Annotated in this window: 58 protein-coding genes, 2 tRNA genes and 1 pseudogene (1 of these 61 only partly in view); 22 read left to right on the top strand and 39 right to left on the bottom strand. The window is 32.3% G+C overall.

The genetic code is table 11. From position 1 onward, the window contains the following. Window positions 1-2,137, bottom strand: the 5' portion of a protein-coding gene (locus Q0663_RS03625; protein WP_299006517.1) for a TonB-dependent receptor. It extends 320 nt beyond the left edge of the window; only the first 2,137 of its 2,457 coding nucleotides appear in the window; the start codon lies at window positions 2,135-2,137; its stop codon lies off the left edge, out of view. Between the two features lie 245 nt (window positions 2,138-2,382). Between Q0663_RS03625 and Q0663_RS03630 the strand changes: the two genes are divergently transcribed. Next, window positions 2,383-3,213, top strand: coding sequence for an AraC family transcriptional regulator (locus tag Q0663_RS03630; protein ID WP_299006519.1), 831 nt, complete (start codon window positions 2,383-2,385; stop codon window positions 3,211-3,213). Between the two features lie 36 nt (window positions 3,214-3,249). On the opposite strand, the gene Q0663_RS03635 is transcribed toward Q0663_RS03630, so the two are convergent. Both Q0663_RS03635 and Q0663_RS03640 read right to left on the bottom strand, forming a co-directional pair. Next, a tRNA-Pro gene (locus Q0663_RS03635) sits at window positions 3,250-3,324 on the bottom strand. Between the two features lie 144 nt (window positions 3,325-3,468). Next, complete coding sequence (locus tag Q0663_RS03640) at window positions 3,469-3,699, bottom strand: hypothetical protein (protein ID WP_299006522.1); 231 nt, start codon at window positions 3,697-3,699, stop codon at window positions 3,469-3,471. 358 nt (window positions 3,700-4,057) lie between these two features. On the opposite strand from Q0663_RS03640, the gene Q0663_RS03645 reads away from it, so the two are divergent. Then, window positions 4,058-4,666 (top strand): DUF1684 domain-containing protein, encoded by a 609-nt coding sequence (locus Q0663_RS03645; protein WP_299006525.1) that lies wholly within the window; start codon window positions 4,058-4,060, stop codon window positions 4,664-4,666. Between the two features lie 29 nt (window positions 4,667-4,695). On the opposite strand, the gene Q0663_RS03650 is transcribed toward Q0663_RS03645, so the two are convergent. From Q0663_RS03650 to Q0663_RS03665, 4 genes are all read right to left on the bottom strand, one after another. Next, window positions 4,696-5,400 carry a crotonase/enoyl-CoA hydratase family protein gene (locus Q0663_RS03650; RefSeq protein ID WP_299006527.1) on the bottom strand — a complete coding sequence of 235 codons (705 nt, stop codon included), beginning with the start codon at window positions 5,398-5,400 and terminating at the stop codon, window positions 4,696-4,698. A gap of 58 nt (window positions 5,401-5,458) precedes the next feature. Then, on the bottom strand, window positions 5,459-5,851 hold the full coding sequence (gene crcB, locus Q0663_RS03655) for a fluoride efflux transporter CrcB (protein WP_299006529.1): 393 nt from the start codon (window positions 5,849-5,851) through the stop codon (window positions 5,459-5,461). A gap of 142 nt (window positions 5,852-5,993) precedes the next feature. Beyond that, window positions 5,994-6,965 (bottom strand): DoxX family protein, encoded by a 972-nt coding sequence (locus Q0663_RS03660; protein ID WP_299006531.1) that lies wholly within the window; start codon window positions 6,963-6,965, stop codon window positions 5,994-5,996. Between the two features lie 18 nt (window positions 6,966-6,983). Further along, window positions 6,984-7,529 (bottom strand): DUF1599 domain-containing protein, encoded by a 546-nt coding sequence (locus tag Q0663_RS03665; protein ID WP_299006534.1) that lies wholly within the window; start codon window positions 7,527-7,529, stop codon window positions 6,984-6,986. A gap of 80 nt (window positions 7,530-7,609) precedes the next feature. On the opposite strand from Q0663_RS03665, the gene folP reads away from it, so the two are divergent. Continuing rightward, window positions 7,610-8,428: a dihydropteroate synthase gene (gene folP / locus Q0663_RS03670; RefSeq protein ID WP_299006537.1), complete on the top strand. Its 819-nt coding sequence runs from the start codon at window positions 7,610-7,612 to the stop codon at window positions 8,426-8,428. Between the two features lie 60 nt (window positions 8,429-8,488). Then, the gene (gene cdaA, locus Q0663_RS03675; protein ID WP_299006539.1) at window positions 8,489-9,271 is read left to right on the top strand and encodes a diadenylate cyclase CdaA; all 783 of its coding nucleotides are present in this window, start codon (window positions 8,489-8,491) and stop codon (window positions 9,269-9,271) included. A gap of 55 nt (window positions 9,272-9,326) precedes the next feature. Here cdaA and Q0663_RS03680 read toward each other — a convergent pair whose 3' ends face one another. The 3 genes from Q0663_RS03680 to truA form a co-directional block, all read right to left on the bottom strand. Beyond that, window positions 9,327-9,773, bottom strand: a complete 447-nt coding sequence (locus Q0663_RS03680) for a hypothetical protein (protein WP_299006541.1) — start codon at window positions 9,771-9,773, stop codon at window positions 9,327-9,329. A gap of 70 nt (window positions 9,774-9,843) precedes the next feature. Then, window positions 9,844-11,610 carry an ABC transporter ATP-binding protein gene (locus Q0663_RS03685; RefSeq protein ID WP_299006543.1) on the bottom strand — a complete coding sequence of 589 codons (1,767 nt, stop codon included), beginning with the start codon at window positions 11,608-11,610 and terminating at the stop codon, window positions 9,844-9,846. Next, on the bottom strand, window positions 11,610-12,344 hold the full coding sequence (gene truA, locus Q0663_RS03690) for a tRNA pseudouridine(38-40) synthase TruA (protein WP_299006546.1): 735 nt from the start codon (window positions 12,342-12,344) through the stop codon (window positions 11,610-11,612). The genes Q0663_RS03685 and truA overlap by 1 nt, the downstream gene beginning before the upstream one ends. 285 nt (window positions 12,345-12,629) lie before the next feature. Here truA and Q0663_RS03695 point away from each other — a divergent pair, with 285 nt between their 5' ends. Continuing rightward, on the top strand, window positions 12,630-13,127 hold the full coding sequence (locus Q0663_RS03695; RefSeq protein WP_299006549.1) for a metallophosphoesterase family protein: 498 nt from the start codon (window positions 12,630-12,632) through the stop codon (window positions 13,125-13,127). Here Q0663_RS03695 and Q0663_RS03700 read toward each other — a convergent pair. From Q0663_RS03700 to Q0663_RS03715, 4 genes are all read right to left on the bottom strand, one after another. After that, entirely contained in the window at window positions 13,110-14,810 is a 1,701-nt protein-coding gene (locus Q0663_RS03700) for a tetratricopeptide repeat-containing sensor histidine kinase (protein WP_299006552.1), read from the bottom strand. The two genes, Q0663_RS03695 and Q0663_RS03700, sit on opposite strands and share 18 nt — an antisense overlap. Window positions 14,811-14,906: 96 nt before the next feature. Beyond that, a complete protein-coding gene (locus Q0663_RS03705) occupies window positions 14,907-15,584 on the bottom strand; it encodes a hypothetical protein (RefSeq protein ID WP_299006555.1) in 678 nt (225 codons plus the stop codon). A 264-nt stretch (window positions 15,585-15,848) separates the two neighbouring features. Continuing rightward, a complete protein-coding gene (locus tag Q0663_RS03710; protein WP_299000160.1) occupies window positions 15,849-16,502 on the bottom strand; it encodes a response regulator transcription factor in 654 nt (217 codons plus the stop codon). Between the two features lie 217 nt (window positions 16,503-16,719). Further along, a complete protein-coding gene (locus Q0663_RS03715) occupies window positions 16,720-17,157 on the bottom strand; it encodes a DUF4293 domain-containing protein (protein ID WP_299006558.1) in 438 nt (145 codons plus the stop codon). A gap of 201 nt (window positions 17,158-17,358) precedes the next feature. On the opposite strand from Q0663_RS03715, the gene rho reads away from it, so the two are divergent. Continuing rightward, window positions 17,359-18,972, top strand: a complete 1,614-nt coding sequence (gene rho, locus Q0663_RS03720) for a transcription termination factor Rho (protein ID WP_299006561.1) — start codon at window positions 17,359-17,361, stop codon at window positions 18,970-18,972. A gap of 47 nt (window positions 18,973-19,019) precedes the next feature. Here the strand turns inward: rho and Q0663_RS03725 are convergent, their stop codons facing one another. The 3 genes from Q0663_RS03725 to Q0663_RS03735 all read right to left on the bottom strand — a co-directional run bounded on the left by Q0663_RS03725 (window position 19,020) and on the right by Q0663_RS03735 (window position 20,798). Further along, window positions 19,020-19,568, bottom strand: a complete 549-nt coding sequence (locus Q0663_RS03725) for a 5-formyltetrahydrofolate cyclo-ligase (protein WP_299006564.1) — start codon at window positions 19,566-19,568, stop codon at window positions 19,020-19,022. A gap of 5 nt (window positions 19,569-19,573) precedes the next feature. Next, window positions 19,574-19,939 (bottom strand): MmcQ/YjbR family DNA-binding protein, encoded by a 366-nt coding sequence (locus Q0663_RS03730; RefSeq protein WP_299006566.1) that lies wholly within the window; start codon window positions 19,937-19,939, stop codon window positions 19,574-19,576. 247 nt (window positions 19,940-20,186) lie between these two features. Next, window positions 20,187-20,798 (bottom strand): DUF4230 domain-containing protein, encoded by a 612-nt coding sequence (locus tag Q0663_RS03735; RefSeq protein ID WP_299006569.1) that lies wholly within the window; start codon window positions 20,796-20,798, stop codon window positions 20,187-20,189. 152 nt (window positions 20,799-20,950) lie between these two features. On the opposite strand from Q0663_RS03735, the gene Q0663_RS03740 reads away from it, so the two are divergent. From Q0663_RS03740 to Q0663_RS03765, 6 genes are all read left to right on the top strand, one after another. Then, complete coding sequence (locus Q0663_RS03740) at window positions 20,951-22,048, top strand: HAMP domain-containing sensor histidine kinase (RefSeq protein ID WP_299006572.1); 1,098 nt, start codon at window positions 20,951-20,953, stop codon at window positions 22,046-22,048. A 5-nt stretch (window positions 22,049-22,053) separates the two neighbouring features. After that, on the top strand, window positions 22,054-23,379 hold the full coding sequence (locus tag Q0663_RS03745) for a sigma-54 dependent transcriptional regulator (RefSeq protein ID WP_299006574.1): 1,326 nt from the start codon (window positions 22,054-22,056) through the stop codon (window positions 23,377-23,379). Window positions 23,380-23,497: 118 nt separating this feature from the next. After that, entirely contained in the window at window positions 23,498-23,737 is a 240-nt protein-coding gene (locus tag Q0663_RS03750; RefSeq protein ID WP_299006576.1) for a hypothetical protein, read from the top strand. A 140-nt stretch (window positions 23,738-23,877) separates the two neighbouring features. Next, window positions 23,878-25,179: a Glu/Leu/Phe/Val dehydrogenase gene (locus Q0663_RS03755; protein WP_299008056.1), complete on the top strand. Its 1,302-nt coding sequence runs from the start codon at window positions 23,878-23,880 to the stop codon at window positions 25,177-25,179. Between the two features lie 12 nt (window positions 25,180-25,191). Next, the gene (locus Q0663_RS03760; protein ID WP_299006578.1) at window positions 25,192-25,611 is read left to right on the top strand and encodes a GreA/GreB family elongation factor; all 420 of its coding nucleotides are present in this window, start codon (window positions 25,192-25,194) and stop codon (window positions 25,609-25,611) included. Window positions 25,612-25,626: 15 nt separating this feature from the next. After that, a complete protein-coding gene (locus Q0663_RS03765) occupies window positions 25,627-26,007 on the top strand; it encodes a hypothetical protein (protein ID WP_299006580.1) in 381 nt (126 codons plus the stop codon). 319 nt (window positions 26,008-26,326) lie between these two features. On the opposite strand, the gene Q0663_RS03770 is transcribed toward Q0663_RS03765, so the two are convergent. Next, window positions 26,327-26,401: transfer RNA gene (locus Q0663_RS03770), tRNA-Pro, on the bottom strand. 164 nt (window positions 26,402-26,565) lie between these two features. Between Q0663_RS03770 and trxB the strand changes: the two genes are divergently transcribed. Beyond that, window positions 26,566-27,504, top strand: coding sequence for a thioredoxin-disulfide reductase (gene trxB / locus Q0663_RS03775; RefSeq protein ID WP_299006583.1), 939 nt, complete (start codon window positions 26,566-26,568; stop codon window positions 27,502-27,504). 177 nt (window positions 27,505-27,681) lie between these two features. Here trxB and Q0663_RS03780 read toward each other — a convergent pair whose 3' ends face one another. From Q0663_RS03780 to Q0663_RS03835, 12 genes are all read right to left on the bottom strand, one after another. Continuing rightward, entirely contained in the window at window positions 27,682-27,903 is a 222-nt protein-coding gene (locus tag Q0663_RS03780; protein WP_299006588.1) for a heavy-metal-associated domain-containing protein, read from the bottom strand. A gap of 119 nt (window positions 27,904-28,022) precedes the next feature. Beyond that, window positions 28,023-30,440 carry a heavy metal translocating P-type ATPase gene (locus tag Q0663_RS03785; RefSeq protein ID WP_299006592.1) on the bottom strand — a complete coding sequence of 806 codons (2,418 nt, stop codon included), beginning with the start codon at window positions 30,438-30,440 and terminating at the stop codon, window positions 28,023-28,025. Window positions 30,441-30,525: 85 nt separating this feature from the next. Then, window positions 30,526-31,086 carry an AraC family transcriptional regulator gene (locus Q0663_RS03790; protein WP_299006595.1) on the bottom strand — a complete coding sequence of 187 codons (561 nt, stop codon included), beginning with the start codon at window positions 31,084-31,086 and terminating at the stop codon, window positions 30,526-30,528. A gap of 895 nt (window positions 31,087-31,981) precedes the next feature. Next, on the bottom strand, window positions 31,982-33,631 hold the full coding sequence (locus tag Q0663_RS03795) for a serine hydrolase (protein ID WP_299006597.1): 1,650 nt from the start codon (window positions 33,629-33,631) through the stop codon (window positions 31,982-31,984). A 489-nt stretch (window positions 33,632-34,120) separates the two neighbouring features. After that, window positions 34,121-34,549 (bottom strand): META domain-containing protein, encoded by a 429-nt coding sequence (locus Q0663_RS03800; RefSeq protein WP_299006600.1) that lies wholly within the window; start codon window positions 34,547-34,549, stop codon window positions 34,121-34,123. 11 nt (window positions 34,550-34,560) lie between these two features. Continuing rightward, window positions 34,561-35,562 (bottom strand): PliI family lysozyme inhibitor of I-type lysozyme, encoded by a 1,002-nt coding sequence (locus Q0663_RS03805; protein ID WP_299006603.1) that lies wholly within the window; start codon window positions 35,560-35,562, stop codon window positions 34,561-34,563. Window positions 35,563-35,799: 237 nt separating this feature from the next. Then, window positions 35,800-37,608, bottom strand: a complete 1,809-nt coding sequence (locus tag Q0663_RS03810) for an acyl-CoA dehydrogenase family protein (RefSeq protein WP_299006606.1) — start codon at window positions 37,606-37,608, stop codon at window positions 35,800-35,802. 34 nt (window positions 37,609-37,642) lie between these two features. After that, window positions 37,643-38,002, bottom strand: coding sequence for a four helix bundle protein (locus Q0663_RS03815; RefSeq protein WP_299006609.1), 360 nt, complete (start codon window positions 38,000-38,002; stop codon window positions 37,643-37,645). 30 nt (window positions 38,003-38,032) lie between these two features. Next, complete coding sequence (locus Q0663_RS03820; protein WP_299006612.1) at window positions 38,033-39,223, bottom strand: acetyl-CoA C-acyltransferase; 1,191 nt, start codon at window positions 39,221-39,223, stop codon at window positions 38,033-38,035. Between the two features lie 46 nt (window positions 39,224-39,269). Next, complete coding sequence (locus tag Q0663_RS03825; RefSeq protein WP_299006615.1) at window positions 39,270-39,623, bottom strand: four helix bundle protein; 354 nt, start codon at window positions 39,621-39,623, stop codon at window positions 39,270-39,272. 40 nt (window positions 39,624-39,663) lie between these two features. Then, window positions 39,664-42,069 carry a 3-hydroxyacyl-CoA dehydrogenase/enoyl-CoA hydratase family protein gene (locus Q0663_RS03830; RefSeq protein ID WP_125066917.1) on the bottom strand — a complete coding sequence of 802 codons (2,406 nt, stop codon included), beginning with the start codon at window positions 42,067-42,069 and terminating at the stop codon, window positions 39,664-39,666. A gap of 13 nt (window positions 42,070-42,082) precedes the next feature. Then, the gene (locus Q0663_RS03835) at window positions 42,083-42,547 is read right to left on the bottom strand and encodes a MarR family transcriptional regulator (RefSeq protein WP_299006625.1); all 465 of its coding nucleotides are present in this window, start codon (window positions 42,545-42,547) and stop codon (window positions 42,083-42,085) included. Between the two features lie 190 nt (window positions 42,548-42,737). Here Q0663_RS03835 and Q0663_RS03840 point away from each other — a divergent pair, with 190 nt between their 5' ends. From Q0663_RS03840 to Q0663_RS03860, 5 genes are all read left to right on the top strand, one after another. Then, window positions 42,738-43,667, top strand: a complete 930-nt coding sequence (locus Q0663_RS03840) for an ABC transporter ATP-binding protein (protein ID WP_073184572.1) — start codon at window positions 42,738-42,740, stop codon at window positions 43,665-43,667. 3 nt (window positions 43,668-43,670) lie between these two features. Continuing rightward, window positions 43,671-44,990 carry an ABC transporter permease gene (locus Q0663_RS03845; protein WP_299006631.1) on the top strand — a complete coding sequence of 440 codons (1,320 nt, stop codon included), beginning with the start codon at window positions 43,671-43,673 and terminating at the stop codon, window positions 44,988-44,990. Between the two features lie 100 nt (window positions 44,991-45,090). Next, the gene (locus tag Q0663_RS03850; protein ID WP_299006634.1) at window positions 45,091-46,032 is read left to right on the top strand and encodes a mechanosensitive ion channel domain-containing protein; all 942 of its coding nucleotides are present in this window, start codon (window positions 45,091-45,093) and stop codon (window positions 46,030-46,032) included. Between the two features lie 185 nt (window positions 46,033-46,217). Further along, the gene (locus tag Q0663_RS03855; protein WP_299006637.1) at window positions 46,218-47,381 is read left to right on the top strand and encodes a sigma-54 dependent transcriptional regulator; all 1,164 of its coding nucleotides are present in this window, start codon (window positions 46,218-46,220) and stop codon (window positions 47,379-47,381) included. Between the two features lie 95 nt (window positions 47,382-47,476). Next, window positions 47,477-47,878 (top strand): VOC family protein, encoded by a 402-nt coding sequence (locus Q0663_RS03860; RefSeq protein WP_299006639.1) that lies wholly within the window; start codon window positions 47,477-47,479, stop codon window positions 47,876-47,878. A gap of 307 nt (window positions 47,879-48,185) precedes the next feature. Here the strand turns inward: Q0663_RS03860 and Q0663_RS03865 are convergent, their stop codons facing one another. The 4 genes from Q0663_RS03865 to katG all read right to left on the bottom strand — a co-directional run bounded on the left by Q0663_RS03865 (window position 48,186) and on the right by katG (window position 51,506). Continuing rightward, window positions 48,186-48,389, bottom strand: a complete 204-nt coding sequence (locus Q0663_RS03865) for a hypothetical protein (protein WP_299006641.1) — start codon at window positions 48,387-48,389, stop codon at window positions 48,186-48,188. After that, entirely contained in the window at window positions 48,373-48,735 is a 363-nt protein-coding gene (locus Q0663_RS03870) for a phage holin family protein (RefSeq protein ID WP_159493717.1), read from the bottom strand. Before Q0663_RS03870 ends, Q0663_RS03865 begins: the two co-directional genes overlap by 17 nt. Continuing rightward, window positions 48,735-49,094 (bottom strand): YtxH domain-containing protein, encoded by a 360-nt coding sequence (locus Q0663_RS03875; protein ID WP_047790071.1) that lies wholly within the window; start codon window positions 49,092-49,094, stop codon window positions 48,735-48,737. The genes Q0663_RS03870 and Q0663_RS03875 overlap by 1 nt, the downstream gene beginning before the upstream one ends. A 213-nt stretch (window positions 49,095-49,307) precedes the next feature. Next, window positions 49,308-51,506: a catalase/peroxidase HPI gene (gene katG / locus Q0663_RS03880; protein WP_299006661.1), complete on the bottom strand. Its 2,199-nt coding sequence runs from the start codon at window positions 51,504-51,506 to the stop codon at window positions 49,308-49,310. Window positions 51,507-51,806: 300 nt separating this feature from the next. On the opposite strand from katG, the gene Q0663_RS03885 reads away from it, so the two are divergent. From Q0663_RS03885 to Q0663_RS03895, 3 genes are all read left to right on the top strand, one after another. After that, window positions 51,807-52,448, top strand: a complete 642-nt coding sequence (locus Q0663_RS03885; RefSeq protein ID WP_047790073.1) for a peroxiredoxin — start codon at window positions 51,807-51,809, stop codon at window positions 52,446-52,448. 93 nt (window positions 52,449-52,541) lie between these two features. Next, the gene (locus Q0663_RS03890; protein ID WP_047790074.1) at window positions 52,542-52,850 is read left to right on the top strand and encodes a co-chaperone YbbN; all 309 of its coding nucleotides are present in this window, start codon (window positions 52,542-52,544) and stop codon (window positions 52,848-52,850) included. 2 nt (window positions 52,851-52,852) lie between these two features. Then, window positions 52,853-53,110, top strand: coding sequence for a hypothetical protein (locus Q0663_RS03895; protein WP_028892839.1), 258 nt, complete (start codon window positions 52,853-52,855; stop codon window positions 53,108-53,110). 56 nt (window positions 53,111-53,166) lie between these two features. On the opposite strand, the gene Q0663_RS03900 is transcribed toward Q0663_RS03895, so the two are convergent. Beyond that, window positions 53,167-54,060 carry a LysR family transcriptional regulator gene (locus tag Q0663_RS03900; protein ID WP_299006668.1) on the bottom strand — a complete coding sequence of 298 codons (894 nt, stop codon included), beginning with the start codon at window positions 54,058-54,060 and terminating at the stop codon, window positions 53,167-53,169. Between the two features lie 108 nt (window positions 54,061-54,168). On the opposite strand from Q0663_RS03900, the gene Q0663_RS03905 reads away from it, so the two are divergent. Then, window positions 54,169-54,792, top strand: coding sequence for a LysE family translocator (locus Q0663_RS03905; protein ID WP_299006671.1), 624 nt, complete (start codon window positions 54,169-54,171; stop codon window positions 54,790-54,792). A 95-nt stretch (window positions 54,793-54,887) separates the two neighbouring features. Here Q0663_RS03905 and Q0663_RS03910 read toward each other — a convergent pair. From Q0663_RS03910 to Q0663_RS03925, 4 genes and pseudogenes are all read right to left on the bottom strand, one after another. After that, window positions 54,888-55,388 (bottom strand): annotated as a pseudogene (locus Q0663_RS03910) (cupin domain-containing protein). Beyond that, window positions 55,366-55,539, bottom strand: a complete 174-nt coding sequence (locus tag Q0663_RS03915; protein WP_299006674.1) for a hypothetical protein — start codon at window positions 55,537-55,539, stop codon at window positions 55,366-55,368. The pseudogene Q0663_RS03910 and the gene Q0663_RS03915 overlap by 23 nt, the downstream one beginning before the upstream one ends. Continuing rightward, entirely contained in the window at window positions 55,532-56,974 is a 1,443-nt protein-coding gene (locus tag Q0663_RS03920; RefSeq protein WP_299006677.1) for a sodium:solute symporter, read from the bottom strand. The genes Q0663_RS03915 and Q0663_RS03920 overlap by 8 nt, the downstream gene beginning before the upstream one ends. A 63-nt stretch (window positions 56,975-57,037) precedes the next feature. After that, window positions 57,038-57,670 carry an NAD(P)H-dependent oxidoreductase gene (locus tag Q0663_RS03925; protein ID WP_299006679.1) on the bottom strand — a complete coding sequence of 211 codons (633 nt, stop codon included), beginning with the start codon at window positions 57,668-57,670 and terminating at the stop codon, window positions 57,038-57,040. Window position 57,671: the final 1 nt, after the last annotated feature.

Raw genomic sequence — 57,671 nt, forward strand, 5'->3', positions numbered from 1 at the left:
TGGTAAATAACGGAGTGTTAGGTACATCTACCGTCATGCCTTCTCTGTTTTTTGTTTTTAGCCTTAAACGTGAAACGTTAAAATTAAATCCGAAGTTTTCATTGTAGCTATAATTTACTTGAGCTTCTATTCCTCTAGATGTTGTTCGTTCGTTAAAGTTTGCATATTGCACAACTTCATCACTTTCTCTAAGACCGTCTGAGTTTGGTGGAAGTCCAATCAAGTTTTTAATGTTTCGTGTGAATAAATTGGTAGAAACGGTTAATCCGTGCTTTTTTATATTGAACTTTCCTAGTCGAAAACCAAGATTATAATTGTTGCTGATTTCAGGTTGAACTTTAAGGTTTGGAATTATATTGTCTCCAGCATCTCCAAAAACTTCAGATTCATTTGGTAATCGAATAGCTTTTTCAGCAGAGGTTAATAAGGTAATATTAGGAAGAAGTGCGTAAGAGAAAGCAAATCCGTATCCGTTATAATTCTTTTTACTATTGTAAATTTCATCCACTACGCTTTTAGTACCGTCATTATTGTCTTGAAAAACAGGTTTTGTGTTTGCTACTTTTTGTTGGTAATGTTTTCCGAAAGTGTTTATTTTTAATTTGTTGTTAAAAGCGTTAATCTCGTAGCTTAATGAATAGATGTTTTTATATAAATCACTTGTTTGTTTAAAGGTGTTTTCTAAAAGTGATTTTAATTCATCACTGTCTTCTCTGTCAAGTCCGCTGTAAAAATGATTTAACTGTACTTTGTGGTTTTTATTGATCTTATAAGACACACCAGTTCTTATAGAGGCAACATTTCTTTTGATGTTAAGAAGTGTTGGGCCTCCTTCTTGTTGAGATTTCCAAGGATATTTATGGTCAACAATACTTACTGTTCCATCTGGATTAAATTGTTCTCTCTGTAGTTTTACGCCTTTCCAGGTATAGGCTTGACTTACCGTGTCGTTTACAACTCTATTTCTTGTGCCGTAAAGTCCGGTTATGTTAACATCTAATCCTTTAAAAAGTAAATCTTTTTTTTGGTAAGTAAGATTGGCTAGTTGAGCGTCAGATTTCATAAACCTACCGTTGTAAGGCAATATGGTCATGAAGGCACCATGTTGTATTTCTTTGTAATCATCTGAACCTGTAAACCCTACTAAAAATTGATCGGCCCATTTTACGTTCGTGAAACCAGCTTGCACCGTTCCTCCGGTAGATCTATAAGCGTCGTTAAACCTTTTTGCTGTAATTGGGGTTTGGCTTCCGTTTACTTCGATGTGTTTTACTTGCCCTCCCCAAACTTTATAGTCATTATCAGAATAATTAAGAAAGCTAGAAGCTTTTATGGTGAAACCCGATTCTTTAATACGATACAAACCATTAAAATTCATTTGAAAAGTGTTGAAAGAACCGTATGAAACCGAAGCGTTAAAGTTGTTTTTGTTTCCTTTGTGAAGGGTTATGTTGATAACGCCTCCCAGAGCATCATCGGCTAAATGTCCAGGTACAACACCTTTATAAACTTCGATATCTTTAATCATAGAGGGTGGGATGCTGTTTAGATTAAATGAAGATCCATACATTGAAATAGGAATGCCGTCGATAAAAATACGAACAGCATTGCCAGATAGCCCGTTTAAACTATATTGAGCTCGAGAGCCCAAACCTCCACTTTGACGAATTTTTACTCCTACAGTAGTGTTTAAAAGCTCGTTGGTTTGTATGTTTCTAAGACTAGCTTCTTTAGTTTCAATAATGTTAACAGCAAAACCTTTGGTCTCTTTTTTTGTTTTTTTAGACTTACCTTTTACACTAACCTGATCTAACAACTCAATATCTTCATTTAAAGAAAAGTTTATAATTAGTTTAGAGTTGGTTGTTTTGGTGTTAAATCTTATTTCTTTTGATTCTGGTTTAAACCCCATGTACGAAGCGGTAATGGTGCTTTTTTTATGGAGGGAGCTTCTTAAGCTGAATGTTCCGTCCTCGTTTGTTATAGTTGCTTCAGAATTATTGTTAATTGTAACAGTAGCTCCATATAAAGGGGTGCCAAAGCTGTCTACTACCTTTCCTTGAATAACTTTTTTATTGTTTTGGGCAAAAGAAGAAAACGTCAGTAAGAAAGATAATAGAAGTAGTTTAATTTTCACTTATTTAGATTTAATTAAAATAATAATTTACCTTTGCAAAAGTATTTTGTTTAAAACGGTTCTTAATAACGTAAAAAGGAATTATTATAACGTAAAAAGAATAAATGGAAATTCGGCTTAAAAGTTCAGGTATTGGTAGTAAAGAAATAGTGAAAATATTTAAAAAAAAATTGAAGACTATTTCTTTAAAAGAAGAGGTTTACTCGGGTTCTAAAATAACTTTTAAAAGTATTGATTTAGGTAGTGTGTTTGTTTTAGCTCAAGATTTTGTGACTAGTGATCAAGAAGATTTTGTTTTGGAAGCGACTCAAGATCAACCTGTTTTTTTACTTCAATTTGTTTTTAATGGTGATGCGCTTTTCTCTTTAGAGGATTGTCAGAATTCAGAATTTAAGATACAAAGTAATATGCATAGTTTGTTGTATTTACCTAACTTAAAGTATTCAATTACATATTTAAAAGGTAAAAGCAATGTTTTAGCTGTTTATTTTACAGAATCTTTTTTGAAAGATAAAATGGGAACTGCTTATCTTGAAAGTTTAAAAAACTATGAAGAAGCAAAAGAGAAAAATCTTTTTTGTGCTGTTTTAGGTCAAAACATGATTTTAAATAACAAGTTAAGAGATGTTGTTAATGAGCTCATTAATTGTTCCTTCAAAGGTGTGGCGCGCAAATCGTACTTGGAAGTTAAGTTGACTGAAATAGTATTGCTAGCACTTCAGTCATCAAATTTAAAAAGTGCAATTAATAAGCTTAGAGAAGAGGATAAAGAAGTGCTAGTTAAAATAGAAAACTATATTCAAAACAATCTACATAAAGATTTAACAATTGAAAAACTCTCTGTTTTGGCTGGTTTTAACACTTCTAAATTCAAAAGCGCTTTTAAGCAATTTTATGGGGTAACTGTTTTTAAATATATAACCTCCTTAAGGTTAGAAAAAGCTAAAGAGTTAATTGTAAATAACAATTATACGGTTGCGCAAGCTTCCTACGAAGTTGGTTATAAAAATCCACAGCATTTTACCGTAGCATTTAAAAAGAAGTTAGGCTATTTGCCAAGTCAATTACTTGATTAGTTTTTTTTAGTCTGAAAAATATATAAATGATAGAAGTCGGGATGAGTGGATTCGAACCACCGATCTCTGGTCCCCCAGACCAGCACTTTAACCGGACTAAGCTACATCCCGATGTTACAAATATATTTAAAAATGAAAAGTTCTAAGTAAATTTACTTAGAACTTTATCAAGAATAAATATTATAATGAGAGTAGTAGTTAACATAACTACGATTCTTATGTATATTGCTAACGTGTTAAAACGCTGTTTATTGTTTAGGCAGTTAAAGGTTTACCTTTTAAACGTTTTTCAATTCGTTGTTTCACAGCTGTTAAACGTTTCATGATATCCATTAACGTAGCGTCTTTTGTTTTTTTGTATACCTCGTTAATCTCTAAAATTAGAGCTTTTGCTTCTCTAGCAGCTAGTATTCTATCGCTAGTAGTAACAAATTTGAATTTTCTGTTTTCAAACTCTTCTGCCTTATTGATTAATTCTGAATTCATAAAATCTACCAATTTTAATTTAAAATTTTCTTTTAGGTTTTGTCTGGTAATTGATTTGGTTAAAAAAAATAACCCCTAAAATAACTGGGGCGACAAATTTAAAGGAAACTTTATGTTTACTATAGGTAAAACCATCAATTTACCTTATGTGCTAATAAGTTTTTTTTATTGTCGTTGAAAAATTCCCTAGATCAACTATAGACATATATCTATAAAAATAGTGATTTTATATTGTTATGTCAAGTTATTAGCAGAAAATTAACAGTTTTTGATATGTCAATTAATGATTCTTTAAGGAATCGCCTTGTTTTACTAAGAATATAGTATTTTTGTTGAATACCGAAGAATAAAGGGAAATATGAAAAAAATAGTGATATTGTTACTTGTCGTTGGGTTTTTGTCTTGTAAAACCGAAAGGAAAAGAACGGTTTTAGGAGAATCTGATTTTCAGACAGAAATGAATACCAAATTTAAAGATGCGTCAAAATCACCTTTAACAAAAAAGGGATTGAAGGAGTTTAAAGGTCTTGATTTCTTTCCTATTGATGAAAAATACGCTGTAAATGCCAAAATAGCATTATTGCCAGATGCCCCTGTTTTTAATTTTCCAACAACAACAGATAGGGTAGTGTTGTATAGAAAATATGGAATTTTGTCTTTTTCTATTGAAGGAAAAGATTTTGAGTTAGCTATTTATCAAGATGTCAATCCTGATCCTGAATATATTAATCATTTGTTTTTACCATTTTTAGATAACACGAATGGTAAAACGTCTTATGAAGGTGGGCGTTATGTAGACGTGTACACTTCAGATATACAACCAAACGGAACAGTTACAATTGATTTTAACAAAGCATACAATCCGTATTGTGCGTATAGTGATCGTTATTCGTGTCCTATTCCTCCCCAAGAAAATTCTTTAGATACAGAAATAAAAGCTGGAGTAATGGCTTATAAAAAACCTTAAGAAAAAAATCCTGCAAGAGCAGGATTTTTTTATTTTGAAGGAGGAGTTAATCCTTCTTTACTGTCTTGTTCAATAGCTTTGGCTAATGAATCTAAATAAGGTTTTCTAACCTTTAATTTTGTTTCGGTGTGTGCTTTCTTGTTTAGTTTGGTAAACATTTCAGCTATTTTAAAAGCTGTAGGTAATAGGTGTTCTTGCGGAACAACTTTATCTAAAAAGCCAGCAGTAATAGCTTCTTTCGGATTGTATATTTCTGAACAACTTACGCTTCTCTCAAAATAAATAGGAGCAAGACGTGCTTTTGCAATCTCAATACCTGCATTATGCATGGTCATACCAATCATAACTTCGTTTAGTCCAATTTTAAAATCTCCTTCAATACCTAATCTGTAATCTGCAGACAGCAATAAAAATGCGCCTTTAGCAACAGCATGCCCTGAACAAGCAGCAATTATAGGATAAGGAAATGATAACATTCTGTGTGATAATTGCGACCCTTTGGTAACTAAACCTAAAGCAGATTTGGCAGATTGAGTCATGCTTTTTAAATCATAACCCGCAGAAAAAATTCCTGGTTGCCCAGTTAAGATTACTGGTTTTTCTTCTTTTTCAGCGTTATCAAAAGCGGTATTTAAGGCGTCAATTACTTCGTGAGAAATTGCGTTGGCTTTTCCGTTGATAATTGTAATTAGTACATGATTGTCTGCTGAGGTATATTGTATAAGTTCGTTCATTTGTTATATGAATTTTATTTTATTATTGAGAGGGTCTCTTTAGATTGTCCTTTACAGTTTAAATGTTTTGCGGATTATTCCAAAGGTAGTCTACTAAGAAAATTCCTGCAAAAACCGCTAAAAAACCAATAATAAAACTAGCGATAGTGTATAGGGCAAAACTGCTAAAATCACCTGATTTTAAAAAGATATGGTTTTCGTAAGCAAAGGTTGAAAAAGTGGTGAAACCACCACAAAAACCAGTAGCTAATAACAACGTGTGGTTTTGAGTTAATGCTTGGTTCTTGGCGGCTAAACCTAAAATAATTCCGATAAGCAAGCTACCTAAAATATTAGCAGTAAATGTTCCGTATGGAATTCCTGTTTGTGAGCTGTTTAACGCTTTTCCGATAATGTATCGCAATACACTACCTATTCCGCCGCCGATAAAGACTAATAAAAGTTGTTTCACAAAGAATAGTTCTAGATTAAAGCTTGATTTTAACTTGTTAGAGAAACTTTTAAAGTATCTCTAATCAGCTTTCTGTATGTGCTAAAATAAGAAAACCTCACAAATTTGTGAGGTTTTACTTATATATAAATTGTATAATTGTTTATAGTTCTACGTCGTCAGCATCTGTCCAGTTCCACTTTCCAGCAATTATTCCATTTTTAACGGTAACAATACCTGGGTTGGCTCTGATAACAGTTTTTAAAGCGGTTTCATCACAGAATCCGAAAGTGTAAGGTAGTTTATATTTTTGTTGGGTAGCTGCTAAGTCTTCAATGTAAGAAGCAGTTAGTACATAAATTTCATAACCTTGTTCGCTAGCTTGTTTTGCAACTTCTGAAACTTTTGAAATTCCTTCTTCTTCAGTTTTATCAAAATTATACATAACAACCAACATGGCTTTTTCTTTAGCTAACATTTCTTCTAATTTATCACCTTCGTCAGTTTCAATCATAAAATCGTGAATAGGAGGAATGTCGTCACTTCCTTCTTGGTATTTCATACCTTCAGCAATATCAGTTCCTACTGAGTAGGCTCTAAAGTCGATGATTGGTAAGTGTTGTAATACGTAATAGGTTACCAAAAGTGATACAAAAATTGAAGCAAAAGTTGTTACAGAAGCAATTTTGCTAGAAATGAAAGGTTTAATGTGTTTAACGCCTAAAATTAGGATTACAATAAATACCATAAACACCACATTTTTATAAAATGTTTCTTTTGGTGTAAGTTTTAAAGCGTCTCCAAAACAACCGCAATCGGTAACTTTGTTGTAAGTGTACGAGTACCAAGTTAAAAATAAGAAGATAAGGTTAATACCAAATAAACTCCAAACAGTAAATTTTGCTTTGTATCCTACTAAAAGCATAATACCTAAAACCAATTCAGTAACAATTAAAAGAATAGAAAAAGGTAACGCAAAAGGTATTAAGAACTCTAAGTTTAGTACACCAGCACTAAAATATTCTTCAAACTTGTATTGAGAACCGATAGGGTCTACCAATTTTACAAATCCAGAGTAAATAAAAAGAAGTCCTACAAGTACTCTTGAAATATGAGTTAACAATTTTAAAATCATATTAGGGGTTGTTTTAGGTTAATTTTCTAATTCAGAAAGGTGAATCATGGCAAAAATAGCATAATTAATCATATCTTGATAATTAGCATCAATTCCTTCAGAAACTAAAGTTTTACCTTGATTGTTTTCAATTTGTTTTACGCGAAGTAGTTTTTGTAGAATTAAATCGGTTAACGATGATACTCTCATATCTCTCCACGCTTCACCGTAGTCATGGTTTTTATTTTCCATTAACTCTTTGGTGATTTTTATGTGTTTGTTGTATAATTCAGTGGCTTGTTCAGTAGTTAAATCAGGTTGTTCAACAACTCCTAATTCTATTTGAATTAATGCCATTACTGAATAGTTGATAATACCAATAAACTCTGATTTTTCTCCTTCATCAACTTTTCGTTCAGTATTTTCTTGTAATTGACGAATGCGTTGTGCTTTGATAAATATTTGATCGGTTAGTGATGGGAGTCTTAAAATTCTCCAAGCACTACCATAATCGCTCATTTTCTTGGTAAATAAATTTTTACATTCTTCAACTACAGCATCATACTGTTTTGAGGTGTCTTGCATCTTTCTTATTTAAAAGTATTCGACCAAAAATAGTAAATATTACAAGCTTTTCATTTATTTTTACTTGGAAATTTAGTGTAATGACGATTAATTGTAAAGGAACCTTACTAGATCTTACCACGCCTAAGGTTATGGGGATTTTAAATGTAACCCCTGATTCTTTTTTTGATGGAGGAAAATATAAAAACGAACATGATTTTTTAGCTCAAACAGAAAAGATGTTGAATGAAGGAGCGACTTTTATTGATGTTGGGGCATATTCTTCAAGACCAGGAGCGAAGCATATTTCTGAAGAAGAAGAATTGCAAAGAATGCTTCCTGTGGTTGAGTTGTTGGCAAAAAATTTTCCTGAAATTCTTATTTCAATTGATTCTTTTAGGAGTAGAGTGGTAGAGGAGTCTATCAACGCTGGCGCAGCCATCATCAATGATATTTCTGGTGGAAAGATGGATACTAATATGTTTGAAACGGTAGCAAAATTGCAAGTGCCATATATTATGATGCACATGCAAGGAACTCCGCAGAACATGCAAAAAAATCCGCAGTATGAAAATGTGGTTACTGAAGTACTATCTTTTTTTGCAGAGCAGCTTTTTAAACTTCGTCAACTAAAAGTTAATGACGTGATTATCGATGTTGGTTTTGGTTTTGGAAAAACAGTTGACCAAAATTACGAGTTACTTAAAAACTTATCATTGTTTAAAAGCTTAGATGCTCCTGTTTTAACAGGGGTTTCAAGAAAATCAATGTTGTATAAAATATTAGGAACTTCAGCTCAAAAAGCCTTAAATGCAACTACGGTAGCCAACACTATTGCTTTGTTAAACGGAACGCATATTTTACGAGTACATGACGTAAAAGAAGCAGTTGAAGCGGTAACGATTGTAAATCAGTTGTAATAAAATGCTTACATTTACTTGTTTAGATCATTTTAAATAGTAAAAACTTCAAGAAAATTAATGAACCTAGATTTTATCGATTTTTCGTTTTTGGATGTACTGGATATCTTTTTAGTAGCAGTTTTATTATTTTACATCTATAAACTGTTAAAAGGAACGGTAGCAATAAATATTGTAATAGGTATTGCTTTTATCTTTTTAATATGGAAAGTTACACAAGCGCTTAATATGGAAATGCTAAGCGGTATTTTGGGGTATTTGCTTTCAGGAGGGGTTATCGCGTTAATTATTGTATTTCAACAAGAAATCAGGAAGTTTTTATTAATGATAGGAACTACCAATTTCTCTACTAAAAGAGGATTTTTAAATCAGCTCAAATTTTTGAAGTCTGAAATTCATTCAGAAATAGATATAGATACGATTTTAAAGGCTTGTGCCAATTTGTCTAAAACCCAAACAGGAGCATTATTAGTAATAGAAAAAACAAATAATCTTGATTTTTTAGTGAATACTGGAGATAAAATGAATGCTTTGGTAAATGAAGCTATTATTGAAAGTATTTTTTATAAAAACAGTCCGTTACATGACGGAGCAACAATTATAAGAGATAATTATATTGTAGCTACTCGTGTGATTTTACCAGTTTCTGACAGTACAAAGATTCCTGCACGTTTTGGTTTACGACACCGTGCTGCTATTGGTGTTACCGAAAAAACAGATGCGATTTGTTTATTGGTTTCTGAAGAAACGGGAGAGATTTCATATATAAAAGACGGAGAGTTTGTTTTGTATAAATCGCTCGAAGAACTTCATAAAAAATTAGAAAAAGATGTAATGGCATAAATAAAAAGACTCGCAATTTGCGAGCCTTTTTTTATTGTATTCCGTGTCAAAAAAATTATTGAGCAGGAGCCATTTTAGATTGAATAGCAGCCATTACGCTGTTAAACTTCTTAGTAGCTTCTTCGTCTAAATTAGCAGCTATTTCTTTAGCTTTAGCAGCTAATTCAACACCTTTTTTAGCTAATTCAGTATTCTTAACAACATCTCCTTTAGCTTCGATATAATCTTTAGCGTATTGAGAGTAAGTTTGTAAATACTCACCTACTTTAGGGTCTTCAAACTGAGGAATTTCGATTCCTTCAATTGCAGATTTTACTGATTCAACAGCTTCTTCTGTAGCTTCTTTAGTTTCTTCTACTGCTTTTGTTGCAGCATCTTCAGTCGCTTTTGTAGCGTTTTCTACAGCTTCTACAGTTGCATCTTTAGCGTCTTTAGCTTCTTTTTTACAAGATGTTGCTAATAATGCACCAACAACAAATACAGATAAGATTACTTTTTTCATCGTTTATTGATTTTTTAGTTTTTAGATTGAATAACAAATGTACTATTTTGATTGGTGTAAACAAATTTATTTACACTATCGTTTCACTATTAAACTGTTTTTCGTACAAATTCTTATAATAGCCCTCATGTTTTTTTAACAATTCTGTATGATTACCTTTTTCAACAATACGACCTTTGTCCATAACTATAATAATATCAGCCTTTTTAATTGTTGCTAAGCGATGTGCAATTACTATTGAAGTTCTGTTTTTTGTGATCTCATCTGTGGCGTATTGAATCATTTGTTCTGAATGAGCATCTACAGAAGAGGTAGCTTCGTCTAAAATTAAGATACTTGGATTGCTAACATAAGCACGTAAAAAAGCAATTAATTGACGTTGACCAGATGAAAGCATACCTCCGCGTTCTTTTACGTTGTAATGATAGTTGTTAGGAAGGCTCATAATAAAGTCATGAATTCCTATTTGTTTGGCAGCTTTTTGTACTTGGTCTAGCGAAATATTTTCGTTTCGTAGCGTAATGTTATTTAAAATAGTATCTGAAAACAAAAATACATCTTGTAATACTACCGCTACTTTTTGTCGTAAAGAAGAAATCTCATAATCTTGAACAGGAATGTTATCAATAGCAATAAGTCCACTATCAATTTCATAAAATCGACTAATAAGGTTTATGATGGTTGATTTTCCTGCACCTGTAGCCCCAACAATAGCTACGGTTTGTCCTTTTTCTACATTAAAACTAATCCCTTTTAATATTTCTTCTCCTTTTATATAACTAAAATGAACATTTTTAAAACTAATGTTTCCTTCAACGTTTTCTGCTATGATAGTTCCGTTTTTGTCTATTGAACTGTCAGTGTCAATTACGTTGAAAACACGCTCACCAGCAACAATTCCCATTTGTAATTGATTGAACTTGTCTGCTATTTGTCGTAACGGTCTAAAAAGCATTTGAGCCATTTTTATAAAACCGATAATAGCACCTAAACTAACAGCACTATCTTCAATCACTTGTAATCCTCCATACCAAACAATTAATCCGATAGCTATTGAAGAAAGTATTTCTGCAATAGGGAAGAAGATTGAGTAGTACCAAACAGTTTTTATATGTGCTTTTTTATGCTCCTTGTTAATCTTTATAAAGTTTTTGTACTCAATTCGTTCTCTGTTGAAAAGTTGAACAATTTTCATTCCTGTAACTCTTTCTTGCACAAAACTATTAAGGTTTGCTACTTGGTTACGTACATCTTGGAAAGTAGATTTTATTGCTATTTGAAATAATTTTGTAGCATAAATTAGTACAGGTAAGGTAGCAAGCGCAATTAAAGCAAGTTGCCAGTTTTTATAAAACATTACAGCTATAACAATAAGCATTAATAAAATATCACTTACTATCATAAAAACTCCTTGAGTAAAAAAGTTTGAAATGGTTTCTATATCTGAAACTACACGAGTTACCAGTTTTCCTACAGAAGAGTTATCAAAATAACTCATTTTAAACTCTATAATTTTCCTAAAAATTTTGGTTCTTATATCTCTAATAATATGTTGACCTACCCAATTTGCATTATAAATAAAACTAAATTGAAATAAAACTTGAGCTAATAAAGCAACCACCATAGCTATTGTGAAGTATACTAGTCTAGTAATGTCTTTAGTGGAAGTAAAGTCATCGATTGCAGTCATTAAAATTACAGGGGTAAGAACTGCAAATCCTGCTAATAAAATTGTAGAAGCCGCAGCAACGATAAAACGTAGGCGGTACTTTTTTGCAAAACTCATTAGTCGTGCAAAAATTTTAATGTCGAATGCTTTTCCTGTTATTTTGCTCACTATATATAGTCGTATGTTACTGCTGTTAAAAATAAACCTTTTGCCGGAACTGAAACTCCAGCGTTACTTCTGTTTTTACTTTCAATAATTTTTTTAAAATCATCAATAGTAATTTTTTCAAGGCCAACATCAATTAGCGTACCTACTATGGCGCGAACCATATTTCTTAAAAAACGATTAGCACTAATATGAAAAGTAAGCTCATTACCTTTCATAATCCATTCGGCATTGGTTATGGTACAGTTAAATGTGTTAACGTCTGTTTTTACTTTTGAGAAACACTCAAAATCTTCATATTTATATAAAATAGTAGCTGCTTCATTCATCAACTCAATATTTAATTGTTGATGATGCAATTGCCAGCTAGTTTCTAACAAAAACGGATTTCTACCTAACCATATTTTATATTCATAACTTCTACTATTAGCATCAAAGCGAGCATGTGCATCGTCGTGTACTAATGTCGTGTTAAATATTACCACATCATCGGGTAAAATAGCATTAAGTTTGTAGGTGAAATTATCACTTAAAGGAGTTTCAATATCAAAATGAGCAAACATTTGTGAAGCATGTACACCTGCATCTGTTCTGCCAGCACCAACAATATTAATTTCTTGTCGTAAAATTGTACTGATAGCTTTGTTTATTACTTCTTGAACCGAAATTGCGTGTGGTTGTACTTGCCAACCATGATAATTTTTCCCGTTGTATGCTAGTTCGATAAAATACCTCAAAAATGTAAAAATTTTAAACAGCTAAATTATGAAATTCTAAAATGAAATGTTGTAAAGAGTAACTTAAATAATACGTTTTGAGTTTTATTAACATATGTAAAGAGTTTGTTAAGGGGTATATGTTATTTTTGCTGCCTTTGAAAAAGTATAAAACAAAGAATTCCCCTTCAGTTTCATATTGAAATAATAGTGAATTCCCCTTTCATTAATTACCCCTTATTTTAAAAAATCCATAATGTTTAATTATGGATTTTTTTTAGTTTATAAATCATTAGTTTTGTCTTGATGAAGAAAATTTTGCTCCTTTCAGATACGCATAGTTTTATTGATGATCAAATTTTAAAATTTGTAAAGCAAGCGGATGAAGTTTGGCATGCAGGTGATATTGGCGATTTGCACGTTACTGATATGATAAAAGATGTTAAACCACTAAGGGCAGTTTATGGAAATATTGATGATAATAAAGCCAGGGCTGAGTTTCCGCTAGATAATAGGTTTTTAGTAGAAGGAGTATCAGTTTGGATTACTCATATTGGAGGTTATCCGAATAAATACAATCAACGAGTTAGGGAAGAGTTAAATAGAAATCCTCCTAAATTATTTATTTGTGGACATTCACATATTTTAAAAGTTCAGTATGATAAGAAATTGAACTTGCTTCATTTGAATCCTGGAGCAGCAGGGAAACATGGTTTTCATAAGGTTAGAACTATGCTACGTTTTCAAATAGACAAAGGAGAAATAAAAAATATGGAAATAATTGAACTAGCTAACAGAAGTTAATTTAAAGTTTTTCTGTTGTTTTAAAATAGGGACAGAAATATAAATAGAAGTACCAATATTTTCTTTTGAATTAATAGTTAATTTCCCATTCATCATTTGAATTCTAGCTTCAATTTGATTTAAGCCAATGCCGTCTGAAAAAGAAGAAGATGAGGTAGAGAAACCTACCCCATCATCTTTAACGAGAACAGTTAGTTGATCCTCTTCCTCTTTTAATATTATTTCGGCATGTTGAGCTTTACTATGCTTTAAAATGTTATTAATAAGTTCTTGAATAACGTTAAAAACTTTTATTTCAAATTCTTGATTGTATCTATTAATGTTTTGAGCAGAAACATCAAATTTAAGTTCGCTGTTGGAGTATTTTTTAGTTACATCTTTAATCGCATATTCTAATCCGAACTTTAATAAAATTGAAGAAACCAAGTTGTGAGATAAGTCTCTTACTTTTTGTGAAGCCTCAGAAATAATTGCTTGAGTTTTATCAATTTCTTGAGGAGTGTCTCCGTTAAATTGTTTTTTCGTTGCTGTTAAATGCATGTTGGCAGAAGAGAGCAAAGCACTAACATTATCATGCAATATTTCGGCTATGAGTTTACGTTCGGTTTCTTTTCCGTCAATAGTAGCGTTCAATATTTTTATTTGCGCTTCAGATTTTAATTTTTCAATACTTTGTTGCTGAATCAGTTTGCTTTCAGATAGTTTAAGATGAAGGTTTTTTTGACGTAACTTATAGTTGTAGATAATTACTCCAGAAATAATTAAAACTAAGAAACTCAGAGCTCCAAAAAGTAATGAGGTTTTAGCTTCTTGGGCTTCTTCTAACTTACGTTGTTCTTCCACTAATGCAGTTTTTTCTTTTTCTAAATTTAGTTCATGTCTAGTGTAAATTTCATCTACAATTCTCCTTATTTCAACATCTTTTAAGTCATCTTTAATGTTATAAGATTTTTCTTGATAATCATAGGCTCTATAGTCTTTTTGTAGATATAATGTATAAGCTAAATTGAAGTAAAGAAATTCTTTATATCTCGTAGCTCTACTACTAGAGTCCATTTTTATTAAATCTAGACTTTCTAAATAAATTTTTTTTGCTTTTTCATAATCCTTTTGTTCTAAGTGAATACTAGCCAAGTTACCAAGGGCAGCAGATTCTAAGACTTTTTTATTTGCTTTTCTGTATATTTTTACTGCCTCGTAAGAGTATTTTTTAGCTAAGTCATAAATAGAATCTTCTCTGTAAATGTTAGATAAATTACTAAAAGCACTAGCTTTAGTTGTTAAGTCAAGTTGATTGAGAGTGTTACTATTAAGTATTTTTTTGTAGTAATTAATAGCGCTATCTTTTTCTTTAATGATATGAAATTCACTTCCAACTCGTAATAAAAGTTTATTTAAATTAATGTTATTGATAGAAGGAGATAAGCTTGTTTTTTCTTTTTCTGTTAAATTGTTTTGAGTATTAAAGCTTTCTAAGGCTTTTTTGTAGTACAGTATTGCTTTTCTATGGTCATTAGTCTCTCTGAATATATCACCGATTAAAAAAGATGTTCTGAAATATAATTCTGAATGGTTTGTAGCATCCAATTTCGAAAGCAAATTTAAACTATTTTCAAGTGAAATACTGTATTTTTTTTGGGTAAAAAACTCTTCTGTTTTTTTAAAATCATTAAAAAGTTCCATTTCATCCTTTTTTTGGCTAAAGGATAAAATGGAATAAAAAAGTATTATAGCGACTAATTTTTCTTTTATCATGAGTTAGTCAAAGTTAATTTATTTTTAAATCACAGCATCACCAATGATTATAGATTTCGGTTTTCTCTCTGTATCTATTGCTTCTTCAGTTCTACTTGAGTACTTATGGTTTACAAAATCTAATTTTAATACATTTGAATCAGGTTGCATTTTTAGTTCTCTTGAAAATGTTTTCTGAGTTGAGGTACCGTTTGACAAATGTACTTCATAAGTTTCAAGTTCTTCATTATAATTGAAATCTGTAGCTACATTATCGTTTACAGTAAAGTTTACTGTATATGTTCCATCCACATTTGCCGTAATACTATAAGAGTTTAAAAATTCAGTGACTCCTTTTGCTAAGGTGATATTATCATCTTCAACATAGATTTTTGTTGTTGTACCTCTATTAGTCTCAAGGAAGCCGATTTTCAGTTGATCGTTTTCAATAGAGAAATCATTACTATGTTTAGTAGCTGTTTTTTGAGGAGTTTCAGCTAAAATTATTTCTTTATAATTGTCTACATTAGTAACTGTAGTTACATCTGTATTGTTGGTTGTGTTAAAATCAATAGAGTAAGCACCAGTAGCATCTCTTTTAAGAGTATACGATTGTAATAAGTTTTCTGGATTGCTTTCAATAGCTTCTGTTTCGTTAGAAGAACAAGAAGCAAATAAGATACTTAAACTTAAAGCTAGGAAATAAGGAGTGATTTTTTTCATGACTAAATTTATAAATTACACTATTTTATATTAATATTTTATAAAATAGCGATGTACTTAGGATAGATATTAAGAGACGGGGGACTAATACCTCTTAGGGGGATAAAGAAAACAAAATGAAGGGGTTTTCTATACTATGTTTAATAACGCGTACATCGCTACTTTTTTTTGTGTAGTTGTTAAACGATGTATGATAATGTATAGACTCGGGGGGCTTCTTCTTAATCTGGGGGACTAAAGAAAATTGAAGGGTTGATAATATCTTTACACTATTTTGTTTCTCACAGCATACATCGCTAAACCTACTACGTTTTTTACTTTTAATTTTTTATATAAATTACTTCTATATGTTTCTACTGTTTTTAAGCTAACATTTAATTTATCGGCAATCTCATAAGAACTTTTTTCTTCCGCAATTAATTTTAATACAGCAATTTCCCGCTCGGTTAAATCTCCATGTAAAAATTGAGGTTCACTAGTTTCTTTGAGGTCAGATGTATAAAGGTCTAATAGTTTTTCTTTAATGTCTTCGCTAATGTACTGTATGCCGTTGTGTACAACTTTAATGGCATCAATAATTTGTTCATTAGCGCTACTTTTATCTACAAAACCGTTAGCTCCTAATGCAATCATTTCTTGCACAAGTTTAGGGTCACTTAAACTAGAAAGTATAATAGTTTTAATTTGTGTATTACGTTTTCTAAACGTTTTTAAAACTTCTATACCATCCATTTCAGGCATGTTAATGTCTAAAACTAATACATCGGCTGTATTGTTTGAGGACCAATTAATAACTTGCCTTCCTGTTAAAGAGTATCCTTCAACTTCAATGTCATCTTCAGTATTTAATAAAGCAATGACTCCGTCTATTAATATCTTGTGGTCATCTGCTATGTGAACTTTAATCTTGTAATTCATGGTTGTTTACAGTTACAAATCTATAGTATAAAACAAATGTGTGCAATACACAGTATCCCTATTTGTTTCATTTAGTGTATAGGGATAACCCTGAGTTTTCTTTAACATTTCTTTAACATTTCAATTTAAGTGTCAAGTAAATACAGGGTTCTCCAAAAATAAAAAACCGAGATTTAAATCTCGGTTTTTTCGCACTAAATATACTAAGATGTTAGGCTTATCGTAATCTATCAACAGATTTTACAAGATCTTCATCCTTCTTAATGGCTTTATTTGCTAAAAATAAAAGCAAAATAACAATGACAGGAAAGAACATCCCAATACCTTTCTCAGAAACTGAAGCTTCTCCAGATAATGTTTGTGATAAATATATCAATAGTCCTAATAAAAAAAGGTTTATCAATATGTTTAAGCGATTTATTACAAATTGAAGTTTACGATTTTTAAACAAAAAGATACTTACAATTGAAATAAGCGCTGAGAAAAAGAAAGATACAGGAACTAACTTTTCAAATAAAGAGTTACTTGCAAATAAATCTATAATATAAATAGTTGGGTTTGCTTGAGAAGTATTCCAAAGACTAAATAAAAAAGTCAGCCCTCCTGAAATAATTCCAGCAACTAAAAGATATATAGATTGTATTCTCTGTATCATAATTTTTTATCGGGAAGCAAATGTAATACTTCTTTTTTTAAAAAGAAATATTAGAAGTTAAAATATTTGTATATATTTGCCTTGTATGTAACCGCACGAAATTATTATATAGCCCCTATATAATTAGCACTCAAAACAAAACTTAATACAAAACCAATTCTTTACACACAGAGAATTTTAAGTAACTTAACTATTTAACGAATGTTCGAAATTTCGGAATTAAAAACTAAAAAATTAGCTGATTTACAGGTAATAGCCAAAACAATCGGGTTAACCAAGATAAGTCAACTAAAGAAATTAGATTTAGTATACAAAATTTTAGATGCGCAAGCAGAAGCAAGTGCTAATGAAGCTAAACCAAAGGCTGAGAAGCCAAAAAGGAAAAGAATAGCTAAATCTGAAAACCCTCCTAATCCCTCACCACAAAAACAAGATAATAAGCCTATAAAAAAAGTAGAAGCTAAAGAAGGGGTAGAGAAGACTGAGGTTGTAGCAAGTAAGCCTGTAAAAAAGGTTGAAGACAAAAAGCAGCATTCTAAAAATCAGTCAAATGAGGACAAAAAGCAGCAGCAACCTCAAAAACAACATGCTAAAAACCAGAATAGAGGGAACAAGGGTAATAAGAACCAACACCAAAATCAAAATACATCTAAACAACACCATAAAAGTGGTAATAAATACCGTGATCCTGATTTTGAGTTTGATGGGATTATTGAAAGTGAAGGTGTTTTAGAAATGATGCCTGATGGATATGGTTTTTTACGTTCTTCTGATTATAACTACTTATCATCACCTGATGATATTTATGTATCACAATCTCAAATAAAACTATTTGGATTAAAAACAGGTGATACAGTTAGAGGTAATGTACGTCCTCCTAAAGAAGGAGAGAAGTACTTCCCATTAATTAGAGTTTCAAAAATTAATGGATTAAACCCAAATATTGTACGTGATCGTGTTTCTTTTGAGCACTTAACTCCATTATTTGCTGATGAAAAGTTCAATTTAGCAGAAAAAGGAAGTTCATTATCTACTAGGATTATCGATTTGTTTTCTCCGATAGGAAAAGGGCAACGTGGTATGATTGTAGCGCAACCTAAAACTGGTAAAACAGTATTATTAAAAGATGTTGCAAAAGCAATTGCAGCTAATCATCCAGAAGTATATCAAATTGTTTTATTAATTGATGAACGTCCTGAAGAGGTTACCGATATGCAACGTAGTGTACGTGGAGAGGTAGTTGCTTCTACTTTTGATGAACCAGCTGATAAACATGTACGTGTTGCTAATATTGTGTTAGAAAAAGCAAAACGTTTAGTAGAGTGTGGTCATGATGTTGTGATTTTATTAGATTCTATTACGCGTTTAGCAAGAGCATATAATACGGTAGCGCCAGCGTCTGGTAAGATTTTATCAGGGGGTATTGATGCCAATGCATTACATAAACCAAAACGTTTCTTTGGAGCAGCTCGTAACATTGAAAATGGTGGTTCGTTAACTATTATCGCTACTGCACTTACTGAAACAGGTTCAAAAATGGATGAGGTAATCTTTGAAGAATTTAAAGGAACAGGTAACATGGAGTTGCAATTAGAGCGTAATATTGCCAACCGTAGAATTTATCCTGCAATTGACTTAATTAAGTCGAGTACACGTCGAGATGATTTATTATTAGATGAAAAGACTGTACAACGTATGTGGGTATTACGTAAGTATTTAGCTGATATGAACCCTATAGAAGCAATGGAGTTTATTCAAGACAGAATTAAAAGATCTTTAAATAACGAGGAGTTCCTTATTTCAATGAATGGATAATCGTTAGTTATATAAAATAAAAAAGTCCTGCTCTCAGCAGGACTTTTTTATTTTGGATATATCACAAAGTCCAGTGGAACATCAAACTTATGAGTACCTTCTATCTTTTTGATAGGGGGAAAGAAGTTAAGTCCAATGGTGCGAGTATCTTCTCTACATTCAGATAAAAATCGATCATAAAAGCCTTTTCCGTAGCCAACTCGATAATTTTGCTCATCAGAAATTAGCATAGGGACAAAAACTAAATCGATATCTTTTACATTAGCTTCTTCTGCATTTATAGGTTCTGGAACACCAAATTTGTTGAGTTCAAGTTTAGTGTCTTTTTCAAAATAGAAATGTGAAAGAGTATCGTCTTCAAAATTACATCGGCTTACAATAACCCTTATTTCTTTATCTCTAAAAAAAACAATGATAGGCTTCGTGTCTATTTCATTAAACTTTCGCATAGATAAAAACAAATGAATAGTATTAATTGTGTCAGTTTGTAAATCAAAAACCTGCTGATAAATACTTTCTTGTAGTTGTTTTTTTTCTACTTCGGTTAGCGCATTTCTTTTTTGCTTGTATAATTTTCTAAGTTCAGATTTAAGCATATTTATTACATCGATTTTAATTCTTCTTGTAATTTTTTAGTTAATCCTTTTACGACAAGATCATAAGAATGATCAATCAGTTCAAAAGCGAAAGAATCAGAAACATCATGGTTTAAAGTAACCGTATTCCAATGTACTTTACTCATGTGAAATCCTGGATTGATACTTTCATATTCAGCACGCAATTCTTGGGCACGTTCAGGATCACATTTTAAGTTGATTTTTGTCTCATTTTGTTCCCAACTATCTAGACCAACCAAGGCAAACATTTTCCCCATCACTTTAAAAACCAAGGTAATTTCATCAAAAGGGAAATGTTCGGTTACTCCTTTTTTATTGATACAGTAATTGCGTAATTCTTCAATATTCATTCTTTTTATTTTTATAGGAAGTAAAAGCTAGGAAAATAATAGACATGATACTAAGTAGTAAGAAAAAGTATTTAATAAGATTTATTAGTATAAAAAAATAAAATCCACGGGTTTTTAAAGACTTGTCTAATTTTTCTTGAAGTAATTCTAAAGAATCATGATTGTCTATGTAATAATATAGAAAGAAAGAAAAAGCTGAAATTATCAATAGCTTAAATGTCTTATGAAGATTTTCCATTATTTCTCTTTATTCAATATGTTTTTGAGTTGTTTCAGAAATTTCTAAAGCAGAATAATCTAGTTTCCATCCAATGGTTTCGACTAAGTTTTGCATTAAAGTAACGGCTTCTAAAGCTTCTTTATTGGCGGTTTGCATTAGGTTACTTTCAGGAATTTTTTGAAGAATATGTTCTCTAGCTTCTTTGTTTACTTCGGTTAAATCTTCTGAACTAAACTTGTTAAGTAATCCATTTTGAATATCGTAAAAACGTAAATTCGGTTCTATTGAAAAAACTTCAGGTTGTGGAAATTCAGAAAGAATTAATACTTTTTTCTTCGTATCTGTATGCATTTTAATTTTTCTAAAATCAAAACCGATATGTACCTTGGCATTAATTAAAATAATAGCTTTCTTCTTACTAGAAACTAATCCTAAAAACTTTTCTTTGGTGTTTTCGTGATGATAAATCTCAGCAAATTCTCCTTCAACCGTAATTAGTTTAGATACTTTTTTAATCTTATCTAGCAGTACCACCGATTGTTTTTCAGTTAAATTTTTTCTTTTAACTGTTGTAAACTTATTAAAAATGTAATAGGATATAATAGCACCTCCTGCTAATCCTAAAAAAAGTAATTCCATAAACACGAATTTACGTAAAATAGGTAAAGCATAAAAGAGAATATATGCTGTAGGAGTTTTTTAGGAGGAAAGTGAGCAAAGGAGAGTTATTTTGTATTTTTATGCTGTTATTATTTCAGTTATCTTCACTGTAACAAAATCGTATTAAATTGATGAAAGTATCAAGCAACACCGAAGCAGAATTACAAGAACGTATTAAAGAGCTAACATGCCTTTACAAGGTGACTTCTTTAATAATAAATGCAGATCTTGAGCAGATAGATGTTACTTTAAAAGCAATTGCCTATAGTTTAAAAAAGGCGCTTCAATTTCCTAAAAACACCGAAGTAGTTATTGAAATAGAAGGAAATATAATAGAAAATAAATCGATAAAGAATAGTGTTTGTATAATTTCGAGTGCTATCCCTGTGTTTAATTTACAAAAAGGTAAAATTGAAGCACATATAGAGGGAGTAGAACTAAAAGAAAATTTATATTTAAAAGAAGAACAAGAGTTGTTTGATACTGTAGCCATAAAAATTGGTGGACTTTTAGAGCGAATAGAAATAAAGAAGAATGAACTGTCGATGAGGCGTAAGATGGAACACGCAGATCGATTGTCTATTTTGGGAGAATTAACTGCAGGTATAGCTCATGAATTGAATACTCCGTTAGCTAATATTTTAGGTTTTTCAGAATTATTAAAGGCAGATTTAAAAGAAAATAACAAGGCACTTCAAGATGTAGAAAAAATTATTCAAAGTGCTATTTTTTCAAGAGAGGTGGTTAAAAAGTTAATGTACTTTGCTTGCGAAATGCCTAATGAAATGAAGCAAGTAAACATTGTTCCTAGTATAAAAAGCGCTATAGATTTATTAGACGCTACTTTTAGAAAACATGAGGTAAAGTATATTGTAAAAGTTGAAGATGAAGAGTTGTTGTTGAGGGCTGATACCGTTCAGTTAACACAAATAATTTTCAATCTTACGATTAATGCAATTTATTTTTCTCCTAAAAACGGATTAGTTATAATCGAAACTTTTCAAACGGATAATGAAGTAGTTCTTAGAATTTCTGATGAAGGAAAAGGACTTACGGCAGAAGCTCTCGAAAAAGTATTTCAGCCTTTCTTTACCACCAAACCGACAGGAGAAGGTACTGGTTTAGGGCTAAGTGTTGTGCACGGAATTGTATCGAGTCATAAAGGAACGATAACAGCTAAAAATGGCAGCGAAAAAGGTGCTATCTTTGAAGTAAGGTTACCAAAATAGAAGAAATGCAACTAAAAAAAGAAAATATACTGATAGTAGATGATGACGTTCATATTTTAGAATTGTTGCACAGGCATTTACAATCTTGGAACTATCATACCTATAAAGCGGTTTCTGTAAAAGAAGCAGTAGCAATTTTAAGGGATACATCAATAGATTTATTGATTACCGATTTAAAAATGCCCGAGGTTGATGGTTTTGAACTTGTAAAGTTTGTTTCTGAGCATTATCCGAAATTGCCTAAACTTATTGTAACAGGGTATCCTTCTGTACAAGACTCTCTTGAAGCGATTAAATCTGGAGTGGTAGCTTATTTAACTAAGCCTTTTATGAAAAGTGAGTTAAAAGAAGCGATGGACGATGCCTTAAAAAAGTCGAAAATTACCCAAGGTTCTACTACTCAAAAAAAGGAGCATAAAGAATTTTATGGAGACATGATAGGGGCTTCTGAAAAGATTAATGAAATATTTCAGATTATCGATCGTGTTAAAAATAACAAAGCAACCGTTTCTATTAAAGGAGAAAGTGGAACGGGAAAAGAGTTGGTGGCACGTGCGATACATTATGAAGGAAAGTTTTCAAAAGAACCCTACATAGCTGTAAACTGTGGAGCCATTCCAGAAAACCTGTTGGAGTCTGAATTGTTCGGATATGTAAAAGGTGCTTTTACGGGAGCAGATAAAAATAGAGAAGGATTTTTTCAGGCTGCGAATGGAGGAACTATTTTTTTAGATGAAATAGGAAATGCCTCGTTAAACGTGCAAGCTAAATTGTTAAGAGCACTTCAAGAAAAAGAAGTAGTAAAAGTAGGAGCGCAAAAAGCAGAAAAAGTTGATGTTAGAATTATTGCAGCAACAAATAATAATTTGAAAGAAATGATACAAGAAGGTTCTTTCAGGGAAGACTTGTTTTACAGACTAACAGTAGTTGAAATAGAAGTACCACCATTAAGAGAGCGAAAAGAAGACATTTCAATGTTGGCTGAAAAGTTTCTTTTTAAATACGGAGTTGAGTATAAAGATAGGTTTGTAAAGATGAGTCCGAAAGCTTTAGCTATTTTAATGCGTTATGATTGGCCAGGAAATATTAGAGAGCTGGAAAATATTATACAACGTGCTGTGATTATGTGTGATAGAGTAGTTGAGGTTGAGCATTTACCAGATTCATTAAAATATAATGTCAATTTTTCAGAAGAAGGATTAATCTCCTTAAAAGAGATGGAAAAGCGCCATATACAAAATGTTTTAAACGCAACTAATAATAATAAAACCCAAGCCGCAAAAATTCTTCAAATAGATCGTAAAACTTTACGAGAAAAACTCAAAGAATGAGAAGCTGATTCCTTGGGGCTTTTTTACTCACCTGAGGAAAAACTACCCACTATAAATTTTACAATAAATTTCATTAAATATCCCAAGCCCTTTAAAACAAAGGGTTTTTTGCGTTTTTATGTTTTTTGGCACATTTAACGGCACACCATTTGCCTTTAATGGAATAGAAATAAAACGTAGCAATTTTATGAATGCAAACCCTTTCAATATTTGTCCATCATGTGCGTATTTAAGTACATGTGTGTTGACTAAATCAAAAGAAAAAGTTTGGTCATGTAGTGAATATAATGAGGTAAAGTGTAATGAAGATGTTCAAAAGGAAGTAGAGACTGAAAAACAAGAGGTAGAATTTGTGTAAAAAACAAAATAATAAAGTTAAAGACTCAGTAACAGTTTTTACTTTTGCAGCCTCAAAAAACAGACTTACTAAATTATGGACGTATGAATAATACAAAAAGTGAAATTTCAGACAAAGAGTCGAACTCAAATACAAAAGAGATGACATTAACAAAAGAGTTAAAAGTACCAGCGAAGCCTAAGAATGCTAGAGGTATGGTTGATAATGTACTAGAGCAATTCAATAGTGCATCAGACCAAATAAGGTTACACCCAAATATTCGTAAAATATTAAGTATTACTAATAACGAAGTCATTGTTAACTTTCCTGTAAAAATGGATAACGGAGATGTTGAAATTTTTCAAGGTTACCGTGTACAGCATAACAATGCATTAGGTCCTTACAAAGGAGGCTTGCGTTACCACCCAACAGTAGATATCGATGCAGCTAGAGCTTTAGCTATGTGGATGACTTGGAAAACTTCATTAGCAGGTTTACCATATGGTGGAGGAAAAGGAGGTATTCAATTAGATCCTTCCAAATATTCTAAAGATGAGTTAGAGCGTATCACTAGACGTTTTACGTTTGCTTTAGGAGATAACATTGGACCAGAACACGATATTCCTGCTCCAGATGTTAATACAAACGCTCAAACAATGGCGTGGATGGCTGATACGTATATGAGTACTAAGGCTCCTGCTGAGCGTTCTAAGAACCAACACGTAGTTACAGGGAAACCAATTGGTAGTGGAGGTCTTGAAGGAAGAGATAGAGCTACAGGTTACGGTGTTTTCTTAACAATTAAGTTTTGGATAGAAGAAAATAACGAAACTTTAGAAGGTAAAACTTTTATCGTTCAAGGATTTGGAAACGTAGGATACTGGGCAGCATATTTCTTAGAGCAAGAAGGAGCTAAAATGGTAGGAGTTCAAGATGCTTATGGAAGTATTAAGAATGCTAATGGAATTAAAGTAGAAGACCTTTTCAACTATACAATAGCTAATAATAGAAGTTTAGTTGGTTACCCAGAGTCAGAGGGTATGGAAAAAGAAGATTTCTTTGCGCTTGATTGTGATATCTGTATCCCAGCAGCTTTAGGAAACCAAATAACCGAAAAGAATGCTCACTTAGTAAAAGCTAAATTAATAGCTGAAGGAGCAAATGGTCCAACAAATGTCGAAGGAGAGAAAATTTTGTTAGAAAATGGAGTAACAATTATTCCAGACATTTTATGTAATTCAGGAGGAGTTATTACAAGTTATTTTGAATGGCTTCAAAACCGTAACGGTGAGTTATGGGATATGGAAGAAGTAATTCAAAGGCTAGATAAAAAGTTAAAAGAGTCATATACAAAAGTTTCTGATTACGCTAAGTTAGAAGGAATAGATATGCGTAAAGCTGCATATTGTATAGCTATTCAGCGAATAGAAAAGGCTTATGTTCAACGTGGAATTTTCCCATAAAGAGTATCACAAATGAAGCACGGAAGTTTAATTTTAGAAAAAAAAGAGTACGTATATATTAAAAGTTTGCTGAATGTTTCGGAGCATTCTGAAGGTCATCAAGTTCAAAAATCATTGTTAAAGTTTGCTGAAGAATTAAAAACAGCAATCATTTTAGATGAAGAAGAAATGTTAGATGATGTAGTACGCTTAAACAGTACGGTTACTGTAGCTTCTGGTGATGTTTGGGAAAAAACCATACAGATTGTAAAACCAACAGAGAAAGACTTAAAAAATAATAAGGTTTCTATATTAACTCCAATAGGAATAGCCTTGTTTGGATATGCATTAAACGATGTTGTTCATTGGGAGTTTCCAGGAGGAAATAAGGAAGTTAAAATTTTAAGGGTAACTCAAGAAGTAGGAAGTGAAAACCTCAATTCCTTAATTTAAAATACTATAAAAGTTATGACACTTAATAATAGCGATATAGATGTAGTACATAAGTACAATCATGTAGAACTAAAAGGGTGGGTAGAGCAATTACAGTATATAGATAAAGAGATTGATAACCTTTTAAGTTTATATGCTAACTCTTTAGGAGAAGAGCGGATCCCAACAGGAATACAAGAGCTTTTCTCTGAAAGAAAAAAATTAAACAAAGCGCTTTACGAAAAAGTACTACCATATTCAATTGCATATACTAATGTTGCAGAGTGTGATGACATTCAATGTGATATGGCGTATTTAGGAGAGTATGATAGATTACGAGAAAATTATAAAGATAATTTAGGGGCTTACCAACAATTAAAAGATAAGTTGTTTGAAGAGGCTCTAAGAAAAGAATAACATACTTGTGAAAGCAAGTTTGTTAGATTAGTAGATTTAGTTGATAAACCTTGGGATGAGAATCCCAAGGTTTCTGTTTTTTAAGAGACTTATTTTATTGATAAATACAGTAAGTTTAACTTTTTAATTATAATTCATGCATACTAAGTAGATGAAAATGCACTAAAAACAAGCTAACTGTTTTTGGTACAGTGGTTCTTTAGAAGTATTTTTATAAAATAGGAAGTTTATGGTTTTGAAGGAAATTAATAGTGATTGAGTAAAACAATATTAAAATAAAAAAAACCTATTAATCGAAAGATTAACAGGTTTTTGTTTGTCGGGGTGGCAGGATTCGAACCTGCGACCTCCTGCTCCCAAAGCAGGCGCGATGACCGGGCTACGCTACACCCCGTGTTAATTGGGACTGCAAATGTAGAAAAAAAAAGTAAACTACAAATAAAAAAATGATTTTTTTGTCAAATAACCTGACCTTATAAAACGATAGTTAAAATATATTTAAAAGAAGATAATAGAAGTAAAAAAAAATTACATTTGTAACTTCAAAATTTTAAGATAATGGCAGAAAAAATTAAATGTTTGATTATTGGATCTGGTCCTGCAGGATATACAGCGGCAATTTATGCAGCAAGAGCAGATATGAAACCAGTTATGTACACAGGAATGCAAATGGGAGGGCAGTTAACAACAACTACTGAGGTTGATAATTTTCCAGGATATCCAAAAGGAACTGATGGTACAGCAATGATGGAAGATTTAAAAAGTCAAGCAGAGCGTTTTGGAACTGATGTTCGTTTTGGAATGGTTACTAAAGTTGAATTTTCTGAAGAAGAAGGAGGAGTTCACAAAGTAATCGTAGATGACTCAACAGAGATAGAAGCGCAAACAGTAATTATCTCTACAGGAGCTACTGCTAAATATTTAGGATTAGAAAGTGAACAACGTTTAATAGGTGGTGGAGTTTCAGCTTGTGCTACTTGTGACGGATTCTTTTATAAAGGACAAGAAGTTGTGGTTGTAGGAGCAGGAGATACCGCTGCTGAAGAGGCAACGTATTTAGCGAACATTTGTAGTAAAGTAACTATGTTAGTTCGTAAAGATTATATGCGTGCTTCTAAGGCAATGCAACACCGTGTGAATAAAACAGAAAATATTACAGTAATGTACAATACTGAAATAGATGAAGTTTTAGGAGAGAATGTTGTTGAAGGTGTTCGTGCTGTAAACAATGAAACAGGAGAGAAAACAGAAATTCCTGTAACAGGAGTGTTTGTTGCTATCGGACACAAACCTAACACTGAATTATTTAAAGGAGTGTTGGATATGGATGAAACAGGTTATTTAATCACCAAAGGAAAGTCTACAAAAACTAATTTACCAGGAGTTTTTGCAGCAGGTGATGTACAAGATAAAGAATACCGTCAAGCAGTAACAGCAGCTGGTACAGGATGTATGGCAGCGTTAGATGCAGAACGTTATTTAGGTGCGTTAGCATAAGCCTTAAAACAAAAAAATAAAAAAGAGCTCTTAAATTTTTAAGAGCTCTTTTTTTATGGATGAAAATCATGTTCATTTTTAACGTGATCTATTCTTTTCAACAGATAGTTTTATGGTTTTAGAAACTTTAAATTCTCCTTTGGGTCCTATTTTGTAAATAAACTATATTCTTGCTTTTTATACTAAAGGTTCTGCTTTAAAACCTTTACTTTTTACAATAGCAATTACTTCATCCGTAGTAATTCCTTTAGAGCTTACGGTAAGAATTTTATCCTCTAAATTAGTATCTACATTCCAATGGTAAATACCTTCAGCACTGTCTAAATCAGCTTGTACTTTTGATACACACCCTCCACAGTTAAGGTTTGTTTTGAATTTTAATTCTTTATTATTTTCCATGAGATTAAAAATTTATTTGTTATTGAATACTGCAAATTTCAGCACAACACCGTTGTTTGTTGTTGTACAATTTTAAGATTGATTTGTGAGATTTACAGATTTAATCACTAAGTTAGATTTTACTTTTTCCATTTTAAACGTAAGCTATTGGTAACTACACTAACACTACTCATAGCCATAGCTGCACCAGCAATCATAGGGTTTAATAAGAAACCATTAAATGGATATAAAATACCAGCTGCAATAGGAATACCAATAAGGTTGTAAATAAATGCCCAAAACAGGTTTTGTTTAATGGTAGCTACCGTTTGTTTTGAAAGCTTTATAGCTTGTGGTATTTTATTTAGGTCAGATGATATAATGGTCATTTTAGCAACATCCATTGCAATATCACTACCTTTTCCCATGGCAATACTTACATCGGCAGTAGCTAGGGCAGTACTGTCGTTAATACCATCACCCACCATAGCAACGGTTTTTCCTTGTTGCTGTAACTCTTTTACAAAATCAGCTTTGTGTTGTGGTAATACTTCAGCTTTGTAATGTTGAATACCTGTTTCTTTAGCAATAGATTTCGCGGTAGCTTCGTTGTCACCCGTAAGCATGTATAAATCAATATCCATAGCCTGTAACTCTTTAATAGCTTGTACAGAGGTTTCTTTTATTTTGTCTGAAATAGCAAGTACAGAAAGTGCTTCTTTACTATTAGCAAACCAAATAACGGTTTTAGCCTGTTTACTCCATTCGTCTGCTTGTTTTAAAAGTTCTTCCGCTATGGTAACCTTATTTTCAGCCAACAACTTTTTATTACCCACAAAAAAGGTTTCTCCGTTATAATCAGCCTTAGCACCCTTGCCCGTAATACTGTTGAAATTTGTTAGTGGGGTAGTGGCAGTATCTCCTAAAAACTTTACAACAGCTTCTGCTAATGGATGTTCAGATTTTTTCTCGATACTTAAAAGTATGTTCTTAGCGGTGTCATCATTACGTAGCCAAGATATACCTGTAACTTCAGGTTTTCCCTCGGTAATAGTTCCTGTTTTATCTAAAATAATAGCGTTTACTTTTTTAGCCGATTCAAGGCTTTCAGCATCTTTAATTAAAATACCATTTTCGGCACCTTTACCAACACCCACCATAATAGCGGTAGGAGTAGCAAGTCCTAAAGCACAAGGGCATGCAATAACCAGTACGGTGATAGCAGCTAACAATCCCTGAACCAATCCGTTATCACCCCCTAAAATAAACCATATAATAAATGTAATAACAGCAATAGTCATTACCACAGGAACGAAAATACCTGCAATTTTATCAACCAATTTCTGTACAGGAGCTTTACTACCTTGTGCATCTTGTACCATTTTAATAATTTGAGCCAACATGGTTTCTTTTCCAACCTTAATGGCTTTGAATTGGAAACTTCCTTTTTGATTGATGGTTCCTGCAAATACTTTTTCATTTTCTTCTTTTAGTACTGGAACAGGTTCGCCACTTAACATGCTTTCATCTACATACGAGCTTCCTGAGGTAACTATACCGTCTACCGCAATTTTTTCTCCTGGTTTAACAAGAATAGTATTATTTACGTTCACTTCTTCAATAGCAGTTTGCTTTTCCGTTCCGTCAGGTTGTATCACAACCACCGTTTTAGGTTGTAAGCCCATCAATTTTTTAATGGCAGATGAGGTGTTTCCTTTGGCTTTTTCTTCTAATAGTTTTCCTAACAGAATAAATGCGATAATAACCGCAGCTGCCTCAAAATATACATGTGCTTCTAATCCTCTAGATTCCCAAAACTTAGGAAATAACATATTGAATACACTAAATATATACGCTATACCTGTACTTAAAGCGACCAAAGTGTCCATATTTGCAGAACGATGTTTGGCTTGCTTCCATGCATTGATAAAAAAGTCTTTTCCAAACCATAATAATACGGGGGTAGAGAAGGCCCACATAATAGGGTTAGCGTAAGGCGTATTCATAAAAAACATACCAATAACAACTACAGGCAACGAAAGTAATACCGACCATGTGGTTTTGGTTTTTAGTTGCTTGAACTTCTTTTCATGAATAGCTTCGAGGGTTTCTTGTTGTTTGGTTTCGTCTTCAATTAACAAATCATAACCCGCACCTTGTACTGCTTTTTGCAATTTTGTAGCATTAATCATGTTTGGAAGATATTCTACCGTTAAATTTCCACTAGCAAAATTTACTGAGGCATTTACGACACCTGGTTCGTAGCTAACAATACTTTCGGCACTTCCTGCACATGAGGCACAAGTCATACCCAATACTGGAAATACTTTTTTAACAGTGGTTACACCGTAGCCCAAATCTTTTATAGCGGTAACGGCGTTTGCAAGAACTTCTTCGTTAGCAACCGTAATAGCAGCTCTTTGGTTGTTTAGTTCTACTTTATGGGTTTCAATCCCCTCAACCTGTGCTAATCCTTTTTCAACGATTAAAGCACAGTGTTCACTTTCCACACCTTCTAGAGGTAGGTAAATGATATCTTTATTGTTATTTGTTGCCATTTTTTACTGTATTAATTGTACAATACAAAGTTGGCATTAAGTTAGAGAAAATTTATTGTGGAATTTTGGAATTGATTTATAAGATTTACACCTCGTCTAATGGTTTTCTTCTGTCTTTACGGATTTTTTTAAAGTGACTTGGCGTTAATCCTGTTACTTTTTTAAACTGATTGCTTAAGTACGCTACGCTTGAATAGTGTAAACGGAAAGCAATTTCACTCAACGATAATTCATCGTAAACAAGTAACTCTTTCACCTTTTCTATTTTTTGGGCAATAAAATACTTTTCAATAGTAGTGCCTTCTACTTCAGAAAAAAGGTTAGATAGGTAGTTGTAATCGTGATGTAGTTCGTTGCTTAATAGTTCAGATAGATTGATTTTTGTATCACTGTCTTGATGGTGTACCAAATTGATGATTAGGTTTTTAATCTTTTCAATAATGCGACTTTTTTTATCATCAATAATTTCGAAGCCTAAATCAAGTAAAATCTTATCTAGATGTTCTTTTTCATCAGAAGTAAGTTCTTTTTCTAGTATAACCTCACCTAATTTAATGTTTTTTACACCAATACCTAATTTGTCTAATTCATTTTGAATGACTAGGATACAGCGGTTGCAAACCATGTTTTTGATAAAAAGAGTCATCTTATTTTTCTTACTTCTATTTTTTGTAAAGATACAGTTCTAATAGAAGACTATGGTTTTAATTTTTAGGTTTTATTATTTTAAAGTAGACAGGAACAAATAATAATTGATGATTCTTACTCATAATTAGGAATATTCAACCCTAAAATTAAGTCTCTATGAGCAGTCCAAATACCATCTTCTTTTTTGAGTTGTATAATTCCAGAGCCACCTCTGTTTTTTTCTGATTGCTTTTTTTCTTCAGTAAGAGCGGGGTCACTTTCAAATTGATAGCTGTCAATATAATAAGGTGCGGTATTGGGCTCTTTTACATAAATATGAATGTGCTCTGGTTCTTGAGAGTTTGGATAAGATGCTGGCCTGAATGTATGAAAAGTAAATTTTCCATCGTTACCTGTTTTAAGCCAATTTCTGTGTTGTCCGTGTCTTTTTTCCGAACCTACAGGTTTGTCACTAGGTTGGTAAATTCCATTTCTGTTTGTGTGATAAATGTAAAGTATAACATTTTCAGCAGGTGTTTTTCCGTCTTTTTTTAAATGCAGTACCCGTTATTTTTAGTTTTGGTTCATTTTCATGAAAACCAGGTAAAGTATCAACTGACTTTGGGTTTGTATTAAGCATTTTATAATCTAATAAAGCTTTACAGTCTTGGCAACCCCATCTACGTTTCTTTCTACGTTAGTTTGCGACTAACCTTTACAGGAAGTTACAATTAGCATTAAAAAAAGCGCTCCTAAATAGTGTTTTAGTGTTTTGTGTTTAGAAAGATACATAACGTATTCGTATAAAGTTAGTTGTATTTTTAAAATTCTAACTTAATGAATACGAACTGAATAATAAAACTACTGTTTTTCAGAAGTAGGAGAGAAAAAGCAATTACTTATAGCTATAGTAATTATATTTTTTCAAATTCTAATCCCATAATTTTCATCGAATTAACCTTTCCGCTCTTATTTCGTATGAATTGGATTGGGTAGTTGGGAATATTAAATAGGTCTTTAGATAATGTATTTAATTCAATGCTATAAGCTCCTTTACCATAAAAAAACTGCAATTGACCATCTTTAAATATAATTTCTTTAGCTACTTGTAAACTCTTATTTAAATAAATGCCTGCAAGTTCTTTTAATTCTAATTCTGTATGCTTATACGGTTTAAATTCTTTGAATAGCCAAGGTTTTTCATTTTCGTTTGCATAAAATCGGTATTGCTTGTTATTGGCTTGAACATCAAATTCCATAATTATGTTGTCCATCAAAAATTTTGAATTACCAATAGGCTTTAATTTCCCTATTTCTTCTCCATCGCTTGTCTTTAGAACTAAATGCTTTTCTTTTAGTTGAATGATTCCAGTTTTTATATCTTCATATTCATTACCAAGAAAAATGTAAGAACCCTCATATTTATTAAGGGTATCATTTGGCAATTCAATAATTACATTCTCTTGTTCCTGATTAGTGTCAATTTCCGTTTGACTTGGAATGTATAAATCCACAAGTTGAAAAAATCGGTCTTCGAAGTCTTCTTCATACCTGTTTTGTGTGGTAAAAAAGGCAATGTCTAATTCTGGAAAGTATAAGTATTTAGAAACGAATCCCCCCATAATCATACCGTCAAATCCCATAGCGGCATATCCGTAATGCGTTTCAAACTCAACGCCTAATCCATAGTCAATTGTGGTTCCATCATTTAGCTTTGCTTTGGTGTGCATTTTTTTCCATAATTCGGGTGAGCCAATAGTAGCATTTCTAATACCTTGATGCCATTTAAACATGTCTTTTGGTGTTGTTAAAATTTGACCATCTCCATTGTAGATTGTAGCAGGTAAATCCATTTTATAATAAGTCTCCTCTTCTTCAATATATCCAATCGCTCTATTTTTTATTATGTCGTATGTTCTGTTTTTCTTAATCGTATTATCCATTTTTAAAGGCAAAAAAATATGGGCTTGCAGAAATTCTACAAAAGATTTTTCTGATACTTTTTCAATAATATTAGCAAGCAAGATGTAATTGGCGTTTGTGTATTCAAAATATTTTCCTGGTTTAAAGTTGAGTTCGTTTAAATTTACTATGATATTGCTAACTCTCGTTTGTGTAAGTAAGTCATTAAAAGATAAATCTGCTAAATAAAAATATGGGTCAACTTCAGGTATTCCACTTGTTTGATTTAATAATTGTTCTATTGTTGGGTCGCCCTTTTTATATCGAGGAAGATTGTCGATATATTTATAAGCAGGCTCTTTTATAGATAATTTCCCTTCATTCTCTAATAATAAAATTGATACTGCTGTAAATTGTTTTGCAATTGAACCAATATCAAATACAGTTTCATTTGTAATTGGGGTGTTATAGTCAAGGTTTGCAATCCCATATTGTTTTTCGAGTACGATTTCATTCCCTTTAAATACAGCTATTGAAAATCCGGGTTGATTATTTTTTACCTGATATAGACTTTCTACCTTTGAATCAATATTTTGAGAAGTTGCTAATTTGGGAATTAGAAGTAAAAATATTATTACTATACCAAACTGTTTTTTATTCATAAATTTTGTTTTCTTTATCTAAAGACTCGATTAAACTCTTGTTGTTACAGTTGAGTGAGTTTATTATGGCTTACTTGTTTATATAGATGTAAAGTACATCGTTATACGACCATTTCAGTAAGGATATAATTGTATTTTATGTTTGCTTATACCTTTACGAACTTACTAATAATAACTTAATTTTGTTACGGAATCCCTTAAAATTAGCTATTTAGGAAATAAAAGTAGTTTTAGCTATCATAAAAGCTTGCACGGGTCGCTGATATCACGGTATGCTCCGCAGACACCGCGGCATGGGTCGCTAATATCACGGCATGTTCTCTGTTTTTACATCAGTATAGATTCAATCCAACATTCTCTGTATACTTATTAGCGGACATTGCCTTTGATAGAAAAAAATAAACCTCGTACTAACAAACCAAAAAAAGGCTGTAAAGTATGAGGTTTCCCCTAAGTTATTAATTCGTTTAAAGTAACAACTATCGTGAATTATTCTTCAGTAGTTACTTTTTTAAAACGCATCATGGTTACATCGTCCATTAATAAGTTTAGTTTTCCTTCTATGTCAAAACTATACTTGTTTATTTTTTTAATGGTTTTTAAAAACTCTTGTTCTCCCTGTCCGCAGTACATCATAGTTGTAGGTCCTGGTTCTCCAAAAGAAATCGCATTTTCTTCCCCTAACGTAAATTCAGCAGCATAACCGTTACAACCGTTATTTCCAGTAGCTTTGTTTGTTTCTTTATCAAACGTAAGTTGTGGCTTTTTATCAGGAAACAATCCTTCAAAAGCAATTCTAGGTCCAGAGATGTATTCTAGTTCCCAAGTGGTTCCGTATAATTGTTCAGCAGTATCTTTTTTAGCACAAGACACCGTAATTAATAGAATTACAGCGAAGACAAATGATAGTTTTTTCATAATGTTTAAGTTTAGTTATTAGTATTAAATTCAGTTGAGTTTTTTACTACAAATTTTCTAGAAGCTTCACCATCTACCAATTTGTAAGTAATTTGTCTGGTACCTCCTGTTGGGTTAGCATTAGAATCTTCTTCTTTATAAATAGGAAAACGTTGCGCTAAGGTTGTTTCAATAATGGTAAATTCATCGTGCCCCATATATCCCTTACTTAATTCCTTATTATCGGTAATAGGAGGGAAGTATATTTGACTCATCGATTTTTTATTGTTTACTGAAAATCCTATTACATTTCCGTAGCTTCCACTTCCGTCAGATTTTGTGTAGATTAATACTTCAGGAGAACCATCAGAGTTTAAATCTTCAATTTCAGCATCAACAACACTACCATCAATTGTTTGAGTAACGGCAGAATTGTCAATTTCTAATCCGTAAGGAGTAACCGTTAATTCCGTTTCCATTCCATTTTTTTGAGTAGCAATGCTAAAACTAATCTCTTGTAAGATTACATTTTTTCTAAAAATGGTTTTGTCTATCTGTGTTTGGTCAAGGTTTCCTTCAATTTTATTATAAGAACCTGCAAGACTTCCTCCACCTGAACAGTAAAAGTTTAATAAACTGTTATCTTCTTTGTTTGCCGTTGCAATAGAAATTTGTTTGTTTTTAAAAGAAAATACTACAGTCTTACCATTTATGTCAGTTGTATACGTGCTGTCATTTATTTTTTTGGCAATAGCGTCAAAAGTACAGGTAGGCTTTTTCTTGTCAGCACGTGAGCGAACAGCAATTTTTATATTGTTATTTTCGGCAGGTCTTACAGCAACAGAAACCCAATCGTACCCTTCGTTTCTTTTTTCGTATTCTGAAGAAATGTAGTTTCCTGTAACATCAGTAATTGTAGCTACAGTTTCTTGTTTAGTGGCATCGTGTGTGTCTGTTTTTTTTGCTTCGTTTTTACAGCTAACTATGGCTAAAAATGCCATTCCTAGCAGTGCTGAATTGGTAAGTTTTACCATGCTATTTTTATGTTTTTTGCTTCTAAATAACAATATATATACCATTAAAGATATGAAAAAACGTTTTAAGAAAACCTTAAGATTCTTGTTTTTTTAGTAGGTTGATATTGTAGCGTATAGGTTTAGCAACGTTTTTTGAGGGTATAAAAAAAGACCGCCAAAACCTAATTTGACGATCTTTTAAACAAACAACTAAATTCTAAAACCTATAAAAGTTGAAGAAATTTTTTCTATTTTTTAGAAGCAGTATTTATTTTCTGCTTTTAATTTTTCTGCGATTGTGTCACGTAACTCAACTACGTTAGGGTAGTTTGCGTATTTTGTAAAACGCTTAAGTCCCATTAACATCATACGTTGCTCATCACCTTCAGCGAAAGAAATAATTCCTTCTCTTGCACTTTTGGTAATAATCTCAACAGCATTGTATAAGTATAACTTAGCCATTGCAATCTGTTCTTTTTGAGCATCTTCACCATAACGCTTAGCGTTCTTCTCAGTTCTTAAAATTCCAGATTCTGCCATGTATATTTCAATTAAAATATTTGAAGCAGCAGTTAATAACTGTTGGTGTTGCTCTAGCTCTGGTCCAAATTTTTGTAAAGCAGCACCTGCAACCATTAAGAATACTTTCTTAAGTTTAGCAAGAATTTCTTTTTCTTCTGAGAATAATTCAGAATAATCTGGAGTATCGAAAGAAGGAATTCCCATTAATTCGTTTTGAACTGCCATTGCAGGATTTAATAAATCTACATGACCTTTCATTGCTTTTTTAACTAACATTCCTACCGATAATAAACGGTTAATTTCGTTAGTTCCTTCGTAGATACGAGCAATACGAGCATCTCTCCAAGCAGACTCCATTGGAGTTTCTTCAGAGAATCCCATACCTCCGTAAATTTGGATTCCTTCGTCAGCACAGTTTTGTACGTCTTCAGAAACTGCTACTTTTAAGATAGAACATTCAATAGCGTATTCTTCAACACCTTTTAATTCTGCTTCTTGATGAGAGTTTCCTTCAGATTCACGAATAGCGATTCTGTCTTCAATATTTTTAGCAGCTCTGTATGATGCAGACTCACCAACATAAGCGTTAGTAGCCATTTCAGCTAATTTCATTTTAATAGCTCCAAACTCAGCAATAGGAGTTTTAAATTGCTTACGTTCGTTAGCATAGTTTACAGCATGAGTTACAATTCTTCTTTGAGAATCTAAACAAGCAGCAGCTAACTTAATACGACCAACGTTTAAAGCATTCATGGCAATTTTGAATCCCCCACCACGAACAGATAACATATTTTCAACAGGAACCAATGTGTCATTGAAAAATACCTGACGAGTAGAAGAGGCGCGAATACCTAATTTGTGTTCTTCTTCTCCTAAAGTTACTCCGTTAGGATTGTTTTTATCATATTCTAAGATAAAACCAGTAATGTTTTTATCATCTTCAATACGAGCAAAAACGATGAAGATTTCAGCAAAACCTGCATTCGAAATCCACATTTTTTGTCCGTTAATTTTATAGTGCTTTCCGTCTTCAGTTAACTCAGCAGTAGTTTTTCCTGAGTTCGCATCCGATCCTGCTCCTGGTTCTGTTAAACAGTAAGCTCCAAAACGTTCTCCCATTGCTAATGCAGGAACGTATTTTTGCTTTTGCTCTTCGGTACCGTATAAAGTAATTGGCATCGTACCAATACCTGTGTGTGCTCCAAAAGCTGTACTAAAAGATCCTGTTCCACTTGAAATGTAATCACATGTTAACATGGTAGAAACGAATCCCATTCCTAATCCGCCATAAGCTTCAGGAACAGCCACACCTAAAAATCCTAATTCACCAGCTTTACGCATAGTTTCTTCGGTAAGTGCATAATCTTTCTTTTCGAAACGTTCTTTATGAGGAATGATTTCACGGTCGTTAAATTCTTTAACCGCATCACGCATCATTGTTTGCTCTTCTGAAAAATCTTCAGGAGTAAATATATCTTCACATTTTGTTTCTTTTACTAGGAACTGCCCTCCGCGTAAAAGATCTTTTGTTAATTCTGACATAGTATATTAGATTTTAAGATTCAAGAGCCAAGAGTCAAGACTTGTTCAGACCAGATTGGAAACTTGAAATCATTTTTTGTATTGACTTAATTTTTTGTTCTAATTCTTTAAACTTTTCTTCAGATAGGTAGCTTTCATTAAAAGCAATAATTAATTGTGTTTCCCATTCAAATGAAGAACCTAAGCTATCTTCTAAATATTTATTAAAATGTTTGTTAGTGCTTTTACTTGAACCTTCAGCTATGTTAGAAGGAATAGAAACAGCACATCTATTCATCTGAGAAACCAAGCCAAACTTTTCAAAGTCTGGAAAGGTTCTAGTTAATTTATAAGAATCAGAAACTAAATTCATGCTTTCAGTCCAAATTTTTAATTTTTTGAAATTGTGCATCATCTTGTTTCTTGATTCTAATAGTCTTGTTTCTTAATTTAGGAATTCAAAAATACCAGCAGCACCTTGACCAGTACCTACACACATGGTTACCATTCCGTATTTGTTATTCATGTTACGCTTACGCATTTCATCAAGTAACTGAACAGATAGTTTACCACCAGTACATCCTAATGGGTGACCTAAAGCAATTGCTCCACCATTTACGTTAATGATATCCGGATTTAATCCTAATTCGCGAATAACTGCTAACGATTGTGAAGCAAACGCTTCGTTTAGCTCAATTAATTCAATATCATTTTGTTGTAAACCTGCTTGTTTTAATGCTTTTGGAATAGCTGCTACTGGACCAATTCCCATAATACGAGGTGGTACTCCTGCTGCTGCATAACTTACTAAACGAGCTTCTGGTTGAATACCTAACTCTTTTACCATATCTTCACTCATTACCATAACAAAGGCAGCTCCATCACTTGTTTGTGATGAGTTACCAGCAGTAACAGAACCGTCAGCAGCAAATACTGGACGTAATCTTGCTAAGGCTTCTACGCTGGTTCCACGACGTGGACCTTCGTCTTTAGTAACGGTGTAATTTCTTGTAGCGCGTTTTCCGTTTCCATCAATGTAAGTTTCTTCTACATCAATTGGAGCTATTTGATCTTGGAAACGATCGCTATCTAATGCTTTTAAAGCTTTCATGTGCGATTCGTATGCAAATTGATCTTGATCTGCACGAGATACATTGTATTGTTGCGCTACTGCTTCTGCAGTATTACCCATTCCCCAATAGTAATCTTCGTGACCTGCATTTACGATATCGTAGTTTAATTCTGGTTTAAAACCTGTCATTGGTACAGAACTCATGCTTTCTGCTCCACCAGCAATAATACACTCTGCCATTCCAGACTGAATTTTTGCTACTGCCATAGCTATAGTTTCTACTCCAGATGAACAGAAACGATTTACGGTAACTCCAGGAACATCTACAGAATCTAATCCGATTAACGAAATAATTCTCGCCATGTTTAATCCTTGAGAACCTTCTGGCATTGCGTTACCAACAATAACATCGTCGATACGCTTTACGTCGAATTCTGGCAACTTACCCATCATATATTTGATGGTTTCAGCAGCTAATTCGTCAGCTCTTTTAAATCTGAACACACCTTTTTTAGATTTCCCTACGGCGGTTCTATATCCTTTTACTATATATGCTGTTTTCATTTTATTTTTAGTATTGAGTATTGAGGTTTTAGTATTGAGTGAATGTTTAGGCGTTTAATTTTTGCTGAAAAACATAATTCATTTTCTGAATTTCAATACACAACTCAATAATGGGTTGTACTTTATCTTTATGTATTAGGTTCAATTCAATAACTAATAGTAATTGCGTTTGAAGTTCGTATGTAGAACCATTTGCAATACTCAAAAAGTGTTTGAATTCTTTTTGTGAATTTCTACCAGCTCCTTCTGCTATATTTGAAGGAATCGAAATAGCACTTCTCTTTATTTGAGATGTTAGTCCGAATTTTTCATCCGATGGTAATTCTGAAACAAGTAGATAGGTAGCTTTTGCTAACTCTATTGATTTTTGCCATATTTTTAAATCTTCTACTTTATGCATTTCTAACTACTTAATACTAATATCTCAATACTATTCGCAACTAGTTGCGAAGTGGTTTACCAGTTTTTAACATATGCTGAATACGCTCTAACGTTTTTCTTTCAGTAGTTAAACTTAAGAAAGCTTCACGCTCAAGGTCTAATAAATACTGCTCAGTAACTTTTGTTGGTTCTGATAAATCTCCTCCAGCCATAACATAGGCTAGTTTGTTTGCAATTTTCTGATCGTGTTCAGAAATATATTTAGAAGCTTCCATAGAATCTGTTCCTACTAAGAACATACCTAAAGCTTGCTTACCTAATACTAAAACATCTTTACGTTTTACTGGTTGTGTATAACCTGCTTCTGCTAATAACACAGCGTGTTTTTTAGCTTCAGCAATTTGACGATCCTTGTTTACAACCACAACATCTTTTCCTTTTTGTAGTAGGTTTAAGTCGTATGCTTCATAAGCTGAAGTTGCCACTTTAGCCATACCAATAGTTAAGAAGTGCTCTTGTAATACGTTTAATTGAACATCACCAGTGTGGAATAAGTCCTGAGCTCTTAACGCCATTTCTTTAGATCCACCACCACCAGGAATTACTCCAACTCCAAACTCTACTAATCCAATGTAGGTTTCAGCAGCAGCAACTACTTTATCAGCGTGTAATGATAATTCACACCCACCACCTAACGCCATTCCGTGAGGAGCAGCAATCGTAGGAATTGCAGAGTAACGCATACGCATCATCGTGTCTTGGAAATATTTGATAGCCATGTTTAACTCATCGTACTCTTGCTCAACTGCCATCATAAAAATCATTCCGATGTTGGCACCTACAGAGAAGTTTGCAGCTTGGTTACCAATTACTAATCCTTGGAAGTCTTTTTCAGCTAAATCAACTGCTTTGTTTAATCCAGCTAAAACATCACCACCAATGGTGTTCATTTTAGATTGGAATTCACAGTTTAAGATTCCATCTCCTAAATCTTCAATAACAACTCCAGAGTTTTTGAACACTTCGGTAGTTTTACGAATGTTGTCTAAGATGATAAATGAATCTTGTCCTGGTTTTTTAACTTGTGCTTTTGCAGGTACATCGTAGTAGTAAGTAGCACCATCTTTAACTGTATAGAAAGATTTTTCTCCTTTAGCTACCATTTCAGTAACCCAAGCAGCTGGTTCCTTTCCTTCAGCTTTCATTAATTCGATACCTTTTTCAACTCCTACAGCATCCCAAATTTCGAAAGGACCATTTTCCCATCCGAAACCAGCTTTCATGGCATCGTCAATTCTGTATAATTCATCAGAAATTTCTGGAATTCTATTTTGAACATACGCAAACATTGCTGCGAAGTTCTTACGGTAGAATTCTCCTGCTTTATCTTTTCCGCCAACTAATACTTTAAATCGGTCAATTGGCTTATCGATTGTTTTTGTTAATTCTAAGGTAGCAAATTTTGCTTTTTTAGACGGACGGTATTCCATCGTATCTAAATCTAATGCTAAAATTTCACGCTTTCCTTCAGCATTGGTTGTTTTTTTGTAAAAACCTTGCTTGGTTTTGTTACCTAACCACTTATTTTCCATCATCGTGTTGATGAAGTCTGGTAACTTAAATAAGTCGTGAGCTTCGTCGTTAGGACAGTTTTCGTAGATTCCGTTAGCAACGTGTACTAAAGTATCTAATCCAACCACGTCAACAGTACGGAATGTAGCTGATTTAGGACGTCCAATAACTGGACCTGTTAATTTATCAACCTCTTCAATAGTTAGGCCTAATTCTTTTACTTGGTGGAATAACGATTGGATTCCGAAAATACCAATACGGTTACCAATAAATGCTGGTGTATCTTTAGCTAATACTGAAGTTTTTCCTAAGAATTTAGAACCGTAATCCATTAAGAAGTCTGTAACTTCTTGTTTACAATCAGGTCCTGGAACAACTTCAAATAATTTTAAATAACGAGGAGGGTTAAAAAAGTGTGTAACCGCAAAGTGTTTACGGAAATCTTCACTACGTCCTTCGTTCATAAACTTAATAGGAATACCTGAAGTGTTGGTAGAAATAATAGTACCAGGTGTACGGTATTTCTCAACTTGCTCAAAAACACTTTGTTTAATGTCCAAGCGTTCAACAACTACTTCCATAATCCAATCTACATCTTTTACTTTGTGTAAATCGTCCTCAAGGTTCCCAGTAGTAATTCTATCTGCAAATTTTTTATTGTAGATAGGTGATGGTTTCGACTTTAATGAAGCAGTCAAAGCATCATTTACCAAACGGTTACGAACTACTTTGTCTTCTAAGGTTAATCCTTTTGCTTTTTCTTTGTCGTTAAGCTCTCTTGGAACGATGTCCAAAAGCAATACTTCAACGCCAATGTTAGCAAAATGACATGCAATACCTGATCCCATGATACCAGAACCGATAATTGCTACTTTTTTAATTCTTCTTGCCATTTGTTTGTTTGTTTTATACAGCTTTATTGTCAATATTTTCTTCTTCGTATATTAACTTATCTGTAATTAGTTTGTTTATTGTTGTTGTTACTTTAAAGAAGGTTTCTAATTCTTCTTCAGTAATATGTTCTCTTACTTTATTATTGAATTGGTATACATGCCCTTTTGAAACTTCGCGCATTTCTTTACCGTATTCGGTAAGTTTTAAAATAACGCTTCTACCATCATTTGGATTTTTCTCGCGACATATAATTCCTTTATCTTCTATTGTTTTTAATAAACGAGAAAGACTTGTAGGTTCCATTCCCATTAACGGTCCTAAAGCAGTAGAAGGAGTACCGTTTTCAAAATCTATATTCAATAAAGCAAAAGCCGTGGCCATTGTGCTATCATGCTTTGCAGCTTGCTCGTTATACATTTTTGCAACGGCTTGCCACGTAGCTCTTAATTGGTGATCTATTGATTTATCCTTGTCCATGGATGCCAAATATATAAAATTTTATTATGCACGCATAGTATTTCGTAAAAAAGTTATGCATGCATAATAAAATTAACAAAAAATTAATCTTGTAACGTTTAGAGAGAAGCGTGTACTAATTGAGTATAAAAATATGTAAGTTTGTCACTGCTGTTTTTAAATAAACGGCAATTAATCAACTATAAAATCTATGAACAATTTATTAGAAATTAATAATGTAGTAAAGCGTTATGGCGATTATACTGCATTAAATAATGTTTCAATGCACATTCCTAAAGGTAGTGTTTTTGGTTTGTTAGGGCCTAACGGTGCAGGAAAGACCTCGCTTATTAGAATTATCAACCAAATAACAATGCCTGATGCTGGTGAAATTATTTTAGATGGAGAGAAGTTAGCTCCAAATCATATAGAACATATTGGATATTTACCTGAAGAAAGAGGGTTGTATAAAAGTATGAAGGTAGGAGAGCAGGCATTGTACCTTGCTCAATTAAAAGGGTTGAGTAAATCGGAAGCTAAAAAACGATTGAAATATTGGTTTGATAAATTTGATATTGGAGCTTGGTGGAATAAAAAGATTGAAGAGTTGTCTAAAGGGATGGCTCAAAAGGTACAGTTTATAGTAACGGTATTACATCAGCCTAAATTATTAATTTTTGATGAGCCTTTTTCTGGTTTCGATCCTATTAATGCACAACTAATAGCTAAAGAAATTTTACAGTTGCGTGATGAAGGAGCTACCATTATTTTTTCTACACATAGAATGGAGTCTGTAGAGGAAATGTGTGATTATATAGCGTTGATTAACAAATCGAATAAAATTTTAGATGGTAAGCTAGAAGATATTAAAAAAGAGTTTAGAACAAATACTTTTCAGGTTGGATTAGCTACTTCTAATTCAAAAGAAGTGGAGCAAAAGCTAAAAGAAAACTTTGAGGTTTTACCAGCAGATTTTAAATTGTTAAATGAAGGGTTAAAATTAAATGTAAAACTTACCAACGGAAGTTCTCCAAACGATTTGTTATCGTATTTAACAACTCAGGGACAAGTACAACATTTTGTAGAGTTAGTACCAAGTGCTAATGATATTTTTATTCAAGCAATCCATAAAAACAGTTAAGCAATGAAAAGATTACGATTAATTATAGAACGCGAGTTTATTGCTAAGGTTAGAAATAAGTCGTTTATCGTTATGACTTTCTTAAGTCCACTGTTAATGATTGGTATGGGGGCTTTAGTATTTTTCTTAATGAAGAAGAACGATGAAAAGGTTAAGAAGATAGTATATGTTGATGAGTCTGGAATGTTCTCTGATGTGTTTGTAGATTCTAAAACAGTAAAGTATGAAGATTTTACTGCTTTAGGAATTGAAGATTCTAAAAAGAAGGTAGAAGAAGGAGATTATTACGGAGCTTTATACATCCCGAAACAAGATAGTTTAGAAATGTTGGCAAAATCGATTGAGTTTTTCTCTAAAGATTCGCCAAGTATGTCTATCATGGAACGTTTAGAGGACAAAATTGATAAGGAGTTACGTCATAAAAAACTAACAAGCTTCGGAATTGATATTGCGCATATTGAGGAGTCTAAAATTTCATCAGAAATTAAAATGTTGAATTTCTCTGGTGAAAAATCATCAAAATTAATCAACGGATTAAAAATTGGTGTAGGAGCTGTTGCAGGATATTTATTGATGATGTTTGTAATGATTTATGGAACATCAGTAATGCGTAGTGTTATTGAAGAAAAAACAAGTAGAATTATCGAGGTAATCGTTTCTTCAGTAAAACCTTTCCAATTAATGTTAGGAAAGATTATTGGAAATGCATCAGCTGGATTGTTACAATTCTTTATTTGGGGAATTTTGTTTTTAGTGTTTAGCCTAGTAGCATCTTCTTTCTTTGGAGTTGATATGATGGAAATGCAGTCAGGAAAAGTATCACCAGAACAAATGGAAGCTATTCAGCAAACAGCAACCAATAAAGGTGAAATGATTGTGCAAGAAATTTTCAGATTGCCTTTAGTAAAAATGTTCTTCTTATTCATTTTCTACTTCTTAGGAGGATATATGTTGTATAGTTCTTTGTTTGCAGCGGTAGGTGCTGCGGTAGATAATGAAACGGATACACAACAATTTATGATGCCTATTATGCTACCGTTAATTTTGGCAGTTTATGTAGGTTTTGCAACGGTAATTAATGATCCTCACGGACCAGTGTCAGTAATATTTTCTTATATACCATTCACATCTCCAATAGTGATGTTAATGAGAATCCCGTTTGGAGTTGCTTGGTGGGAAATAGCCATTTCCATGTTGCTATTAATTCTTACTTTTATGGTGATTGTATGGATTGCTGCTAAAATTTATCGCGTGGGTATTTTAATGTATGGTAAAAAGCCGACTTATAAAGATTTATGGAAGTGGATTCGTTATAATGGGTAATTATCATTTATAAAATAAATTGTAGTATTTAACTCATAGTAATACCTGAAAATGTTTAGATAGTAAATTGCATCTAATCAATAAAAAAAAGAACTAACAGATGAAAGAAGTAATAAAAGAAATAACCGATTTTCTAAATCTTAGAATTCCAGTAGGAGGAAAAGAAGTAGATATTACAATAAAGACAGTTCTGTTTTTAATAATAGGTTTAATTCTTGTGAAAATTTTACTGAAGTACTTAAAAAAACTAGCTAAAAGTAAATTAGAACAAGAAGATAAGAATAAGTTTGATACTATTTTCTCTTTTACAAGTTGGTTAGCTTATGTAGTTGTTTTTTCAATAGCTTTAAGTTCAGCAGGAGTCGATTTAAGTGCAATTTTAGTAGCTTCTTCTGCCTTATTAATAGGTATCGGTTTGGCATTGCAAACTTTTTTTCAAGATATAATATCTGGAATTTTTATTATCCTTGATAAAAGTGTTCATGTAGGTGATATTATAGAGTTAGATGACAAAGTTGGTAGGGTGGAAGAGATAAAACTGAGAACCACTAGAGCCGTAACAATCGATAATAAAGTATTGGTTATTCCTAATCACAAGTATTTATCTAACAGCCTATATAATTGGACGCAAAATGGTACTACTACCAGAGAAAGTGTAACAGTGGGTGTGGCCTATGGTAGTGATGTAGCTTTAGTGAAAAAATTATTGTTGCAAGCGGCCAGTGAACATCCAAAAGTATATCAGCACCCAGCTCCTTTAGTACTTTTTGAAAATTTCGGAGATAGTTCGTTAAACTTTAAATTAATTTTTACATTAAATGATAGTTTTCAGGCAGCGATACCAAAAAGTGATATACGGTTTAAAATAGACGAGCTGTTTAGAGAGCATAATATAAGTATTCCGTTCCCACAAAGAGATATACATATTGTAGATGCTAAAGGGTTGCATTTTGAACCTCCAAAAAAAGAGGTGCTCCAAAACAATCAGAAAGAAATTGAAAGTAAAGAGGAAGGAAATTCTAAAGAAGAATTAAATAATTAAGATGAAAAGCGTTTGGCTTGCTTTTTGAATTGTAACCACCAATGGTTCTTTCTTGTTGTAAAGAGCGTGTTAATAAAGTAGCGTTAATAGATTTAGAAAACGAAATAAGTGAGTTCAAAAAAATGATTTCTAATTTCAAGAATTTATTAAACTAGCTTTTTTAATATCAAAAAGACTAAAAAAATATGAGTAAAATATTAATAATAGAAGATGAAGCTGCAATTCGCAGAGTATTAAAAAAAATTATTTCTGAAGAAAACGATTCCTATGAAGTAGAAGAAGCTGAAGATGGTTTGCAAGGAATTGAAATGATAAAGAAAACAGATTACGATTTAGTGCTGTGTGATATAAAAATGCCAAAAATGGATGGTGTTGAGGTGTTGGAAAAAGCTAGAAAATTAAAACCAGAAACACCAATGGTAATGATTTCTGGTCATGGTGATTTAGATACTGCAGTAAACACCATGCGCTTAGGAGCCTTTGATTATATTTCGAAACCGCCAGATTTAAATCGTTTGTTAAACACAGTTCGTAATGCATTGGATAAAAAAGAACTAGTAGTTGAAAATAAGCGTTTAAAAAAGAAGGTAAGCAAAAACTACGAAATGATTGGTGAAAGTGAGGCTATTATTCATATTAAAGACATGATAGAAAAAGTTTCAGCTACCGATGCTCGTGTATTAATTACAGGGCCTAACGGAACAGGAAAAGAGTTAGTAGCGCATTGGCTGCATGAAAAGTCTGATCGTTCTAAAGCACCAATGATTGAGGTAAACTGTGCAGCTATTCCTTCAGAATTAATAGAAAGTGAACTATTCGGACATGTAAAAGGTAGTTTTACAGGGGCTAATAAAGATAGAGCAGGAAAGTTTGAGGCAGCAAATGGAGGAACCATTTTCTTAGATGAAATAGGAGATATGAGCTTATCTGCACAAGCAAAAGTATTACGCGCATTACAAGAAAATCGTATTCAACGAGTAGGTTCAGATAAAGACATAAAAGTAAATGTACGTGTAGTTGCTGCAACAAATAAAGATTTAAAGAAGGAAATTGAAGAAGGACGTTTCCGTGAAGATTTATATCACCGTTTAGCAGTGATTTTAATTAAAGTTCCTGCGTTGAATGATAGAAGAGAAGATATTCCATTATTAGTAGATTTCTTTGCAAAGAAAATTTCTGAAGAACAAGGGATGCCTAAGAAAGGTTTCTCGGAAGATGCTATTAAATTGTTACAAGAGTATGATTGGACAGGAAATATTAGAGAATTACGAAATGTAGTTGAACGTTTACTTATTTTAGGAGAAAAAGAAGTTTCTAAAAATGATGTAAAACTATTTGCTAGTAAATAATTAATAACGTTTTAAATTTTTGAGTTAATAATCACAGCAATAGAGTTAATTTATATAGATGCTTGTTTTTATTTTTATACAAAACAATAAAAATTATGAACATACAAGCATACTTAGCATTCAGAGGAGAATGTCAAAACGCATTAAATTTTTATGCAGACTTATTTAATGCAAAAATTGTAAACAAACAAACGTACAAAGACTCAAAGAGAGATATTCCAGAAGATTACAGGCATAAAATACAACATGCAGAATTGAAAGGGAAGGGGATTCACATTATGGCGTATGATGTTTCTCCAGATACTCCGCTAAATAGTGGTAATAATATTCAAATGAGTGTTGATTTAGATGATGAGGAGAAAGCTACTGTTGTTTTTAATGAGTTGTCTAACGGAGGTATAGTTCATACTGAACTATTGGAAACGGAATGGAACGCACTGTTTGGGGCTTGTACCGATAAATTTAATATACGTTGGATGGTAAACTGTAAGTTATAGTAAGTAGTTTACAATAATTGTTATATAAATAAAGGTGGAATTGTATTAGAAAGAAGCTAATACAATTTCATCTTTGTTGTTTTGTAAAAGTTCATAAAAGCTAACAGAATTAAGGGGGTATGAAGCTTTTAAAAAAAACACAAAAAAAGAAAATAAATATGAAACAATATTGAGTACGTAATGAGTAAAGCTTATAATTAAAAAACCATCTGAAGAAGATAGTTTTTTAATTATAAGAGGAAAGAAGTTATATGTCTTACACCTAAATTAAAGCTTTGTAGCTATTCAAGATTGAGTTGAAAAAAGATTATTTTAAAAATTTCCTAGCTAAAATATATATTCCAAACTTACCAACTGTTTCAAATATAGTTTGAAACCAATTCCCGACAGATAAATCTTCTTTAAATTGTTCTTTTACAAGTTTAATTTCTTCTAAAGAAATATCTCTTTTAAGCTTCAGTAATTTTAGTTCTTTAGTTATTTCTTTACTATTATTATAGGTTTTCTTCATCGTCAAAATACTTTTTAGATAAATTTTTAATTACAAAATTCTCTACATTTGTTCTCATACTATATGCTATTAAAGCGAAAATTATAAAAAGTAAAGCTACTAACAAGTATCCTAAAACAACATTGTTTAAATAATTACCTATGGTTGCCGATATTGTTACAGCCAAAAAAACAAAAGCAATAAGTAGGAATATACCTATAATAGCAAAATTGAAAATCATGCTTAAAGAAGAGGTTAGTATATAAAATACTTTTAATTTAAAGTATTCTTCAGAATTCTTTATAAAGCTTTCGCCTTTTTCAATTGCTTTTTCAGAGTTGGTATGTATTGATTTGAATATCGACATTATTTAGTTTGTAATTTTTTGTTTTTAGCCTTTAATACTTTTAGTTTTTGTTCTAATTGGGTTATAACATCTTCAGCTTTATAACTAGCATCAGTTACAATAGTTTCTAATTTTTCTTCTAATGAGTTTGTTTTGCTGCTAAGAGATTCAGCCACATTATTTTTTAAGCTTTCAGCTTTATGCTTAACTTCTTCTTTAAGATGTGTTGCTTCTGAAGTAATGGTATCTCTTGCAGAGGCTGCTCCGTCTGCTATTTTTTTTCGTGTATTACTCCCTTTGTCAGGGGCGAATAATATACCTAATCCTGCTCCTACAGCTACTCCTGCTAATAAGCCTAAAATACTTTTATCGTTGCTCATAATATATTTGTTTTTTAATTATTAAATGATTTCTGTAACAAAAATACTTTGATAGCTGATGTTTCTTTAGCTCAATAAATTTAAATGTTAACTCAATTGCTATTAATGACTTATGAGGAAGAAAGAGGGAGTGGTGATTAGAGTGTAAAAAAATAAGCTAGATTCTTTAATTAAAAAAAAATCTAGCTTAAAATATTATTATTTAGTTGTGATTTATACTACATCAAACCTGTCTGCATTCATTACTTTAGTCCAGGCAGTTACAAAATCCTTCACAAACTTTTTCTTGTTGTCGTCTTGTGCGTATACTTCTGCATACGAACGAAGAATAGAGTTAGAACCAAATATCAAATCAACTCGTGTAGCTGTCCACTTAGTGTTTCCTGTCTTACGATCAACAATATTGTATAAGTTTTCCCCTGAAGGCCTCCATGAGTATTTCATATCGGTAAGATTAACAAAGAAGTCGTTACTTAACACACCTTCATTTTCTGTAAACACACCATGTTTAGTTCCTCCGTAGTTAGTTCCTAGCACACGCATTCCCCCAACTAGAACAGTCATTTCAGGAGCGGTTAACCCCATAAGTTGTGTTCTGTCTAATAATAATTCTTCTGGTTTTACTACATAATCTTTCTTTTGCCAATTTCTGTATCCGTCATGTAGAGGCTCTAAAACATCAAAAGATTCAGTATCTGTCATTTCAGCGGTTGCATCACCTCTTCCAGGGGTAAAAGGAACTTTAATGTCAACACCACCATCTTTAGCAGCTTTTTCAACAGCAGCACTACCTCCTAAAACAATTAAATCAGCAATACTTACTTTTTTGCTTAATCCTGATTGAATTTCAGTTAATTTATCAAGCACTTTTTTTAATCTTGTAGGTTCGTTTCCTTCCCAATCTTTTTGAGGAGCTAAACGAATACGGGCACCATTAGCACCACCTCTAAAATCGGAACCTCTGTAAGTTCTAGCACTATCCCAAGCAGTGTTAATTAATTCTGTACGAGTAAGTCCGCAATTTAATAACTTGTCCTTTAGTTCTTCAATTTCTGTAGTACTTAAAGTGTAATCAACAGTTGGAACTGGATCTTGCCAAATCAATGTTTCGGTAGGAGAGTCAGCTCCCAAATAACGAGTGTTTGGACCTAAATCACGATGGGTAAGTTTAAACCAAGCTCTAGCGAAAGCGTCTTCAAAAGCTGCTGGATCGTTGTAGAACTTCTCCGATATTTTTCTGTATTCAGGATCCATTTTCATCGCCATATCTGCATCAGTCATAATAGGATTCCTTTTCACATTCGGATTGTGAGCATCGGTAGGTTTATCTGCTTCATCCATACTTACAGGCTCCCATTGCCACGCACCAGCAGGACTTTTTGTTAATTCCCAATCATGATTTAACAACAAATGAAAGTACGTATGGTTCCATCTATCGGGGGTAGTTGTCCAAGCCCCTTCTAAACCACTAGTAACAGTGTCTGCAGCATTTCCATTCCCTTTAGGGTTCATCCACCCAAAACCTTGATCTTGAACTTCTGCACCTTCAGGGCTTTCACCTAAGGCTCCTGCGTCACCATTACCGTGTGCTTTTCCTACAGTGTGTCCACCAGCAGTTAAAGCAACGGTTTCTTCATCATTCATTGCCATGCGCTTAAAGGTTTCTCTTACGTCTTTTGCGGTTTTTAAAGGATTGGGTTTTCCGTCAACCCCTTCAGGGTTTACATAAATTAATCCCATCATTACAGCAGCTAATGGGTTTTCTAAGTCTCTGTCTCCAGAATATCGAGAACCTTTACTCCCTGTTGGCGCTAACCATTCTTTTTCAGATCCCCAATAAATATCTTTTTCAGGATGCCAAATATCTTCACGTCCACCAGCGAAACCAAATGTTTTGAATCCCATAGATTCGTAAGCCATGTTACCAGCTAAAATTATAAGATCTGCCCAAGATAGTTTGTTTCCGTATTTTTTCTTTATAGGCCATAATAGTCGTCTTGCTTTATCTAAATTACCATTATCAGGCCAACTATTTAGTGGAGCGAAGCGTTGATTACCTGTATTACTACCACCTCTACCATCAGCAACTCTATAGGTACCAGCAGCATGCCACGCCATACGAATCATTAAACCACCATAATGTCCCCAGTCGGCAGGCCACCAATCTTGACTATCGGTCATTAAGTCTTTCAGGTCGTTTTTAACAGCTTCTAAATCTAATTTTTTAAATTCTTCAGCATAATTAAAATTATCTCCTAAAGGATTGGTTTTGGTGTCATGTTGGTGTAGTATGTCTAAGTTCAACGACTTAGGCCACCACTCCATAATATTATCATGTATTTCAGTATTAGCTCCTTGAGAAAAAGGACACTTTCCATTTTTACTAGAAGAGTGTGAGTGTAAATCTTTCATATTTTATATTTTTTTCAGGTTATAATACGTTCAAATTTACAACAAAACAATGAATAATTTTTATCTATGTTTTTTATTTTGGTATAATATATTCTTATTATATGTTTTTTGATAAGGGTTAACTGTTTGGTTTGAAATGTGGTATTTGATTATCTTATTTTTTTCTTTTAAGAGTATTGATAATTCTTATAGTTGAATAAAAAAATATTTTTGCTTTTAGGCTGTAGATAGTAAGAAAGGAAATAAATTTGTCATCGATAAAAAGAACATATTAATTATTAACCTTTAAAAAAATATAAAATGGCTACAGCAGTAGGAAAAAAATTTCCAAGTTTAAACGTAGATGCAATGAACGAAATGGGTGACACGTTTAAGTTAAATGTATTAGAAGAAGCAGTTAAAAATAAGAAAAAAGTGTTGTTGTTTTGGTATCCGAAAGACTTTACTTTCGTTTGTCCAACTGAGTTACATGCTTTTCAAGCTGCATTACCAGAATTTGAAAAAAGAAATACCATTGTAATTGGTGCATCATGTGATACTCCTGAAGTACACTTTGCTTGGTTAAACCAATCTAAGGATAATGGAGGTATTGAAGGTGTTACTTACCCATTATTAGCTGATAGTAACCGTAACTTATCATCTATTTTAGGAATTTTAGATATTTCTAACGAAGTTTATGACGAAGCTACAGGAACTGTACAAGTAGAAGGAGATAACGTAACATACAGAGCTACGTATTTAATTGATGAAGAAGGAACTGTTTTTCATGAAGGAATAAACCATATGCCAGTTGGCCGTAATGTAAATGAATATTTACGTTTAGTAGATGCTTATACTCACGTTCAAGAAAAAGGTGAGGTATGTCCTGCAAACTGGGAAGAAGGTAAAGAAGCTATGCAAGCAAACGCTAAAGCTACAGCAGAGTACTTAGCGGCAAACTAATTAGACATAATTAAAGAAAGGAAACAAGTTCGTGTGAGATAAGTGAAGGGGTCGAGCACGAGCTCCTTTCGAGATAAAATAAATTTTAAGACTATGGTACAAGAATTAAGTCAAGATAATTTATCTGAAGTTGTTGCAGGTAATAAAAAAGTTGTAGTTCAGTTTTCAGCTTCATGGTGTGGTAACTGCCGTATTATGAAACCTAAATTTAAAAAGTTATCTTCTGAGAATGAAGATATGGTTTTTGTAATAGCTGATGCCGAAAAATTTCCAGAGAGTAGAAAACTTGCTGATGTGAGTAACTTGCCTACTTTTGCTACTTATATTGATGGAAAATTAGTAAATCAAACGCAAACCAATAAGTTTGATGTATTGAAAGATTTAGTAAACGAAGTAGCTTAATTATGAAATTACCAGTAATTAAACATTTAACTTCATTTATTGAAGAAAACGATCAAGATTACGTACTAGAAACTATTGAAACTCTTGAAGCCTTAACGGAAGTTCCTTCGTTAAAAGACGAAGAACTAGACGTGATAGGAGAGTTAATCTCTAATATGTATGGAGCAATTGAAGTTGATAAAATGATTAAAGACGGAACACCAAAAAAAGAAGCATTAAATAACTTCATGAAACGTGTTTTAGGTTCTATTGACCAATAGTTTTCTATATACAATATTTAATAAAAAGTCCTGAATTTATAAGTTTAGGACTTTTTTTATATAAACTTTTGGTTATAGCTCTTACCTAATTTTATAGAATATTCAATCACATTTTTAATGATCTTTCTATTGTCGTTTTTACGCCAATTAATGTATAGTTCGGTACTTTCTGGTAGCATGATAAAACGAAGATTGGTATTTAAAGAAAATTGATAGGAGTAAGGTAAAATAGAAATACCCAAACCTCTACCAATTAAATTTAAAATCATGCTTCCAAAATCGGATTCAATATGAGTTTGAGGTTCAAAGCCGTAAGTATTAAAAATATTGCGTAACAACGAAGAAAAATAAGTGGTATGATGTAACCCTGAAAGAATAAACTTTTCATCTTTTACATCCCTTAAATCTTCAAATGAATCTTCCGTTACCCAATGATCTTTTGGAACTACAAGGCAAACGGGTTCAGCATAGAGCCTTTCAGATAAAATAGAAGTATTTAAAACCTCATTTCTACTAAAAGCAAAGTCTATTTGATAACTGGAAAGAAGCTTCTCAAGTGTAATGTCAGTAGGCTCCATAAGTTCTACTTTTAAATCAGGTTTCTCTTCTGAAAATATTTTGAGTAATTCAGGTAAATAGTTGTATGAGATAGAACCGGGATAAGCGATACTAACAAGCCCAGAAGAACCTTCATCAATTTTTTTTGCATGTTTATGTGTGCGATCAAATTCGTCTAGTAAAACGTCCCATTTTTTCTTAAGAAATACGCCAGCCTCTGTAAGTTTTACATTTCTTTTATCTCGTTCAAATAAAGTAACACCTAATTCTTCCTCTAAAGACTGAATTTGTCTACTTAATGACGATTGAGAGGTGTAAACTTTCTCTGCTGTTTTCCAAAAATGTAGTTCTTCTGCTAGTGTTAAAAAATATCGAATTTGTTGAAATGTCATTCTAATGCGTTTTTTGCATTAATTAATCAAAAATAAGTATTTTTTAATAAAGAGAACCGCAGTTGCTTTGCATAAAAAACTTTGTAATCATTTTTAAAAAGTAAAGAAATGGGAATTGAGAATTTTATCGCATTTTTAGTAGCAACTGTTCTTTTTGTGTTAACACCAGGAATAGAAACTGTTTTTTTAATTAATAAGTCAATTAGCCAAGGACGAAGGTCTGGTATATATACCAGCTTTGGCTTAAACACAGGTGCTTTAGTACATACATTGTTTGGAGCATTGGGTTTGTCAATTATGGTAGCTAAATCAGCATTATTTTTTGCATTGATTAAATATTTAGGAGCGGCTTATTTAATTTATTTAGGAATAGCAAAAGTAATGTCAAAAAAAGGTTTGATAGCTGAAACGAATGAAGAACAAAAGAAAGATTCAGCAAAAAGTAGCTTTGCATCAGGATTTGTTACTAATATATTAAACCCGAAAGTTGCATTATTCTTTATAGCTTTTTTTCCGCAGTTTATAAGTCCAACAGAAATAGAAAATCCAGTTCCTTTTATGATTTTAGGAGTAATTTATGCAACGATGACTACTGTTTGGTATTTAGTTTTAACATCGTTTGCGGGATCATTTTCAACGAAAATTAAAGAGAACGAAAAAATAGGCGTAAGACTAAAGAAAGTATCAGGAGCAATATTTGTATTGATGGGGTTACAAATAGCGTTTATGTAACAATTCAAACCGATAGAGATTGAAAACTTCGCTATCGGTTTGAATTATTTTTTTCAAAATTTTGTTATTACTAACTGATAATAAAGTTGAAATTACTAAGAGTGTGTTAGTTTACTTATAATTTCTTTATGCTGTGGAAAGAATTGTATGAGTTCTTCTCTTTTAGGTAAAACAAAATCGTTGAAGTCAAACCCAGGAGCAACTGTACAACCTGTAAAAGCATATGAGTTTTCTTTACTAACTTCAGCAGCAAACCAGTAACCAGCCGGAACTACAAATTGTGGCTGCTCATTATTTTCTATGTTATTTCCAATCAATACAAAAGAGTAGCTTCCTTCGGGAGAAATCATATGTAGTTTTAAAGTACTTCCTTTATAGAAATGCTAAATTTCATCTTGATTGATTTTATGAAAAGCAGAAAATTTTTCAGAAGTCAATAAAAAATAAATACAAGTACTGTAATTTCTATCACCTACAAAGTAAGAATTTAAGTGATCATTTTTAATTATTCCGTTGCTTCTGTATGTTTCTTTATAAAAACCGCCTTCAGGATGCTCCTTTAAGTCAAACTTTTTAATTATTTGTTGAGCTGTCATTTCCTTTTTGTTCGTTTACTTTTTTAATAATTGCTTTTAAACGTTCTTTGGTACGTTGTTTTTCTAAACGAAGTTTATTTTCTTTCTGCTTCATCAAGCGCGTATGCTTCGCTTTGTTTACTGTGTTTTTTGCTTTTCCTTTTTTAGCCATTTTTTGATGTTTTAATAGCTAACAACCCTAAGAAAGTTAAGAATCCGTTTAATATCAATACAAAGAATCCAAAGTCAAACCCGAGTTTTTCTTTGCTGTAAAAACTAATAACATAGGTTAGCACTGGAGCAATTAAACAAATGATAGGAACTAACTTGTCTTTTATATTTAGCTTGGTAAATAATCCGAAAGCATATAAACCTAATAGCGGTCCATAAGTGTAACCAGCAAATTGGAATATTTTAGCAATTACACTCTCGTTAGCAATAAAATATTTAAAAATTAAGATGGTAGCGACTAAAATAAAAGAGAATAGTACATGGATTTTCTTTCGTGTTTTCTCTTTTTCTTCTTCGTTATCTTTCTTATCAATTTCTAGAATATCAATACTAAAGGATGTAGTTAACGAAGTTAAAGCACTATCAGCACTTGAATATGCTGCTGCAATTAAACCAAGTAAAAAGAATAGAGAAGTAGCCAATCCTAAATCACCACTCATTGCTATAGTAGGAAATAAGTTGTCTTTATGAGCGTTTAGTTCATTTGCTGTAGCGTAATCAGTTAACAGGATTCCTAAAGCTAAGAAGAAGAAGTTAACAATGACTAGCACAAAGGTAAACCAAAACATGTTTTTTTGAGCATCTTTTAAATTGCGGCAGGTCAAGTTTTTTTGCATCATGTCTTGATCCAAACCTGTCATTACAATTGAAATAAAAGCTCCTGAAAAGAATTGTTTCCAAAAATAATTACCAGCCTTTACATCGTCAAAAAAGAAAGTTTTAGATAAGCTATTATCTGTTACATATGAAAACAAATTATCAATTTGCATTTCATCTTTTATCATTACGATACAAACTCCAACAGCAATTAGCATAAACAGCGTTTGTAAAGTATCTGTCCATACAATAGTTTTTATACCTCCTTTAAAAGTATATAGCCATATAAGTAAAATGGTAATGGTTACCGTTACCCAAAACGGAATTCCATAAGCATCAAACAAAATTAATTGTAATACATTGGCCACTAAAAACAAACGAAAGGCAGCACCAATAGTTCTTGAGAGTAAGAAAAATGAGGCACCTGTTTTATATGAATGTCTACCGAAACGTCCCTCTAAATAGGTGTAAATAGAAGTTAAATTTAATCGGTAATAGAGTGGAAGTAGTACCAATCCAATAACGGCATAACCTAATACATACCCTAGTACCATTTGCATATAACTCATTTTGTCACCTTCAACCCAACCAGGAACCGAAATAAAAGTAACTCCAGATAATGATGCTCCAATCATACCAAAGGCAACTAAATACCAAGGAGATGAGTTGTTTGCTTTAAAAAATGTTTGATTGTTTGCCGATTTACCTGTGATGTATGAGATAAGAATTAATACACCAAAATAGGCTAAAATAAGGAGTAGTATATGTAACGGTTGCATATAGTTAAATTATGAATTACGAATGTACTAAAATTATCATTCGTAATTCATAATTAACATTATCTAAGAAAGCTCAATAACGACATCTTCTGTTTTTCTACGAACTTTTTTTAAGTCTTTCATGTAGTCATCTTCTGCTCTAAAACCAACAGGTAACACTAAAACTGATTGTAAGTTGTATTTATCTAATTCTAAAATCTCATCATATTTTTCAGGAACAAAACCTTCCATAGGGCAGCTGTCAATTTTTTCATTTGCAGCAACAGTCATTAAGTTTCCTAAAGCAATATATGCTTGGTTTTTCATCCAATGGAATAATACTTCAGGAGATTTATTCTCTATATCGTTAGTTAAAAACTCTTTGAAAGGATTTAAAATTTCATCGGGTGTGTTTCTTATGTCTTTTACTAATTTAAAATAGCTCTCAACATCTTTAGTAGTAAGTTCTTTTGGGGTACACAATACCAATAAATGAGAAGCCTGTGCAACTTGGTGTTGATTACAAGAATGTGCCACCAATTGTAGTTGTAAATCTTTGTTTTTAACCACAACCATTTTTACAGGTTGTAATCCATAGGAAGTGGCTGTTAAGTTAAATGCTTCTTTTAAAATATTGATTTGTTCTTCGGAAAGAAATTTATGTTCGTCAAATTTTTTAACGGCATAACGCCACTGTAAATTTTCAATGCTGTTCATG

The organism is uncultured Tenacibaculum sp. (assembly GCF_947504135.1).
Taxonomy (GTDB): Bacteria; Bacteroidota; Bacteroidia; order Flavobacteriales; family Flavobacteriaceae; genus Polaribacter.

Bases quoted from the DNA above. Each gene is read 5' to 3' on its own strand.
- Q0663_RS03640 (WP_299006522.1), bottom strand. From the start codon at position 3,699: ATGAATTCAGAATTAATCAATAAGGCAGAAGAGTTTGAAAACAGAAAA.
- Q0663_RS03645 (WP_299006525.1), top strand. From the start codon at position 4,058: ATGAAAAAAATAGTGATATTGTTACTTGTCGTTGGGTTTTTGTCTTGT.
- Q0663_RS03650 (WP_299006527.1), bottom strand. From the start codon at position 5,400: ATGAACGAACTTATACAATATACCTCAGCAGACAATCATGTACTAATT.
- Q0663_RS03660 (WP_299006531.1), bottom strand. From the start codon at position 6,965: ATGATTTTAAAATTGTTAACTCATATTTCAAGAGTACTTGTAGGACTT.
- Q0663_RS03665 (WP_299006534.1), bottom strand. From the start codon at position 7,529: ATGCAAGACACCTCAAAACAGTATGATGCTGTAGTTGAAGAATGTAAA.
- folP (WP_299006537.1), top strand. From the start codon at position 7,610: ATGACGATTAATTGTAAAGGAACCTTACTAGATCTTACCACGCCTAAG.
- cdaA (WP_299006539.1), top strand. From the start codon at position 8,489: ATGAACCTAGATTTTATCGATTTTTCGTTTTTGGATGTACTGGATATC.
- Q0663_RS03680 (WP_299006541.1), bottom strand. From the start codon at position 9,773: ATGAAAAAAGTAATCTTATCTGTATTTGTTGTTGGTGCATTATTAGCA.
- Q0663_RS03695 (WP_299006549.1), top strand. From the start codon at position 12,630: ATGAAGAAAATTTTGCTCCTTTCAGATACGCATAGTTTTATTGATGAT.
- Q0663_RS03700 (WP_299006552.1), bottom strand. From the start codon at position 14,810: ATGGAACTTTTTAATGATTTTAAAAAAACAGAAGAGTTTTTTACCCAA.
- Q0663_RS03705 (WP_299006555.1), bottom strand. From the start codon at position 15,584: ATGAAAAAAATCACTCCTTATTTCCTAGCTTTAAGTTTAAGTATCTTA.
- Q0663_RS03710 (WP_299000160.1), bottom strand. From the start codon at position 16,502: ATGAATTACAAGATTAAAGTTCACATAGCAGATGACCACAAGATATTA.
- Q0663_RS03715 (WP_299006558.1), bottom strand. From the start codon at position 17,157: ATGATACAGAGAATACAATCTATATATCTTTTAGTTGCTGGAATTATT.
- rho (WP_299006561.1), top strand. From the start codon at position 17,359: ATGTTCGAAATTTCGGAATTAAAAACTAAAAAATTAGCTGATTTACAG.
- Q0663_RS03725 (WP_299006564.1), bottom strand. From the start codon at position 19,568: ATGCTTAAATCTGAACTTAGAAAATTATACAAGCAAAAAAGAAATGCG.
- Q0663_RS03730 (WP_299006566.1), bottom strand. From the start codon at position 19,939: ATGAATATTGAAGAATTACGCAATTACTGTATCAATAAAAAAGGAGTA.
- Q0663_RS03735 (WP_299006569.1), bottom strand. From the start codon at position 20,798: ATGGAATTACTTTTTTTAGGATTAGCAGGAGGTGCTATTATATCCTAT.
- Q0663_RS03740 (WP_299006572.1), top strand. From the start codon at position 20,951: ATGAAAGTATCAAGCAACACCGAAGCAGAATTACAAGAACGTATTAAA.
- Q0663_RS03745 (WP_299006574.1), top strand. From the start codon at position 22,054: ATGCAACTAAAAAAAGAAAATATACTGATAGTAGATGATGACGTTCAT.
- Q0663_RS03750 (WP_299006576.1), top strand. From the start codon at position 23,498: ATGTTTTTTGGCACATTTAACGGCACACCATTTGCCTTTAATGGAATA.
- Q0663_RS03755 (WP_299008056.1), top strand. From the start codon at position 23,878: ATGACATTAACAAAAGAGTTAAAAGTACCAGCGAAGCCTAAGAATGCT.
- Q0663_RS03760 (WP_299006578.1), top strand. From the start codon at position 25,192: ATGAAGCACGGAAGTTTAATTTTAGAAAAAAAAGAGTACGTATATATT.
- Q0663_RS03765 (WP_299006580.1), top strand. From the start codon at position 25,627: ATGACACTTAATAATAGCGATATAGATGTAGTACATAAGTACAATCAT.
- trxB (WP_299006583.1), top strand. From the start codon at position 26,566: ATGGCAGAAAAAATTAAATGTTTGATTATTGGATCTGGTCCTGCAGGA.
- Q0663_RS03780 (WP_299006588.1), bottom strand. From the start codon at position 27,903: ATGGAAAATAATAAAGAATTAAAATTCAAAACAAACCTTAACTGTGGA.
- Q0663_RS03785 (WP_299006592.1), bottom strand. From the start codon at position 30,440: ATGGCAACAAATAACAATAAAGATATCATTTACCTACCTCTAGAAGGT.
- Q0663_RS03790 (WP_299006595.1), bottom strand. From the start codon at position 31,086: ATGACTCTTTTTATCAAAAACATGGTTTGCAACCGCTGTATCCTAGTC.
- Q0663_RS03795 (WP_299006597.1), bottom strand. From the start codon at position 33,631: ATGAATAAAAAACAGTTTGGTATAGTAATAATATTTTTACTTCTAATT.
- Q0663_RS03800 (WP_299006600.1), bottom strand. From the start codon at position 34,549: ATGAAAAAACTATCATTTGTCTTCGCTGTAATTCTATTAATTACGGTG.
- Q0663_RS03805 (WP_299006603.1), bottom strand. From the start codon at position 35,562: ATGGTAAAACTTACCAATTCAGCACTGCTAGGAATGGCATTTTTAGCC.
- Q0663_RS03810 (WP_299006606.1), bottom strand. From the start codon at position 37,608: ATGTCAGAATTAACAAAAGATCTTTTACGCGGAGGGCAGTTCCTAGTA.
- Q0663_RS03815 (WP_299006609.1), bottom strand. From the start codon at position 38,002: ATGATGCACAATTTCAAAAAATTAAAAATTTGGACTGAAAGCATGAAT.
- Q0663_RS03820 (WP_299006612.1), bottom strand. From the start codon at position 39,223: ATGAAAACAGCATATATAGTAAAAGGATATAGAACCGCCGTAGGGAAA.
- Q0663_RS03825 (WP_299006615.1), bottom strand. From the start codon at position 39,623: ATGCATAAAGTAGAAGATTTAAAAATATGGCAAAAATCAATAGAGTTA.
- Q0663_RS03830 (WP_125066917.1), bottom strand. From the start codon at position 42,069: ATGGCAAGAAGAATTAAAAAAGTAGCAATTATCGGTTCTGGTATCATG.
- Q0663_RS03835 (WP_299006625.1), bottom strand. From the start codon at position 42,547: ATGGACAAGGATAAATCAATAGATCACCAATTAAGAGCTACGTGGCAA.
- Q0663_RS03840 (WP_073184572.1), top strand. From the start codon at position 42,738: ATGAACAATTTATTAGAAATTAATAATGTAGTAAAGCGTTATGGCGAT.
- Q0663_RS03845 (WP_299006631.1), top strand. From the start codon at position 43,671: ATGAAAAGATTACGATTAATTATAGAACGCGAGTTTATTGCTAAGGTT.
- Q0663_RS03850 (WP_299006634.1), top strand. From the start codon at position 45,091: ATGAAAGAAGTAATAAAAGAAATAACCGATTTTCTAAATCTTAGAATT.
- Q0663_RS03855 (WP_299006637.1), top strand. From the start codon at position 46,218: ATGAGTAAAATATTAATAATAGAAGATGAAGCTGCAATTCGCAGAGTA.
- Q0663_RS03860 (WP_299006639.1), top strand. From the start codon at position 47,477: ATGAACATACAAGCATACTTAGCATTCAGAGGAGAATGTCAAAACGCA.
- Q0663_RS03865 (WP_299006641.1), bottom strand. From the start codon at position 48,389: ATGAAGAAAACCTATAATAATAGTAAAGAAATAACTAAAGAACTAAAA.
- Q0663_RS03870 (WP_159493717.1), bottom strand. From the start codon at position 48,735: ATGTCGATATTCAAATCAATACATACCAACTCTGAAAAAGCAATTGAA.
- Q0663_RS03875 (WP_047790071.1), bottom strand. From the start codon at position 49,094: ATGAGCAACGATAAAAGTATTTTAGGCTTATTAGCAGGAGTAGCTGTA.
- katG (WP_299006661.1), bottom strand. From the start codon at position 51,506: ATGAAAGATTTACACTCACACTCTTCTAGTAAAAATGGAAAGTGTCCT.
- Q0663_RS03885 (WP_047790073.1), top strand. From the start codon at position 51,807: ATGGCTACAGCAGTAGGAAAAAAATTTCCAAGTTTAAACGTAGATGCA.
- Q0663_RS03890 (WP_047790074.1), top strand. From the start codon at position 52,542: ATGGTACAAGAATTAAGTCAAGATAATTTATCTGAAGTTGTTGCAGGT.
- Q0663_RS03895 (WP_028892839.1), top strand. From the start codon at position 52,853: ATGAAATTACCAGTAATTAAACATTTAACTTCATTTATTGAAGAAAAC.
- Q0663_RS03900 (WP_299006668.1), bottom strand. From the start codon at position 54,060: ATGACATTTCAACAAATTCGATATTTTTTAACACTAGCAGAAGAACTA.
- Q0663_RS03905 (WP_299006671.1), top strand. From the start codon at position 54,169: ATGGGAATTGAGAATTTTATCGCATTTTTAGTAGCAACTGTTCTTTTT.
- Q0663_RS03915 (WP_299006674.1), bottom strand. From the start codon at position 55,539: ATGGCTAAAAAAGGAAAAGCAAAAAACACAGTAAACAAAGCGAAGCAT.
- Q0663_RS03920 (WP_299006677.1), bottom strand. From the start codon at position 56,974: ATGCAACCGTTACATATACTACTCCTTATTTTAGCCTATTTTGGTGTA.
- Q0663_RS03925 (WP_299006679.1), bottom strand. From the start codon at position 57,670: ATGAACAGCATTGAAAATTTACAGTGGCGTTATGCCGTTAAAAAATTT.